The organism is Flavitalea antarctica, from assembly GCF_054461535.1.
Genome location: NZ_JBTLQG010000015.1, coordinates 1 through 57,671 on the forward strand (window position 1 = coordinate 1; position 57,671 = coordinate 57,671).

At 44.3% G+C, this 57,671-nt stretch carries 45 protein-coding genes (1 of these 45 running past the window's edge); 29 read left to right on the forward strand and 16 right to left on the reverse strand.

Annotated elements, in window-relative coordinates; genetic code table 11:
• Nucleotides 1-859 (forward strand): lipase family alpha/beta hydrolase (locus tag ACX0G7_RS14725; RefSeq protein WP_458924256.1); only part of this gene is annotated, 859 nt, incomplete at its 5' end.
• A gap of 84 nt (nucleotides 860-943) precedes the next feature.
• Here the strand turns inward: ACX0G7_RS14725 and ACX0G7_RS14730 are convergent.
• From ACX0G7_RS14730 to feoB, 4 genes are all read right to left on the reverse strand, one after another.
• Nucleotides 944-2,593 (reverse strand): S8/S53 family peptidase, encoded by a 1,650-nt coding sequence (locus ACX0G7_RS14730; RefSeq protein ID WP_458924257.1) that lies wholly within the window; start codon nucleotides 2,591-2,593, stop codon nucleotides 944-946.
• A 320-nt stretch (nucleotides 2,594-2,913) separates the two neighbouring features.
• Entirely contained in the window at nucleotides 2,914-3,465 is a 552-nt protein-coding gene (locus tag ACX0G7_RS14735; RefSeq protein ID WP_458924258.1) for a DUF1415 domain-containing protein, read from the reverse strand.
• A 191-nt stretch (nucleotides 3,466-3,656) separates the two neighbouring features.
• Nucleotides 3,657-4,259 carry a hypothetical protein gene (locus tag ACX0G7_RS14740; protein WP_458924259.1) on the reverse strand — a complete coding sequence of 201 codons (603 nt, stop codon included), beginning with the start codon at nucleotides 4,257-4,259 and terminating at the stop codon, nucleotides 3,657-3,659.
• Between the two features lie 327 nt (nucleotides 4,260-4,586).
• Complete coding sequence (feoB, locus tag ACX0G7_RS14745) at nucleotides 4,587-6,710, reverse strand: ferrous iron transport protein B (RefSeq protein ID WP_458924260.1); 2,124 nt, start codon at nucleotides 6,708-6,710, stop codon at nucleotides 4,587-4,589.
• Between the two features lie 135 nt (nucleotides 6,711-6,845).
• On the opposite strand from feoB, the gene asnS reads away from it, so the two are divergent.
• From asnS to ACX0G7_RS14785, 8 genes are all read left to right on the forward strand, one after another.
• Nucleotides 6,846-8,288: an asparagine--tRNA ligase gene (gene asnS, locus ACX0G7_RS14750; protein ID WP_458924261.1), complete on the forward strand. Its 1,443-nt coding sequence runs from the start codon at nucleotides 6,846-6,848 to the stop codon at nucleotides 8,286-8,288.
• A gap of 209 nt (nucleotides 8,289-8,497) precedes the next feature.
• Complete coding sequence (locus ACX0G7_RS14755; RefSeq protein WP_458924262.1) at nucleotides 8,498-9,442, forward strand: isopenicillin N synthase family dioxygenase; 945 nt, start codon at nucleotides 8,498-8,500, stop codon at nucleotides 9,440-9,442.
• Nucleotides 9,443-9,629: 187 nt separating this feature from the next.
• Complete coding sequence (locus ACX0G7_RS14760) at nucleotides 9,630-10,073, forward strand: hypothetical protein (RefSeq protein ID WP_458924263.1); 444 nt, start codon at nucleotides 9,630-9,632, stop codon at nucleotides 10,071-10,073.
• A 102-nt stretch (nucleotides 10,074-10,175) separates the two neighbouring features.
• Nucleotides 10,176-10,766 carry a penicillin-binding protein activator LpoB gene (locus ACX0G7_RS14765; RefSeq protein ID WP_458924264.1) on the forward strand — a complete coding sequence of 197 codons (591 nt, stop codon included), beginning with the start codon at nucleotides 10,176-10,178 and terminating at the stop codon, nucleotides 10,764-10,766.
• Nucleotides 10,767-10,864: 98 nt separating this feature from the next.
• Nucleotides 10,865-12,298 (forward strand): COG3014 family protein, encoded by a 1,434-nt coding sequence (locus ACX0G7_RS14770; protein WP_458924265.1) that lies wholly within the window; start codon nucleotides 10,865-10,867, stop codon nucleotides 12,296-12,298.
• Nucleotides 12,299-13,290: 992 nt separating this feature from the next.
• A complete protein-coding gene (locus ACX0G7_RS14775; RefSeq protein ID WP_458924266.1) occupies nucleotides 13,291-13,674 on the forward strand; it encodes a PadR family transcriptional regulator in 384 nt (127 codons plus the stop codon).
• 23 nt (nucleotides 13,675-13,697) lie between these two features.
• Complete coding sequence (locus ACX0G7_RS14780) at nucleotides 13,698-15,917, forward strand: PspC domain-containing protein (protein WP_458924267.1); 2,220 nt, start codon at nucleotides 13,698-13,700, stop codon at nucleotides 15,915-15,917.
• A 117-nt stretch (nucleotides 15,918-16,034) separates the two neighbouring features.
• A complete protein-coding gene (locus ACX0G7_RS14785; protein ID WP_458924268.1) occupies nucleotides 16,035-16,334 on the forward strand; it encodes a hypothetical protein in 300 nt (99 codons plus the stop codon).
• A 57-nt stretch (nucleotides 16,335-16,391) separates the two neighbouring features.
• Here ACX0G7_RS14785 and ACX0G7_RS14790 read toward each other — a convergent pair whose 3' ends face one another.
• Nucleotides 16,392-17,150 carry an HAD family hydrolase gene (locus ACX0G7_RS14790; protein WP_458924269.1) on the reverse strand — a complete coding sequence of 253 codons (759 nt, stop codon included), beginning with the start codon at nucleotides 17,148-17,150 and terminating at the stop codon, nucleotides 16,392-16,394.
• Nucleotides 17,151-17,719: 569 nt separating this feature from the next.
• On the opposite strand from ACX0G7_RS14790, the gene gcvT reads away from it, so the two are divergent.
• The 5 genes from gcvT to rho all read left to right on the forward strand — a co-directional run bounded on the left by gcvT (nucleotide 17,720) and on the right by rho (nucleotide 23,395).
• A complete protein-coding gene (gene gcvT / locus ACX0G7_RS14795) occupies nucleotides 17,720-18,805 on the forward strand; it encodes a glycine cleavage system aminomethyltransferase GcvT (protein ID WP_458924270.1) in 1,086 nt (361 codons plus the stop codon).
• A 90-nt stretch (nucleotides 18,806-18,895) separates the two neighbouring features.
• The gene (locus ACX0G7_RS14800) at nucleotides 18,896-19,372 is read left to right on the forward strand and encodes an SRPBCC family protein (RefSeq protein WP_458924271.1); all 477 of its coding nucleotides are present in this window, start codon (nucleotides 18,896-18,898) and stop codon (nucleotides 19,370-19,372) included.
• Nucleotides 19,373-19,503: 131 nt separating this feature from the next.
• Complete coding sequence (locus ACX0G7_RS14805) at nucleotides 19,504-20,247, forward strand: 2-phosphosulfolactate phosphatase (RefSeq protein ID WP_458924272.1); 744 nt, start codon at nucleotides 19,504-19,506, stop codon at nucleotides 20,245-20,247.
• A 32-nt stretch (nucleotides 20,248-20,279) separates the two neighbouring features.
• The gene (locus ACX0G7_RS14810) at nucleotides 20,280-21,389 is read left to right on the forward strand and encodes a mechanosensitive ion channel family protein (RefSeq protein ID WP_458924273.1); all 1,110 of its coding nucleotides are present in this window, start codon (nucleotides 20,280-20,282) and stop codon (nucleotides 21,387-21,389) included.
• Nucleotides 21,390-21,643: 254 nt separating this feature from the next.
• Entirely contained in the window at nucleotides 21,644-23,395 is a 1,752-nt protein-coding gene (gene rho / locus ACX0G7_RS14815; protein ID WP_458924274.1) for a transcription termination factor Rho, read from the forward strand.
• 173 nt (nucleotides 23,396-23,568) lie between these two features.
• Here the strand turns inward: rho and ACX0G7_RS14820 are convergent, their stop codons facing one another.
• From ACX0G7_RS14820 to ACX0G7_RS14835, 4 genes are all read right to left on the reverse strand, one after another.
• Nucleotides 23,569-24,267, reverse strand: a complete 699-nt coding sequence (locus tag ACX0G7_RS14820) for a hypothetical protein (RefSeq protein ID WP_458924275.1) — start codon at nucleotides 24,265-24,267, stop codon at nucleotides 23,569-23,571.
• A 106-nt stretch (nucleotides 24,268-24,373) separates the two neighbouring features.
• A complete protein-coding gene (locus ACX0G7_RS14825) occupies nucleotides 24,374-24,610 on the reverse strand; it encodes a 4a-hydroxytetrahydrobiopterin dehydratase (RefSeq protein ID WP_458924276.1) in 237 nt (78 codons plus the stop codon).
• Nucleotides 24,611-24,628: 18 nt separating this feature from the next.
• Complete coding sequence (locus tag ACX0G7_RS14830; RefSeq protein ID WP_458924277.1) at nucleotides 24,629-25,072, reverse strand: IPExxxVDY family protein; 444 nt, start codon at nucleotides 25,070-25,072, stop codon at nucleotides 24,629-24,631.
• A 27-nt stretch (nucleotides 25,073-25,099) separates the two neighbouring features.
• On the reverse strand, nucleotides 25,100-26,749 hold the full coding sequence (locus ACX0G7_RS14835; RefSeq protein ID WP_458924278.1) for a M28 family peptidase: 1,650 nt from the start codon (nucleotides 26,747-26,749) through the stop codon (nucleotides 25,100-25,102).
• A 262-nt stretch (nucleotides 26,750-27,011) separates the two neighbouring features.
• Between ACX0G7_RS14835 and ACX0G7_RS14840 the strand changes: the two genes are divergently transcribed.
• From ACX0G7_RS14840 to ACX0G7_RS14865, 6 genes are all read left to right on the forward strand, one after another.
• Entirely contained in the window at nucleotides 27,012-30,782 is a 3,771-nt protein-coding gene (locus ACX0G7_RS14840; protein ID WP_458924279.1) for a DEAD/DEAH box helicase, read from the forward strand.
• An 85-nt stretch (nucleotides 30,783-30,867) separates the two neighbouring features.
• On the forward strand, nucleotides 30,868-32,445 hold the full coding sequence (locus tag ACX0G7_RS14845) for a hybrid sensor histidine kinase/response regulator (RefSeq protein WP_458924280.1): 1,578 nt from the start codon (nucleotides 30,868-30,870) through the stop codon (nucleotides 32,443-32,445).
• A 39-nt stretch (nucleotides 32,446-32,484) separates the two neighbouring features.
• The gene (locus ACX0G7_RS14850; protein WP_458924281.1) at nucleotides 32,485-36,111 is read left to right on the forward strand and encodes a response regulator; all 3,627 of its coding nucleotides are present in this window, start codon (nucleotides 32,485-32,487) and stop codon (nucleotides 36,109-36,111) included.
• Nucleotides 36,112-36,135: 24 nt separating this feature from the next.
• The gene (locus ACX0G7_RS14855; RefSeq protein WP_458924282.1) at nucleotides 36,136-36,513 is read left to right on the forward strand and encodes a response regulator; all 378 of its coding nucleotides are present in this window, start codon (nucleotides 36,136-36,138) and stop codon (nucleotides 36,511-36,513) included.
• A 57-nt stretch (nucleotides 36,514-36,570) separates the two neighbouring features.
• Nucleotides 36,571-37,395: a CheR family methyltransferase gene (locus tag ACX0G7_RS14860; RefSeq protein WP_458924283.1), complete on the forward strand. Its 825-nt coding sequence runs from the start codon at nucleotides 36,571-36,573 to the stop codon at nucleotides 37,393-37,395.
• Nucleotides 37,377-37,970: a chemotaxis protein CheB gene (locus ACX0G7_RS14865; protein WP_458924284.1), complete on the forward strand. Its 594-nt coding sequence runs from the start codon at nucleotides 37,377-37,379 to the stop codon at nucleotides 37,968-37,970. The genes ACX0G7_RS14860 and ACX0G7_RS14865 overlap by 19 nt, the downstream gene beginning before the upstream one ends.
• A gap of 8 nt (nucleotides 37,971-37,978) precedes the next feature.
• Here ACX0G7_RS14865 and ACX0G7_RS14870 read toward each other — a convergent pair whose 3' ends face one another.
• From ACX0G7_RS14870 to ACX0G7_RS14885, 4 genes are read right to left on the reverse strand one after another with little or no spacing between them, the layout of a single operon-like run.
• Nucleotides 37,979-40,354, reverse strand: coding sequence for a hypothetical protein (locus ACX0G7_RS14870; protein ID WP_458924285.1), 2,376 nt, complete (start codon nucleotides 40,352-40,354; stop codon nucleotides 37,979-37,981).
• Nucleotides 40,351-41,484, reverse strand: coding sequence for a DUF4249 domain-containing protein (locus ACX0G7_RS14875; RefSeq protein WP_458924286.1), 1,134 nt, complete (start codon nucleotides 41,482-41,484; stop codon nucleotides 40,351-40,353). Before ACX0G7_RS14875 ends, ACX0G7_RS14870 begins: the two co-directional genes overlap by 4 nt.
• Before the next feature lie 9 nt (nucleotides 41,485-41,493).
• On the reverse strand, nucleotides 41,494-44,253 hold the full coding sequence (locus ACX0G7_RS14880; RefSeq protein WP_458924287.1) for a TonB-dependent receptor: 2,760 nt from the start codon (nucleotides 44,251-44,253) through the stop codon (nucleotides 41,494-41,496).
• A gap of 1 nt (nucleotide 44,254) precedes the next feature.
• Nucleotides 44,255-44,974 carry a hypothetical protein gene (locus ACX0G7_RS14885; protein ID WP_458924288.1) on the reverse strand — a complete coding sequence of 240 codons (720 nt, stop codon included), beginning with the start codon at nucleotides 44,972-44,974 and terminating at the stop codon, nucleotides 44,255-44,257.
• 118 nt (nucleotides 44,975-45,092) lie between these two features.
• Between ACX0G7_RS14885 and ACX0G7_RS14890 the strand changes: the two genes are divergently transcribed.
• On the forward strand, nucleotides 45,093-45,272 hold the full coding sequence (locus tag ACX0G7_RS14890; RefSeq protein ID WP_458924289.1) for a hypothetical protein: 180 nt from the start codon (nucleotides 45,093-45,095) through the stop codon (nucleotides 45,270-45,272).
• 5 nt (nucleotides 45,273-45,277) lie between these two features.
• Here the strand turns inward: ACX0G7_RS14890 and ACX0G7_RS14895 are convergent, their stop codons facing one another.
• The 3 genes from ACX0G7_RS14895 to ACX0G7_RS14905 all read right to left on the reverse strand — a co-directional run bounded on the left by ACX0G7_RS14895 (nucleotide 45,278) and on the right by ACX0G7_RS14905 (nucleotide 48,791).
• The gene (locus ACX0G7_RS14895; protein ID WP_458924290.1) at nucleotides 45,278-47,542 is read right to left on the reverse strand and encodes an FUSC family protein; all 2,265 of its coding nucleotides are present in this window, start codon (nucleotides 47,540-47,542) and stop codon (nucleotides 45,278-45,280) included.
• Between the two features lie 62 nt (nucleotides 47,543-47,604).
• Complete coding sequence (locus ACX0G7_RS14900) at nucleotides 47,605-47,895, reverse strand: chaperone modulator CbpM (protein ID WP_458924291.1); 291 nt, start codon at nucleotides 47,893-47,895, stop codon at nucleotides 47,605-47,607.
• 11 nt (nucleotides 47,896-47,906) lie between these two features.
• The gene (locus ACX0G7_RS14905; protein WP_458924292.1) at nucleotides 47,907-48,791 is read right to left on the reverse strand and encodes a DnaJ C-terminal domain-containing protein; all 885 of its coding nucleotides are present in this window, start codon (nucleotides 48,789-48,791) and stop codon (nucleotides 47,907-47,909) included.
• Between the two features lie 179 nt (nucleotides 48,792-48,970).
• On the opposite strand from ACX0G7_RS14905, the gene ACX0G7_RS14910 reads away from it, so the two are divergent.
• From ACX0G7_RS14910 to mqo, 8 genes are all read left to right on the forward strand, one after another.
• A complete protein-coding gene (locus ACX0G7_RS14910) occupies nucleotides 48,971-49,654 on the forward strand; it encodes a hypothetical protein (RefSeq protein WP_458924293.1) in 684 nt (227 codons plus the stop codon).
• A 527-nt stretch (nucleotides 49,655-50,181) separates the two neighbouring features.
• Nucleotides 50,182-51,732: a hypothetical protein gene (locus tag ACX0G7_RS14915; RefSeq protein WP_458924294.1), complete on the forward strand. Its 1,551-nt coding sequence runs from the start codon at nucleotides 50,182-50,184 to the stop codon at nucleotides 51,730-51,732.
• 324 nt (nucleotides 51,733-52,056) lie between these two features.
• Entirely contained in the window at nucleotides 52,057-52,854 is a 798-nt protein-coding gene (locus ACX0G7_RS14920; RefSeq protein ID WP_458924295.1) for an MlaE family ABC transporter permease, read from the forward strand.
• A gap of 34 nt (nucleotides 52,855-52,888) precedes the next feature.
• On the forward strand, nucleotides 52,889-53,665 hold the full coding sequence (locus ACX0G7_RS14925) for an ABC transporter ATP-binding protein (RefSeq protein ID WP_458924296.1): 777 nt from the start codon (nucleotides 52,889-52,891) through the stop codon (nucleotides 53,663-53,665).
• Nucleotides 53,665-54,684 carry an MlaD family protein gene (locus tag ACX0G7_RS14930; RefSeq protein ID WP_458924297.1) on the forward strand — a complete coding sequence of 340 codons (1,020 nt, stop codon included), beginning with the start codon at nucleotides 53,665-53,667 and terminating at the stop codon, nucleotides 54,682-54,684. The genes ACX0G7_RS14925 and ACX0G7_RS14930 overlap by 1 nt, the downstream gene beginning before the upstream one ends.
• A gap of 87 nt (nucleotides 54,685-54,771) precedes the next feature.
• Nucleotides 54,772-56,343, forward strand: coding sequence for a TolB family protein (locus ACX0G7_RS14935; protein WP_458924298.1), 1,572 nt, complete (start codon nucleotides 54,772-54,774; stop codon nucleotides 56,341-56,343).
• A 32-nt stretch (nucleotides 56,344-56,375) separates the two neighbouring features.
• Nucleotides 56,376-56,735, forward strand: coding sequence for a DUF3127 domain-containing protein (locus tag ACX0G7_RS14940; RefSeq protein ID WP_458924299.1), 360 nt, complete (start codon nucleotides 56,376-56,378; stop codon nucleotides 56,733-56,735).
• A gap of 166 nt (nucleotides 56,736-56,901) precedes the next feature.
• Nucleotides 56,902-57,671: the 5' portion of a malate dehydrogenase (quinone) gene (mqo, locus tag ACX0G7_RS14945; RefSeq protein ID WP_458924348.1), read on the forward strand. 766 nt of this gene lie beyond the right edge of the window; only the first 770 of its 1,536 coding nucleotides appear in the window; the start codon lies at nucleotides 56,902-56,904; its stop codon lies off the right edge, out of view.

Sequence of the window (57,671 nt, forward strand, 5' to 3'; positions counted from 1 at the left end):
TGAATCCGATGTCGAGATTGTAAAAAAGGCGGTCACATCATCCGGCAACATTGTCTTATTTGTGCATGGTATTATTGGTGACACAGAATCGATGGTTAAATGCGTACGAACACAGACGGCCACCAAAAGCCTGCTTGATAAAGCAGACCTCATTCTGAGTTTCGATTATGAAAATCTTCATACAACCATTGAGCAAAATGCAGCGCTTCTGAAAGACCGCCTGGAAGCGGTTGGTCTTGGTGCTAATCATTCAAAAAACCTGGTCATCGTGGCTCATTCAATGGGCGGGTTGGTCAGCAGGTGGTTTATCGAAAAGCTGAAAGGGAATATAGTGGTGAGTAAACTGGTGATGCTGGGTACACCAAATAACGGTACTCCATGGGCAGATGTTCGTGATATGGCGGAAACGTTGTTGACCTATGCATTGAACGGGGCTGCGTTTTTGAAGCCCTGGATGTTTGTGATAAATCTCGCCGGGAAAGTTGTTGGGGGCGCCCAGGTAACACTCAAGCAAATGGATAAAGATACAGGCATATATAAAGTGCTGAATGATGGAACCGATCCACAAATACCATATGTAATCATCGCCGGCAATACAAAGGAAATCATTCCCAATTATGACAAAACAGCTTCAGCTATACAACGACTTTTTACCCGGCTTCGGAAAAGGGGCCTTTATGATTCCCTGGACCTGTTGCTGTTTAAGCAAGACAACGATGTTGCTGTCACCGATCAAAGTATCGTGGAATGCGGCAATGTGACCGGCTGGAAACATAAGCCCGAACTGGTCTATGTGCCTTCTGACCACATGAATTACTTTAATAACAAAATAGCGCTGGAGAAAATAATAACTGGCTAAATGTAGTGGCTGCAGCCGGTACTGTTGACGGCATCGAGATTTACATTTTTTACAGGGTGTGAAACTTAGAATAGTGCCAGCTGGTTACCTGAAATTCGCCTGGTTCAGTATCTGTTGCATTTTGTCCTTTAATTTCAGCGAAGCGTGGGGATTGTCAATAACGGCATCGGCTATGCGAACAAGGTCCCTGTCATCAAGATCTTCAGGATCCTTTTCTTCCTGGTCAAGTATATTCTGTAGGATAGGATCGGTTATTACAAGTTGCATCAGTTCGGTTTCAAGCATTTCATCCTCATTGTAGTTTTCAACTTCTATGGCACGCAACCCAAACACTACTTTCAATAAAGGAAATGAAACCTTGTCCTCCTTTTCCTTATCCAGTGCCCCGGGAGCCGCTACGGGTATCTTCAAAGCATCTGCAGCCTGCAGAATTCCCTGGCCGAAATAACGATGATAGTCGCGGCTGATTCCCGACATTGTTTTCTTTGCTGATTTGAATAGGGCAGACCGGATCGCTTCTACTCTCATCCATCCTTCGGGCAAAGCCATGAGCGCCTCGAAATACTTAATATGATACAGGGCTGCGGCTGCAGCGATCTGTGGAGTTGCCGAAGAGGTGCCGTCACCCCTCACACTGACTACATCGTTATAATTATAATTGGCCCATGGCACATTTGGTGTGAACGCAGCAATAGCAGTATCCATGAGTGCTTTTGGCCCATAGTTTCCTTCCATGATCCTGAAGCTGCTGCCGGCATTGATCTTTGCATAAGGAGTAAAATCGAAAGTTACCCCACAGGCAGCGACAACGCGGTTAAACCTTGCGGGGAAGATCATGGTCCTGGCCGGCAGCTTATTGAAGTTATTGCCCGCAGCCGAAACGATAAAGATCCCTTTCTCATAAGCAAGGTTCACCAGGTCCGCCCAGGCTCCTGAAGCTACTCCGCCCATGCTCATCGTAACGATATGTACTCTTTTTCCCGGATCAGGATATAATTCGTTAACAATATAATCGAGGGCTTTCACAAAGGCGCCTGATTTAAGGAGCACAACCGAGGCGGCTATACGAATGGGAACAATTTCCACCTGATCGTATAAACCAAGATAGTCTTCAAAATCGCAGGCAGGCATGGAGACTTTTGGTCCCGCCAGGATACTTAATGTACCGGTACCATGTCCCGGCATTTTCAGCGTGCCTGAAGTTCGCGGGTCTTCGGCATCGTTCCACTTAGCTTTTTCATCATCTACAAAATTCCGTTGGAGGTCCTTGCGGATAAGTGAAAGGGGAGTTGACACATGTCCCGGGCTATAACCTGTATCAAGATGAGCAATTCTCACAATATGACGTACTGATAGCGCTGCAACTTCAGACCTTGCCTTACGTAACTGCGAAAACTCATCATCCAGGTGCCAGACCCCTGGCCTCTCAGGATGTGGCCAGTAATCAATGAATTCATTAGGATTAACCGGGGCAGGGGATCCACGATCGTCCGTTTCTTCTCCATACGCAAAAAAGGGAGCGCTTGAATTGACTTCTGGTTCAGCGAATTTGATATCAGGGCTTACAGATGTAAGATCGTGTGCATCGTCCCATAGATTAGCCCCGGAAGGCAACTTTTCTACAATTAGAATCGGTTCTTTCCCATCAACTTTTATTGGGGCTCCGGAAGAGGCCTCCACACTCCTGGCATCACTGTCTGCACGGATAAGAAGTTTATTTAGATGAGTTGGCATGACGGGCGGGTTTGAGAAATGTATAGAAAGTTTCAAGGGGCTGGCGGAGAATGCTAAGCTATGTTAAGTGCAAGGAATCTGCAATACTACTTAATGGTATCATCCTGTCAGCCCTTGCTAAGAGCCATAACCAATGATAATGCTTTATTGCAGAGACTAGTGCCTGCCTGACAAAACTATTCCTTACCATGCAAGTTCGATAAAGCTATTCCTTACCATGCCTGCCTGACAAAATTATTCCTTACCTGCAAGTTCGATAAAGCTATTCCTTACTATGCCGGCCTGACATAGCCATTCCTTACCATGCGAGTTCGATAAAGCTATTCCTTAACCAGGCAGGCATTTCTCAAAGCTTCCATTGCCGCAAAGCCTCTTTGTCGTGCATGTGCTATGTTATTGGACGGTATCGTATCAGGGTCGCTGAAGTTTTCTAAAACCCGTTCTATGCTTTCTTCCCGTAGCAGGTGCAGCATGGGGTATATGGACCGGTTGGTGAAATTTGCCGGGTCGTCAGGAGCCGCATCGGAGAATCGATATTCCGGGTGAAAGCTGGCCACCTGGTAAGTCCCTTCATAGTCTTCCGCTTCAATTAATTGTTCCGCAAGGTCGACCAGTTCGAGATAATCCTCAAAATTGTGGTAGCCACCGGTGAGTATAAGAACGGTGGTTTCTATTTTTTGATTTTCATCCAGCCGCTTGCATTCGTTAAGAAAAGACTGCAGCACCTGTTCCGGTTTGGTGGAAGGTTCCACCTGGTAATGGATCGTATCCAGCTTCAATTCGCGGCCGGCGAAAGGGCAAAAGTTGCAGCCAACCACAACATTTGCAATCCAATTCCTGGTTTCGACTATTGCTTTGCCCTCTGAATTCATGAAGCGAAGTTATTGATGCGTTTTCAATATCTGATCAATCGGCAGTCATCGCATCTGGTCATCGAATCTGGTCGATCTCCATTCATCGTATTTGGTCAATCGCCACTCATCGAATCTGGTCAATCGCCATTCAACGTATTTGATCATTCGCCACTAATCGTACCTGGTCATTCGCCACTGATCGTACCTTGTCATTCCCCGCTAATCAGGTTGCGGGGTTCCTTCTCGTCTGTATAAGTGATCATCAGGGAATGTTTGACGGTTTTAAATATTTTCTCAGAGAGGGAGGTCCTTGGATTACCGGACTTTTCCTGTGAGATAGAATAGCCCGCAAACAATGCCGGTGAACTATCTTCAAAAGATGAATTCACTATGCCAAGTTGCTTCCATGAGCCGGGATTGGTTTCAAGAAACAAACTTATGTCGTCAAAATAATAGGTTCCGGTTGCGGTAACTGCAGTAAAAAACCAAACCGCGGAAGTCTTCTCCGGAAGCTGGCCCACTATCGTGAAAATCGTCCATTCCTGCTCGGTTCTTTTCTCAATATTTACAAACTTGCTGCTGATAAGATTGTCGTTCCGGTCCGTAGCTGCGCCGAAAAACCGAACACCTGTGAGTGTGTCCATTCCATCTGAACGGATAGCCATTTCATACCGGAAATTTTTACCTGCAGATTCTTTGATTTCGACTTTCTTGGCAAACTGGAAATTCTCCCGGATTGCCGTCCATGACGGCTGTGCCTTGATTTGTGTAAATGCAACGAGGAATAAAAAGATAGATACTATCCTTTTCATAAGGGTGCGGATTTAGGGTAATATAAAACGTATTTGGTTTAAAAATGTTGTGGAGTAAGGGCAAGGTGGTGACAGCCAATACTTTACCCCTCAGGAATACTGCGGGAGATCAGGCAATAGAGTATTAAATGAAAATTATGAGCTAGTCCAGGTGTCCTGGATGACCAGGTGAGAGCTGAGGGCCAGCGCAACACTGAGCAATTGACTATGCATGAGTCAGCGCAACAGTTAGCCATTGACCATGGAAGAGTCAGCGCAACACTTAGCAAATAACTATCTTTAAATTTGCGCAAGGAATAACAAAGATGACCGTGTAATAGCCCGGGATCATTTCAGCAACTGGTAGGCAATAAAACTCATAACATAGGCCAATGCGGTCATGTAAGCCAGTTGGATCATCGGCCATTTCCAGCTTCTTGTTTCCCGTTTAACGATCGCAAGGGTGCTCATGCACTGCATGGCAAAAACATAGAAGATCATCAGCGAAACACCGGAAGCGAGCGTGTAAACTTTAGTACCGTCCGCTTTTTTAGCCTGCTGCATTTTGTCACGTAGCAACAAACTGTTTTCATCCGCGTCCTCACCCACGCTGTACAAAGTGGCCATGGTACCCACAAACACTTCCCTTGCCGCAAATGAAGTGATGAGTGCGATACCTATCTTCCAGTCATAACCCAGTGGACGGATAACCGGCTCAATCGCGCTGCCCATGATACCGGCGTATGAGTTTTGAAGCAGGGCAGTGCTTTTTTCCCGGTTTAATTGGTCTGCCTGGCCAGGATTGGTCCGGATCTGTGCGTCGTATTGGTCGGACACACGTTGCATTCTTTCTTTAGGTCCATAGGTGCTGAGGACCCACAAAATCAGGCTGATAACCATGATCACTTTTCCGGCTTCAAATACGAAGATCTTAGCTTTACTGAACATAGTGATCAGTACATTTTTCCATCTCGGTGCGCGGTAAACCGGCAACTCAAGAATGAAATAACTTTTTTCTTTGATCTTAATAAACCATTTCGCTACATAGGAGACTACCAATGACATCACCAGTCCAAGCAAATAAAGCCCCATCATCACAAGTCCCTGCAGCCCAAATATCCCCAACACCGTTTTCTTTGGAATTACAAGGGCTATCAGGATGGTATAAACCGGCAGGCGGGCGCTGCAACTCATCAACGGGGTGATAAGTATGGTTAACAGCCGTTCTTTTTTATTCTCAATGTTACGTGCGCCCATAATAGCAGGCACCGCACAGGCAAAGCTGCTGATCATCGGCATCACACTTTTACCGTTAAGGCCAACCTTTCGCATGAGCTTATCCGTTAGAAAGCTTATCCTGGCCATGTACCCGGTGTCCTCAAGTATTGTTATCAGGCCAAAGAGGATCATGATTTGCGGGATGAAGACAATTATCCCTCCAAGGCCCGCTAGCAGCCCGTTTACCAACAGGTCTGACCACCAGGCTTCGGGCAGCACACTTCCAACCCAGGATCCCATCTCACCAAATCCCCATTCAATAAAATTCATAGGGTATTCTGCCAGCCAGAACATACTCTGGAAAAGAAGAAATAAAACGGCCAGCAAAATCAGGTAACCCCAACGCCGGTGAAGCAGGATATTATCCAGCTTTTCCGTAAACATCGTCTTCTGCAAAGGATTCGGTTCAGATACGGACTGTTTGAGGATTGCACCGATACGTTGGTAGCGTTGCAGGATTTCCTCAGCCTGGATACGGGTGTGATTGAACCCATATTTCTTTTCTATCCCTTCAATTTTTTCCTGGACGTCACTATGAAGCACAAACGACTCATGGTTGATGAGATAATGAATCGCCTTATAATTACTCATCCCGGGAATGAGTGCCTTTACATCGCGGATCGCGTCTTTGGCCAGCGCCTCATTATTGACAAAGTCGAAAACCGGGGCTTTGTAGAGATTGTTGGCAGTCTGTTCAATAGCTTTTTTCAACTGGGCTATTCCGCGGTTTTTTCTCGGGTTGATGGAAATCACCGGTACGCCGAGTTCCCGTTCAAGCTCAGGGAGGTCAATCTGTATACCCTTGGTTTTGGCGATATCCAGCATCGTCAGGGCGATCACCACGGGAATTTTCAGATCGATAATCTGGGAAACAAATAAAAGATTTCTTTTAAGGTTGCTGGCATCGGCAACGAGCACAACCATTTCGGGCTTGACCTGCAGGTCCTGCTGCATCAGCACCCGGTAAGCAACCCATTCATCTTCCCGCCTTGGGTACAGGCTATAGGTGCCGGGCAGGTCCACCACCACGCCGGTGATACCTGGTGAAATTACAGTATCACCCATCTTTTTGTCTACCGTAACGCCGGGGAAGTTGCCTACTTTCTGATTCAGACCAGTCAGTGCATTAAAAAGAGAGCTTTTTCCACTATTTGGGTTTCCAACAAGGCCTATGTTTATTCTACGAGATGTCACAAGTTTGCAAAATTAGTGATTACACCGGGCCGCCGGTTACGATTTGAGTAAAAAGATATTAATACGGCGTTAAAGGGAGAGAGCAAAAACGGCTTGTCGTTACTATCTTTGCTGCCATTTTTAAAAGCTACTTCTATGTTCAGCAAAAGGCAAAGAGTTAAAGACCTCCTGGTTAGCGATGATACCGGCAGACAGGTGATTGTAATGGGATGGGTTCGGACATTTCGGAATAATCAGTTTATTGCCCTGAATGACGGCAGTACAAACAGCAACCTGCAGGTAGTGGCTGAGTTGGGTAAATTTGATGAAACCCTGCTCCGTCGCATAACCACCGGGGCTTCGCTCAAGGTAACGGGAGAGCTGGTTGCCTCATTGGGAAAGGGCCAGAAGGTAGAAGTGAAAGCGGAAACCATTGAAGTGCTTGGGGACTGCGATGGAGAAAAGTATCCCCTCCAGCTGAAGAACCGGCCCAGCCTGGAATACCTTCGTGAGATTGCGCATCTGCGGTTTCGCACCAATACGTTTGGTGCCGTCTTCCGCGTCAGGCACAAGCTCGCGTTTGCTGTTCACAAGTTTTTCAACGATAAAAATTTTGTTTATCTCCATACACCCATCATCACTGCCAGTGATGCCGAAGGTGCCGGTGAAATGTTTCGGGTAACCACGCTTCCGCTCGATAATCCCCCGAAATCACCAGATGGTTCTATTGATTTTAAGGAAGATTTTTTCGGTCGCGCCACCAATCTGACCGTGAGCGGACAACTTGAAGGTGAACTGGGTGCTATGGCCTTCAGTGATATCTATACATTCGGCCCGACTTTCCGCGCTGAGAATTCGAATACTGCCCGGCATCTTGCAGAATTCTGGATGATCGAGCCTGAAATGGCTTTTTATGACCTGGAAGACAACATGGACCTTGCCGAGGAATTTATTAAATACATCATTAACTATGCGATAGAGCATAGCAAAGAGGACCTGGAGTTCCTGGCTCAGCGACTTGCTGAGGAGGAAAAACAAAAACCCCAAGCGGAAAGGTCAGAGCTGGGACTGATGGAAAAACTTCAGTTTGTGGTGAATAATGATTTTGAAAGGCTCACCTACACGGATGCACTCACTATCCTGAAAGAAAGTAATCATAATAAAAAGAAGAAGTTTCAGTACCCGATAGAAGACTGGGGCATGGATCTTCAGAGTGAACACGAGCGTTATCTTGTTGAAAAACATTTCAAGAAACCGGTGATATTAATCAACTATCCAAAGCAGATCAAATCATTCTACATGCGCCAGAACGAGGACGGCAAAACCGTCGCTGCGATGGACATCCTGGCTCCGGGAATCGGTGAAATTGTTGGTGGTTCTCAAAGGGAAGAGCGTCTTGACAAACTCGTTCAGAGAATGGAAGAACTTAAAATACCTGTTGAAGAATTGTCATGGTACCTCGATACCCGTCGTTTTGGGGCAGTACCGCATGCCGGTTTTGGCCTGGGCTTTGAAAGGATAGTCCAGTTTGTGACCGGGATGACAAATATCAGGGATGTAATTCCTTTCCCGAGAACACCGAAGAATGCGGAATTTTAAAAAACGGCTGAAAGAAGTTATGAGTTATGAGTTATGAATTATGAGTGAGTTAATAAGTTACGAGTGATGAGTGGGAAAACTCAGCATTTATTTTATTAAGTTGAGGTATAACTCATAACTCCTGCCACTCATCAACTCACTCATAATTCATAACTCATCACTCATAACTATATTAAAGAATAGCTTTAATTTTATATAAACTTTTACCTATGTCTATTCCGGTTGTAAACCTTGCAGATTTTTTATCAGGAGATCCTGAACTGAAACAGGCTTTCGTTAATAAACTTGGAAAGGCATATGAAGATGTTGGTTTTGTGGCAGTAAAAAATCACGGCATACCTGATGCGCTGATAGCCGATCTGTATAAATATGTACAGGAGTTTTTTTCCATGCCGGGAGAAAAAAAGAAGCAGTATGAAGTTCCGGGTCTCGCCGGACAGCGGGGTTATACTTCATTCGGAAAAGAGCATGCAAAAGGTAGCGATGCGCCGGACCTGAAAGAGTTTTTTCAATTCGGCCAGGTAGTTGAAGATAATGATCCGATAAAATCCGAATACCCGGATAATGTACAGGTAAAAGAAGTAGAGTCATTTAACGATACTTTTATAAAAGCATACAAGGCATTTGAAAAATCGGGTAAGGCTTTGTTGCAGGCGATAGCATTATATCTTGGTCTCGACGAGCATTACTTTGATGAACACATACACAATGGTAACTCCATCCTGAGGGCCATACACTATCCCCCGATAACCAGCGAACCCAAGTCAGCTATAAGAGCAGAACAACATGAAGACATCAATCTGATTACCTTATTAGTTGGCGCTTCTGCCGACGGCCTTCAAATCCTGACCAAACAAAATGAGTGGATAGGAGTAACATCTCTACCCGAGCAGATTGTAGTAAATGTCGGGGATATGCTTCAGCGACTCACTAATAATAAGTTAAAATCTACGACCCACCGGGTTGTAAATCCACCGCGTGAAATGTGGCACACTTCCAGGTTTTCAATACCTTTTTTCCTTCATCCAAAAAGTGCTATGAGTCTCGCCTGCCTAACGGGCTGTGTTGATAGTAATCATCCGAAAGCCTATCCGGACGCCACTGCCGGCGAATATCTTGATGAAAGACTTCGTGAGATTGGATTAAAAAAATGATGGGTTATAAACCATGTTTTCATTTTCGTGTAGTGGTCCCCGGGAGTCCGGATTGAGTTAACCGGTTGGTGGACTCATCTCCTGAAACGGCCGTTTCATCCCCCTATATTCTCAATAGGCCGGCATCCTCTTGTATTTGACGGAATTGCTTTGTATTCTTGTATAAGCAACCCTAAAGCTACATACCATGAAAACAACTACCCGCCACCCCTTCCTGATTCTCTTATTCTCCGTACTGTTTACTAACATAACCGCACAGGCAATTTTGGTATATAATCAAAACCCTGCATTTGCGAACAGCCGTGACCGCTATCTATCTATGGCTGACTCCATGAATACCTGGCATTCCACGACTTTCCAGGAAACATACAAAGCTATAGACTACATGGCAGACCTGCGAGAAGCGCGTGAGCGTCGCCGTGAGTTTCACAGGCAAATGCATCTGGAAAGAGTGAGAAACAGGTTTGGGCGTTATCATTATTATTATCCAGCTAACAGCAATGGATACTATAACAACTATGACTACTACAATAAATATGGATACAATTCGTCTTATTACAGACTGCCTTATCCGGGAAATGGTGTCTGGTCCGTGCTACCGCTTATTCCGGGCACAGGCTGGCTGTGGTAATTAGCAGCTGACCCTGGTAATTATTCCGGGTATTGAAATGATACTCATAGAAAAAAGAATTGTAATAAGATTTATAACCCCCAGATCAAATAACCCTTTAAGATGAAAAAAGTTATCCTGGCTATGGCCATAATTACGACCGCATCGGTTGTTGCTACTTCCTGCTCCCATAAGGTTACCCGTATAGAACCAACCGAACAGATAGATCTCAGTGGCCGATGGAACAATACTGATTCCCGTTTTGTAGCTGAAGAAATGATTGGAACAATTCTGAATGACAAATGGGTCTCTAATCATAAGCAATCGCAGAATGGCGAGAAGCCTGTTATAATTGTTGGATTTGTAAGTAATAAAAGTCATGAACATATCGAGGCTGAAACATTTGTAAAAGATGTTGAACAGTCATTTATAAAATCCGGTAAACTGCGATTGGTACAGGGTGGTAAGAAAAGGGAAGAGCTGCGTGCCGAAAAAGCAGATCAGCAAAGCAATGCATCAGTTTCCAGCATGAAAAAATTCGGACTTGAACAAGGCGCCGACTATATTCTCCAGGGATCCATCAATTCGATTGTTGATTCAGAAAAAAGAAAGAAGGTCGTGTATTACCAGGTCAATCTTGAGCTGACAAACATTCAATCCAATGAGGTGGTATGGATAGGTGACAAAAAGATTGCGAAATACATCAAGAATTAATTAAGCTTATTCAATTTTTCCATTCTGATAAGTTCCTCATCCCGGCTACACGACGGGATACATGACGATCTGTGTCTTGATTGCTTTAGTAATTTACTATGAATATGCTGCACAAATATTTTTCCCGGTTGGCGTTAATGACTGCAGCAGCGACTGCTGTGGTCATTATGCTGGGATCCTGTGCTACCTACAATCACCGGATAGGAAATTATTATGCGGAAATGGTGAATGGCGACTACCAGGCAGCTTCTGTTAGCCTTGAAAAAAACAAGTTACTCAAAGCGAAACGTAACCGGTTGTTGTTTCTGCTTGAAAAAGGTAAGCTGGCGCATATGATGAAAATGTATGACAGCAGCAATTACTATTTCAACGAAGCTGACCTTTATATGGAGGATGCGCATACAACCGCTGGCGACATTGCCCTGGGCACCTTACTTAACCCGATGATGCAATCATACAAGGGGGAAGCCTTTGAAAAGTTCATGATCCATTATTACAAAACGCTTAACTATCTTTCTTTGAATCAGTCTTCAGAAGCACTGGTTGAAGCGCGGAGAATATCTTTAAAAAATTATGCACTGCAGGACAAGACGAATAACAATAACAACAGGTATTCTGACGACGCGTTTTCTCTTATCCTGCAAGGAATGATTTATGAGCGTAATGGTGATGTCAACAATGCTTTTATTTCGTACCGTAATGCGGCCGACATTTATTTGAAGAATAACAATGCCTGGTATGGTGTTGATATGCCGGCTCAGTTAAAAACCGACTTGCTTCGTACGGCATACCTTAATGGTTTTACGGCTGAGCTTGAACGTTATGAGGTGCTGCTTGGCCAGGAATATGTTCCGGCAGAACAGGGGTCAGGCGGTGAGGTCATTGTTTTCTGGGAGAACGGACTTGCGCCCGTAAAAAAAGAGATGAATTTCATTTTTACGCTGAAGAAAGATGAATTCGGAACATTTGTGTTTGTGGATGAGACGGGATCATTTATCATTCCTTTTGTATTCGGCAACGGGGTTAAAGAAGAGGATTTAAAACTTGAAGAACTGCGGTCTCTGCGGGTTGCGTTTCCACGTTACGAAGAACAACCGGTGTTCTATTCAGGTGCTTCCATCAACGTTAATAACCGCCAGTATGAACTTGAAAAAGCAGAAAACATTAATGCGCTTGCCTTTGCAACGCTGAAAGAGCGGTTTATAAAAGAAATGTCCCTTGCGCTTAGCCGCCTTGCCGTAAAAAAACTTGCTGAGGTAGCAGCGCGCCCCAAAGAAGACGCTAAAAACAAAAAAGAGAAAGAGGCACTCGCCTTTGCTATCCAGGCGTTTGCAATGGCCTCTGAAAAAGCAGACACCCGCAACTGGCAGTCTTTACCACACACAATTTATTATTCCCGGGTTCCATTGGCCCCCGGTGCAAATCTTCTTAAGTTTAATACATCGGTTCCCGGTAAGCCCGGCGAAGCTATGGATCTGGCCGTAGAGGGCAATGGTTCTCTCCAATTCCGGAATCTTACGAGTTTAAGATAGCAGGCTTTGATTCCTTATAACTAATAACTACTTTCCAAATCTCTTCAAGTTCGCTTTTCAACATTTCTTCAAGTACTTTTTTTGCCCCCGACCCTCCTTATTACTCCAGGCTCAGCTGGTTTTCCATCTTTTCCACCAGTCATAATAGATTTCACGAGTCTTCCATTGCTATACAATTTGTAACCGATAGTGAATCGATGGATAGTGTAAGCGAAAATTATCGCTTAATCGAACTTCAACGAGTAAATTCTGAGATTGGATTGTACGACTTCTGGTGCTCGAACTTTCGGCTCCAAGAATAAGTAATTCATTGATATACAGATGATTGAGACGGTTTTGAGCAGACAGAGTCTTAGCGCTGGCTGCCTGAAATTGCATATCGTTGCAGCGGCGCTACCACATGTAAAAAATGCTGCCCGCAATAAGTGAATGGTTAAGAATATAGTGCTAGTGTCATACACCCTCAAGAGAACGACAGTTGGAACGAAGGAGGATGGGCCTGAGGCGGGCGGATTGGACACCTCCGATTCCTCCCGAACAGTCGGGACTGGCAATATCAACCTGGTCAGCGGGAGGAATCACAGTGGCCAATCCGCCCGCCTCAGGCCCATCCGGCGCCGTGAGGTACCAAGTGAACGCTCCCGCACGTGCGGGACAAAATCAACCCTTCACCAATCAGAATTAAAGCTTTTCAGCCTTCTCAAACCCCATGCTAACAATGGCTGACGAAACTATTTAACCCCCCCCGTTCACCACAATATCCTACCGCTCATCACAAATTCAGAAAACTTTTAAACCCACCACCAAAGCTAAACCGAGCCACCAGCTTGCATTCACGGCTTTACACATTAGTATACGATAAGCATTACCTTTTAAAAATAGGTACTCTGTGTTGCATAGTACTAAACTTTCTCCTATCTTTGATTTGTAAATGAAACAAAACGTATCACTATCAAACGGGTGAACGAGAAAAAATCAATCAAAAAAATCGTATGAACATTGAGAACACACAAAGCCAGATGCGGAAGGGAATACTGGAATTCTGCATTTTGTCGGTGATTCGCCGGGGAGAAGCTTACCCGAGTGATATCGTTGACGAGATGCGGGGCGCCAACCTGCAGATCCTTGAGGGAACCCTTTACCCACTTCTAACCCGATTGAAAAATGCCGATATGCTCACCTACAGATGGGTGGAAAGCAACTCGGGACCCCCAAGGAAATATTTTTCCCTGACACCAAAAGGCGAAGAGTTTTACAACGAACTGGCCGCCACCTGGTACGAACTTGCAAATGCAGTTAACGCCCTGACAAATAAAAGTGAATCCCTGCCATCCTCTGTAACACAACCAACGGAACCCGGAGAACCCAACTTCTAACTTCAACTGTCAAACAATACAAAATGAAAAAGGTCATCAACATAAACTTTCAAGGAAGAGTGATTCCGATCGAAGAAACTTCGTACGAAATACTCAAAGGCTATATTGAGAGTCTTCGCCGATATTTCGCTAACGAAGAAGGCATGAATGAAATCGTTAATGATATCGAGAGCCGGATCGCTGAACTCTTCTCTGAACAACTCAAAAAAGGTGCTGTCTGCATAACTGATGAACACATCAATGCAATCATTGCCAGCATGGGGAGACCAGAAGATTTTGATGCGGAGACCGGTGATTCAAATGCATCCTCGGCCAGGGGTGATTATCAGTACACAACCGGTTCTACGGCTACCGGGACAGCTTCAACCGGCACAGCGGGTCCAGGTTATGGAACTTCCGGTTCCGGCGGAACAGGTTATGGCAGCACCGGGTCTGCTAACTACGGTCGTTCCCGCGGAAGATTTGTGAGGAATGAAGACGATAAGATTATCGGTGGTGTTTGTAGTGGTCTGGCAAATTATTTCGGTATCGACCCGGTGATCATGCGGATCCTGTTTGTGGTGTTGATTGCTCCCTTGTTCTGGGTTTACATTCTCCTCTGGATCATCGTTCCATCCGAATCCATGCAAACAAATATTACCCGCAGGCTTTACAGGAATCCGGACGATAAGGTGATTGCTGGTGTCGCTTCGGGCCTCGCCGCTTATTTCAACATCGAAATCTGGATACCCCGGTTAATTTTCGCTTTACCGCTTGTACTGGGTATCATTTCAGGCACTTTCAACGCGATATGGTGGGATTGGGATTTTGTGCCACGTTTTGTTACCGGTTCATTGGGATCTACCCTGTTTGTTACCTATATCATTCTTTGGATCGCCGTTCCGGTTGCAACAACCGCAGCTGAAAAATTACAGATGCGTGGTGAAAGAGTCGATCTCAATTCAATCCGCGACACTGTGAAAAACGATATGGGGTCTTTTAAGAACAGGGCAGAAAAATGGGGTGAAGAAGTCAAGCAGACCGCTGAAAACCTCGGTGAGCGCGCAAGACAATTTGGACAGGAGTCAGGTACCTATGCTAAACGCTTTACCAGTGAAGCTGCCCCACTGGCCAGGAGAGCTGGGAGTGGTCTCGGACATGTGATCGGAGTGCTGTTCAAAGCGTTCTTTCTGTTCATCGCCGCAATAATAGCCCTTAGCCTGTTTGGTGTACTAGTAGGTGTTCTGTTTGGTGGATTCGCCATGTTTCCTTTGAAGAATTTCATACTTGATGGAACCTGGCAGAATATGCTCGCCTGGTCCACGCTGATATTTTTCCTGGGAGTGCCTGTGCTTGCACTGATCACCTGGCTGGTAAGACGTATCGTTGGTGCAAGATCAAAAAATCACTACCTCGGTTATGTATTCGGTAGTCTCTGGTTCATTGGTCTTGTTTCTGCCATCACACTTGCCGGAATGTTTGCACGGAACTTCAAAACAAGATCTGCGGTGGAAGCAGAGGTTCCGCTGAATCAGCCCAGCTCGGGCAAACTGATGATAGACGTGGCGCAAAACAATGTACGCTATTACAACGACGACTGGTTTGGCGTTGAGTGGGATGAGGATATGCCCTTCTACGGCACAAATCCCGACTCGATCATGATGAATACAGTAAGGGTAAACGTCGCAAAAAGCAAAGATTCATTATATCACCTGTATACCGTCAGATTCAGCCGTGGTAACAATACCGAGATAGCTAAAAACCTCGCCAGCCGTATCAACTTTGAAATTTCACAACGTGACAGCATGCTGCTGTTGCCGAAGGGCTTCTCAATCACTAAAAATGAAAAATTCCGCAACCAGCAGGTGCTCGTGGTGGTTGAGGTTCCGGTTGGAAAACGTATCGAACTTGATCGTAGCGTTAGTGATTACAACTGGTTTTCAGTGAACTTTAACCGCCGCCGCGGATTCAATATAGACTGGGATGACAGCTGGGATGATTCCTACGGCTGGAACACGGATACTGAATATGTGATGACAGAGAACGGTCTTGAATCAACCTCTGGTTTTCGAAGCCAACGTTCAGGTGGCGTACGGGTAAGGACCGACAAAAATGATAGCGGAGTTGAAATCCGGGTTGAACCAAAAGATGATAACAGGTATCGGTATCGCCGGGAGCCAGAGCGTGCGACTGATACAACAGTAAGTCAAAAGGTGACCACCGAAATCATGATACCTTATGCAGCGCTCTCAAATTTATTCTAAGATCGGTTGAAGTTGGAGTAAAGGGGTCCGATCCCCGGAAAGGGCCCCTTGTTTTAAAAGAGATAGATCCGCCTCACAAAAAGGCCGCGCATTCAGACAAAAAGTAAAATTAAACGTATGAAATCTTCACATTCTAAAAACGGCAGGTTTGCATCAACCATAAAAGATGTCAGGTTATTTTTTAGCACATGCTTGTCTATGCATATGCTTCCCGTGGTGTTTGCCCTGGTGTTGATTGTAATAGCTGACCGCAAAAGCAATTCCGGCACGGCAATATCCGAAACTCAGCAGGCTGTTGTAAATCAGGATGCATCGGTTCCATCAATAAAAAACTATGTATTGCTGAATCCTACAGATATGACACAGGTGGTTGCCATCTACAAAGCGAGCCGTTTAGTGATGAATGTTATCAGGTGATAAACATGTTAAGAATTATATCACGTGAGAAATGACCCCTGATCAATCCGCCAACATTTACCAGTCAGCCAGTGCCCCATTTACCTTTGAGTTTCCCCGGATAAAAGACTGAATCCCCGCATCGTTCGCCATTGCTTCCAGTATACCCCCGGCTCCCGGTTTCTCAGCAATATAAACAGACTTAAGGCCACTTACTGCCTCCAGCAGCAGTTCTTCCGCTTCCCCAACCACAACACCTTTGTAGCCGGTTTCATACAGTGAGAGATCATTCATCGTATCCCCTGCAACCAATATATTGCCCGGCGGCAGGTTGAGAAATCCAATCATTTTTGTAAGCGTTGACCCTTTGTTCACCCCCCGGGGAAGCACATCGATAAATTTTCCACCGGAAACGAGAACATCGCAGCCCAGGCTGGTCGCCAGATCGTTGAGGTGATCAAGATCAGTATGTTTGTCCAGAAAGTATGAGCAACGCCTGTTCTGTGGTACTTCCTGGTAGCGAAGCCCCCTGACTATTTTCAGTTTTTGCCTGACCGCTGTGGATCCGGGCCATTTCTTTTCAATTTGTGATTGCAAAGGTTGAATAGGCTCAAGTGTGTGGCCATTTAATACTGTAGAACCAACGTCGCAGATGATATAATCGGGGGTTGGTATTTCCGCGTCATGAAGTAGTGGTGTCACCGACCCGAGGCCACGGCCGGTTACAAAAATAAGTTTAAGTGCAGGGGTCTCCAGGATGAGCCGGTAAAGTTGTTGCTTATGAGCGTTTGTGCCGCCTAAAAACGTTCCATCAAGATCAGTAGCTAATAATAACATAATTAAAATGCCGGAAACCGGCTGGTTACGCAGATGCTTTACTTACAATTTCCTTGCTTTTTTGCGACCCGACACTAAGTCTTTCGCTCCCGCCTAAGCGCTGCATTAACCTATGTTTGTCCTTTTGATTAATTCGCAAAGGTAAACCCTATTGTCCGGCGAGCCAACCCGGTTACGTAAATTTAACTCTGGAAGCTTGTTGTAATGGAATGATAAGTCCTGTTGGTCAAAAAATGATTCCTGATGATCGGACGATACTGCCCTGATATTGAATGATAATTCCTGATGATTAAATTATGGGCCCTGATAATTGCATGAGGAGTCCGATAATTGAATGGTGAGTGCTGGTGACCGAATGATGGGCCCGGATATTTCATTGAAGAGTCCTGATTGCGGGTAGGAACAGTATTTACGCTTAATCCAAAGAAACCCATTCGGGCAACCGATGCATTAAGCTTATAAAGAATTCGGGTAACAGCTGTGTCAGTGTTACAAAAAAGGCAACTTATTCGCTGATTCTGTTACATTTGCAGGCACTTATCAGGCACTTAAAACAAATATTCCCGAGGATGAAAAACACTCCTTTTACCGAGAAACATATTGCACTGGGAGCAAAGATGGCAGAATTCGCAGGTTATAATATGCCGATTTCATACTCTGGCATAAACGATGAACATGCAGCTGTGCGTAAAAATGCCGGCATCTTCGATGTAAGTCATATGGGCGAATTTATATTGAAGGGCGAAAATGCGCTGGATCTTATCCAACGTGTTACTACTAATGATGCTTCTAAGCTTACGGCCGGAAAGGCCCAGTACAGCTGTCTCCCAAATAATACAGGCGGAATAGTTGATGACCTCCTGGTATATTGCCTAGAGGAAAACAAGTCTTATATGCTTGTTGTAAACGCATCAAACATTGAAAAGGACTGGAACTGGATCTCGTCATTCAACACCAAAAATGTTGAGATGCACAATATATCTGATAAGACCTGTCTCCTGGCAGTACAGGGGCCTGCGGCTACCAGGATCCTGCAGACGCTCACTGAGACAGATCTGATGAATCTGAAATATTACACGTTCACCAAAGGCGTATTTGCAGGAGTAAAAAATGTGCTTATCAGTGCCACCGGTTATACCGGGGCCGGTGGAGTCGAAATTTATTTCGAGGACAGTGATGGAGCTGCAGACAAAATATGGAATGCGATTTTCGAAGCAGGTTCGGCACAGGGATTAAAGCCTATCGGACTAGGTGCCCGGGATACCCTGCGATTGGAAATGGGATATTGTTTATATGGAAATGATATCGATGATACCACTTCGCCCTTAGAAGCGGGCCTCGGATGGATCACCAAATTTACCAAGGATTTCAACGCGAGGCCTTTGCTTGAAAAACAAAAAAACGAAGGTATAACCCGCAAACTGGTAGGGTTTGAGATGATTGATAAGGGTATACCCCGACATCATTATACTATTTGTGATGCCGGTGGTACTGAAATCGGGTACGTAACTTCGGGAACACAGGCTCCCTCATTGCAAAAAGCAATCGGAATGGGTTATGTGGCTCTTGATCATTCAGCTTTAGATAATGAGATCTATATTAAAGTCAGGGATAAACTACTGAAGGCAAAAATTGTAAAATTTCCTTTTATCTGACACAATAAAATATAATTTTACGGAAACTGTTATGAGCTGATGCAGGCTTGATTTTTGATTAATTTCTGCCTGATAAATTGTCTTCACCCGATGCCCAATATCCATCTTACCACCTTTATAGCAGCCCCGCTTGAGCGGGTTTTCGACCTCTCCAGAAGTATTGATCTTCATAAAAAATCAATGGCAAAAACCGGGGAGCAGGCGGTGTCTGGCACAACAATGGGTTTGATAGGTGCAGGTGAAACTGTCACCTGGAAGGCAAAGCACCTTATGAAAACGAGGATCATGAAAATCAAAGTTTCTGAAATGAACCGACCGTTGTCGTTTGTAGATGAAATGGTAGAAGGTGATTTCAAGTCGTTCAGGCATCAACATCACTTCAAGCAAATAGATAATGGTATCTTTATGATTGATATCGTTGACTTCGAATCGCCATATGGAAAACTCGGAAGAGTTCTAAACTCAATATACCTTACGAAATATCTACGTACCCTGCTGGAAAGCCGTAATGAATTTATCAGGAACTTTGCGGAATCCAACAAATGGAAAGACCTCCTGAACAAGTAGGTTTTTTAACGAACCGGCTGCCTGCCATTGAAAGCCAGCCCGCGTATTTATGATACGACCGGATCTACGTTTATGCCATGACGTTAGTTAACCTGAGCTTGTAAACCCTGAGATACAGTTACATTAAATTTATGAATCAAAACAATTCAAAGCCTACATTATATACTTGTTTATCGCCAGCCCTGCTTCATTTGTATGATCTGAATAATTCCGTTGTCGTTATCATTGATGTGTTGAGGGCAACGTCAACCATTGCAACTGCACTGTTTAATGGCGCAAAGGCTGTGATCCCGGTCGACAGTGTTGCAAAATGCATGGAATTCGGTAGAAAGATTGCCTGTATTACCGCCGGTGAGCGTGATGGCATGATCGCAGAAGGGCTTCAATATGGTAATTCACCTTTTGAATATTCAAAGGATTTTATCAACGCCAAAACTTTGGTGTTAACCACCACTAATGGCACCAAGTTACTGCATATGGCCCTGGAACGCGGCGCGGGCCAGATTGTAACAGGATCCTTTCCAAATCTTTCAGCAGTCTGTGATTACTTATTGAGCCGTCATCAGAATGTTGTACTGGGCTGTGCGGCCTGGAAGGATCGTGTTAATATTGAGGACATGCTTTTCGCGGGAGCTGTGATCGAGCGTGTGAAACATCATTTCGCTATCAATTGTGATTCTTCAAAAATCGCCGAATCTGTTTATAAGGTGGCACAGCCAGACCTCTTCGAATTCATGAAAGAGAAGGAAGCTTCCCATTATCTGCGGCTGATGGGTTATGAACTGGAAAATGATATTCGTTACTGTCTTACGAATGATGTGGCTAACGTGTTACCATTTTACCAGGAAGGTAAACTGGTGATCCATAGAAAATAAACTGTCGTGATGGAGTAATTAACCTATTTATCATGGATTCATTTCTGGATAAAGTATACTGGGGGAATACGGTACAATCTTACCTCATCGCACTAGCCGGCATATTTATTACCTGGGCAATTATTCGTTTATTGCGCAGGGTGGTACTAACGCGGGTAGCGGCCTGGATATCAAAAACAAATACAAACTATGATGATATCCTGCTAAGCGTTCTGCAGAAACATGTATTGCCTTATTTATACCTTCTCATCAACTACCAGATAATTCAACAACTTTATCTTAAGCCGCGGGTAGAGAAGATCCTTTTGGTTGCCATGGCTGTAATTACGACTTATTTTATCGTAAGGCTCATCAACCATGCAATACAGCTTGCAGTGAACGACTTCATGCGCCGGCGGGACGAAAGCGCCGAGCGTATCCGCCAGTTAACAGGAGTATTGACAGTTGTTAAAGCTTTAATCTGGATTGTAGGTTTGATCGCGCTGCTCGGCAATCTTGGATATGATGTGCGCACTTTTATTGCTGGTCTTGGCGTTGGGGGAATAGCCATTGCCCTTGCTGCACAGACGGTACTCGTTGATCTTTTCAGCTACTTTGTAATTTTCTTTGATAAACCATTCGAGATTGGCGACTATGTTACAACTCCGACTGCATCAGGTGTTGTTGAACAGATCGGGATAAAAACCACAAGGCTGAGGAGTCTCGATGGCGAACAACTCGTGATGTCAAATACTGATCTTACCAAATCAACAATCCGCAACTATAAGCGTCTTGAAAAAAGAAGGTCCGTTTTTACAATACAGGTCGTTTATTCAACAAGCACAGATCTGCTGAAACAAATACCCACTATGATCAAAGATATTGTTAGCGCTCATGAGTTAACAACTTTCGACAGGGCACATCTTTCAAGCCTGGGCAATTCAAGTATAAACTTTGAAGTAGTGTTCATAGTAGATTCCGCAGAATATGGCAAGTTTATGGACACACAACAATCCGTGCTGTTGAAAATAATGGAAGCTTTTCAGGCTCGTGGAATCGAATTTGCATATCCAACACAAACACTCGTCATCAAAAACTTACCGGAAGAAAGCCGTGAGGGAACTGAATCGGGAGAAGATAAAGTCGAATTCGGTAAGCACTGACAGGAATCGTTGAAAATCAACGAGGATAATACAAAAGATACTTAAATTTCAGAGGGTTATAGCTTAAAAATTTTTGCTTTTTGCAAATTTGGCGTATTATTGTGCAGGAATAAGGCTGATAAGATACCCGATTCTCTCAAGCTCATCAGTTTTTTCTTACGGGTAAAATTTCAATTCATTAAGATTTTCATTAAGATTATTTCACCGACTAAGATTGGTTGTTTGGATCAAGTGTTAAACTCTCAAGTTTTTTTATGTACGACATTCTGCAATTGAACGACATGCTCGTTCCTGAGCTGCTGGATATAGCCGAGCAGTTAAAAGTCACCAATTCAAAGAAATTAGATAAACAGGAGTTAATCTATAAAATATTGGATAAACAGGCAGTTAATTCAAGTGCAGAAAAGCCTGCTGCCGGTGAAGAAAAAGGAAAACGCAAGCGAGTCGTGAAAACAAGCACTTCGAATGCTACAGAAGAAGCAATTGTCGAGAGTGATCACGAAGATAAAGCCGCAAAAGAGGTAAGAAAAGAAGCTCCCAAAAAGAGAAGTGCAGCCCCACCTGCTGCTGCTGCGAGCGCTGCACCACCTGAAAAAAACAATCGCGCACCACAACCCATAGTTAAAAAAGGGAAACGGAAATCGGACGATGAGCAGGAAGAGAACGAACAATTATCTGTTCAGACCGATAATAATGATTCAAACTTTTCCGGCAATATCCAGGAAGAAGTGATAAATCCGGCCAAAGCTGTTGCTCAGCCGCCTGTTTCAGAGCAAGGGCAAAATCCAAATAGCAATGGTAATACAAACGGTAACACAAACGGAAATGTAAACACAAGTGAAGCGCAGCGTCCTTACCCACCGCGCAGAGAGCCGAATTTCAACATCGAATTTGATGGCGTTATCAATGCCGAAGGTGTATTGGAAATGATGCCCGATGGTTATGGCTTCCTGAGGAGTAGTGATTACAATTACCTTAGCTCACCTGATGATATTTATGTATCACCATCGCAGATAAAACTTTTCGGTCTGAAAACCGGTGACACAGTTTACGGAGCAGTAAGACCTCCGAAAGAAGGTGAAAAATATTTTGCACTTCTCAAAGTTGAAACAATAAATGGTAAAAGTCCCGAAGATGTTCGTGACCGCGTGCCATTCGATTATCTGACACCGCTTTTCCCATACGAGAAGTTGAATCTATTCACAACCCCCAATAGCTACAGCACGCGCATCATGGATCTTTTTACCCCGATTGGTAAGGGTCAGCGTGGTCTTATCGTTGCCCAGCCCAAAACAGGTAAAACCGTGCTTCTTAAAGAAGTAGCCAATGCAATTGCTGCCAATCACCCTGAATGCTACCTTATCGTTGTTCTTGTAGATGAAAGACCTGAAGAAGTTACCGATATGGAACGGAGCGTAAAAGCCGAAGTTATTGCTTCAACCTTTGATGAACCCGCAGAAAAACATGTTAAAGTATCTACCATCGCGCTTTCAAAAGCAAAAAGACTTGTAGAATGCGGACACGATGTAATTATCCTTCTTGATTCTATCACACGTCTTGCACGTGCACATAATACAGTTGCCCCTTCTTCAGGTAAAGTATTGTCCGGTGGTGTTGAAGCCAACGCAATGCAGAAACCGAAGCAGTTTTTTGGTGCTGCAAGAAAAATAGAAAATGGGGGATCACTCACCATACTTGCTACCGCCCTGATTGATACAGGATCAAAAATGGATGAAGTCATTTTTGAAGAGTTCAAAGGAACAGGCAACATGGAACTTCAGCTGGACAGAAGACTTGCCAATCGCCGGGTATTCCCTGCTATTGACCTGGTCGCTTCCTCAACAAGACGTGATGACCTTCTTCTTGAGAAGGATGTGCTTCAACGCATGAATCTGCTCAGGGTCTATTTGAATGATATGAACACTGAAGAAGCAATGCATGAGTTACTGCGCCGTATGCGTGGAACTAAAAGTAATGAGGAGTTTTTAGCTTCCATGAATGGATGACAAGGAGTGGAGAATGATGAGTTATGCGTTATGAGTTAGTGTTGAATTAGTGTTGAGTTAGATGATTCAGTGCATAACTGGCAAAATATAAGTTATAAATAAGGAAAGCTGCCTGGGTAAGGCAGCTTTCCTTATTTATGAGAAACTACTTTTTTTATGATGCTTGAAGTTAATCATTTGATTGTTAAACCCTTCAAACGTTCTTTCCTCCACTGGCCCATCAGTTGTTTCGCAACTGCCGGGTCGGGCATCTCGTAGATATAAAATGTTGTAGTGGGTAAATGATATCTCCAGATCACAGGCACTTTAGTACCCCCATTCCCGGTTTCCTGGAAACCCAATAATATCAGGTTTTCATTATCTATCCAGGATCCGTCTTCTATTGAGCTGCCGGGGCCCAGGAAAACAAGCCGGGTCTTCGCATTTTTTTTGACGTTTACGAGGCTTACTTCTGTGTCAGGCCCGGATTCAATACCGATCCGCTGTCCGTTTTTATCTTTTTCTATCGCAAGATTGTAGCTGTCCAGGTCAATAAACATTGAGCTGTCAGGCGAGTACTTGAGGAATGGTTTGTAAGTCTCGTAATAGTTAGCGGGTGGTTCGAATGGAGTGATATACAAAGAGTCTTCTTTCCAACTGTTCATCATCCGGAATTTGCTCCAGTCAAAACCTGGAACCTTTGATTTGGCAAAAGTCGAAAAGCCAGATTGGTTAAAGAGGGCGATGGTCTCGTTTGATAACACTGTATCTATGTTTTCATTCGCAACCGAATCTACCACTGCTGTTTCCGGAGGTGCTTTTTGATCAGGCTTATCCTGGCAGCTGGCAAATATTAAAGCGGTGATAAGTATTAAACCAGGGTAGTTTTTCATGGTAGACTTTTACAATTATCCTTTGACTAAAGCAGGCACGCAAAATCCTTACGATCGATGTGGTCATTTATGAACCCGCACAATGAATGGTTCTTCCGGAGGAACTTTACTTTCCAAGAATAGCATCAATTTTCTTCGACAACTTATGGTCCTTTTCTGTCACCGTATTTCCTGCGTCATGCGTTGAAAGGCGAATCTCTACCTTGTTGTATGTATTCGTCCAGGTTGGATGATGATTCATTTTTTCTGCTTCCAGTGCAACTCTCGTCATAAAAGCAAAGGCTTCTGAGAAGTTACTGAAATCGAAAGTTTGATTCAGCGAGTTATTTTCTTCCTTCCACATAAGAACAAATTGATAAGGTTAAAAAATCAGATTCCCTTTATGTTTCATTGTGCCAGGAAATAACTCAACAACCAACCTCACACAGCTCAGATCAGTTATCATTTCCATGAGGTTGTTAAGGAATTCATCGGTTACAATATCACCCTTCATGAGCCAGATAAAGTCCAGCTTTTTCATATCAGGCAGCAGGTATTCACCTTTGAAGTGATTATTGTATAAATAGTGTGCCAGTGAACTATAGTGTTCACGGCATTCTGACACCGTGAAGTAGAAGATGGTATCCAGGTTCTTCTTTTTGAGCGGTATAGTGATATCAGGGTTGTTACGAAAATCAAACCGAAGTTCATTATTAAGGTGCCAGCAGAGTTGGTAATCACTCACCGGAGCCACCAATCCTAATAAACGGGTATCTTCAAAAAAATTTTCTGTAAGATCCCCCATATCGAGTTTGTGCTTCGACATAAGGCAGGACGAAATATTTATGTTGCGCTAAAATACAACATCTACTTCCAATACTTCTTCGCCTCTTTTAGCTTTAACTTTTGCTTTGTCGCCTTTCTTGAATTTGGAAAGTGCCTGCATATAAGATTCCATGGACGATGTATTGAATTCGCCAAGCTGGAGGATAATGTCCCCGCTCAGGATGCCGGCTTTTTTTGCGGGCCTGTCGTCACTTACGCCATCAACACGGATCCCTGTTCCGCTAAATGTATAATCCGGCATGATACCAAGTGAAACGGTCCACCTTGCCGAAGTGCCGGTTTGCTGCTCACGTGTTTTGGTAAATGCGAGCCTGCCTTTTCCGCCTGCTGTTTCAAGCACCTTCACTATATATTGCAGGATAAACAATTCCCCGTTATAATTGATTTTATCAGCATCGTCGGATGGCTTGTGATAATCAGCGTGAAGACCTGTGAACAGGAAAAGCACCGGCATGTCTTTTCTGTAAAATGAACTATGATCGCTGGGACCCGTCCCGCTGGAGTCATACCTGATCTTGAGGTATTTGGGATTATTGCTTTTTAGAATGCCATCCCAGGCAGGCGAAGTACCATATCCGCCAACCGTCAGGGTCTTTGAACTATCATTGAGGCGGCCCACCATATCCATATTGACCATGAAATTGATTGTTTTCAGGTCGACAGTAGGATGTTCCGTAAAGTACTTGGAACCGTTCAATCCTAGTTCCTCGGCCGAGAATGCAATGAACAGGTAGTTATTAGCCTTCCCCTTCGATTTCTTTAACAGCTTGCCCAATTCAATGAGTGCAGCGGTGCCGCTTGCATTGTCGTCAGCACCGTTATGGATAAGTTTTTCCGATGACTTCGCCAGCATGGAGTTATTGTCTTCCCCATAGCCGATATGATCGAAATGGGCACCTATCACTATTGTTGCGGGGGCCCCGTTATCGATGAATCCTATAACATTGGTGCCGGTGCGAACTTTGTTGCGGATCTCGCTTTTAAGTTGCAGATCATAAGTGGCATCTTCGTCCTTGAAATATTGAAGCTTAGCGGGCCTGGAGAGGTAAAAAACAGGAATTGCACTGGTATCTGACCGGTCTTTCGCGTCAAAGCTGAGTCCGTCTTTTAGATCAGAATTGTTATAAAGAATAAGTGCCGTTGCGCCTTTTTGTGAAGCATTTTCTGCCCGGGTTCGAATCTCATTTCCGAGGTCGTAATGCGGGTTGTCTTTGTTTTTCTCCAGTATGTCCGCAATATCAATGAACCAGGGTACCCCGCTTTCGAGTAAGGCCATTTCTACCGCAGCGTTGGCGGTTTTATTCGGGCTGAAAGCCAGGGGGAAATATTCGCTGTTGAGTTTAAGATCATTGCCGTTTACGATAAAATGCGTGGCCGGAGTAATTTCCTTGCCATCGTAAATGCTGAAGTTCTGGAACCAGCTGCTATCTCCTTTCGGGATCAACCCGGCTTTTCCAAACTGGCTGCTAATATATTCCATGGCCAGTTTTTCACCCTTAGTGCCCGCTCTTCTCCCTTCCAGTTTATCGTCGGCGAGGTAAGTAATGTGCGTTTTCAGGCTGGAAACAATGGCTTTATCAGCCCGGTTAAGCTTCTGAGCTAAAGCCGGGGAGGTTAGAAGGCAAGCAAGAACTATGGAACAACAGCTCCGGGTCATATAGTATTTTTTTATTTTTTGCTGCTTACAGTCAGCAAATCGTTGAGTGGGTGCAAAGGTACATTTGGCAAAGGCTATACCAATTGTTTAATACAGAAATCTGTTTTTCCGGCAGGTTTCCTCGGTTTTTTTCCTTTACTTTTGCCAATTGGCCTTGTCTGATCCGTTAGCCGGGACGGGCCGCACCGGGAGTGAAAACTGATTGACCAGGACGATGTTCAGTTGTCAATGACCGGAATTAAACCATTAAAATTAAAGTCGCTTGGCCTTACCCCATCTAATTAAGTATGTATATACGAATGGTACTGATGAAGTGATCCGAAGAGGCAAAAAGATACATGCTATCGGTTATGTTGAACTTGTGGATTATGATGAGCTGCTGGATTCTGTAACCTTCCGGGTAAAAGACGATAGTTATTCTACTTACTATAAGGTGAACATCCAAAAGTTCAAGGACCCGAAAACACTGTCTCTGCGCTGTGCTTGTCCCTATAACCTTGGCGATATCTGCCGTCACGAAGCCGCTGCCCTGATACAACTCCAGGAAATGCTGGACAGGAACCAGCTAAAAGCCGAAAAAATCGAATATGACCAGAGGCATACGGTCATTAAGATGAAGTTCATCGATCACAAATCAATACGGCTGCTTTGTTCTCCTGAATCTTATCTTGCCGCGGAGGAGTTTCTTACAAAAAGCAAAGCGGTTATTGAATCTGCCAAAGACGAAGTGGTAAAGGCGGCCGTTGAGCTGGACGGCGTTACCTATAAGGTCGTGATCCGGAAAAATGAAGAACGAAACTTCGACACAAGTTGTGAATACCCCGATACCCAGCACCCGCTGTGTTTGCCTAAAGTAATCGTGTTCCTGCAGCTGCTGAAGATGTATGGCAGTTATTATTTCGATACTATCAGAAACTGGGATAAGGAGAAAAACAAACTGTTGGAGATGTATGGGTTTTCACTGGATGATGACCTGACCGGGAAGTTTGAATTTACCTACAAGGAAGGAAAGCCTTTTTTGCGCCTGCTGGACACCAGCATCAAAAGAATATCCCCGCAGGATGCGGGTCGCGCCAAGCCCCGCGAAAATCCTATGCCTTATGGCATGATTCCCGAAGTGGAAGCGCCGGTAACAGAAAAGGCCGAAGATCCCGCACAAAGGCTGGGAATCGTTTTTAATTTCAATCACCCCTCATACCCCGGCTTTACAATCGATGCTGTAACCGGTGAATCAAACGACGCTATCAGTGCCTACGTCGGTAAAGTTGAAAAGCTTGATCTTGCCAAGTTCGTCAACATCGATCTGTACAATGAGAACGATAAGCAGCTGATCGCTCCCCTGCGCAAAATGCAGGAGTCCGAGATCACCAAATACCTCAACCGCAATTCACCCTTCAGCGGCATGTGGGAAAATATCATTCATCATGAGGAAGATGATTTGCCGGAGGAAACCAAAGCATTGATGGTGGAATATCTCCATCCAAAACTGAAGAAACTTTTTATAGACATAGCTGCCAGTCCGTTTGTTTTTCAACTCGGTGAAAAGAAAGCATTCCGGACCGACAATCTTAAATCAATCGGAATCGTAACCGACCTTATCTCACCCTACTTCAGGATTGAACAGCACGGCAAGGATTACCAGATTGAATGTTGGGTGAAGCTCAGCGGGCAACATGTCCAGATCACGCAGAATGAGCTCAACAGCAGTGTTCTCTTTTTCTACAATGAAAACCTTTACCTCTGGGAAAAACCGGAAGACGTTATGCTGGTCGACAGGTTCCTGGCTAAAGGAAAGATGACGATCACGAAAGCCGCCTGGCCCGAACAGATGCGCACATTTATTCTTCCGTTAACCAAACAATATAACGTTGAGTTTGCACCGGCTCTTATCAGTGAAGTGAAGGATGGTGATCCCGAGAAACGTATACTATTGCAGGAAAAAGGCGATTACCTGGTTTTCCAGCCGCTCTTTTCTTACAAAGGCTTTGAGACGAGGCCTGGAGGAAAGGATGAACTCATTATTCCAGACGGCGAGCGGGTACTTGCTGTTCATCGCGACCGCGATAAAGAAAACGTGTTCCTTCAGAAGCTGGAGGCTCTGCATTCAAACTTTATCCGCCCGGATGGAGCTGAGCAGCTTGCCCTGAAGGGCACAGATGTGCTGAAGAACAACTGGTTCTTTCTCTTCATAGATGCTATGAAAGACCTGAAAGTGCCGGTCTATGGCTTCGAGGCATTGAAAAATTTCAGGTTTAATACCGCTAAACCACAGACTAAAATTCATATCAGCAGTAATACCGATTGGTTTGATGCAAGAGTGGATATCGTGTTTGGCGATCAGAAGGTGACCATTGCTGATGTAAAAAAAGCACTTGCGAACCGCCAGCAATTTGTTCAATTGAACGATGGCACCCTGGGTATTCTGCCTGAAGAATGGATCAAGAAATATTCTTTGTTGTTCCGTGTCGGCGAGGGTAAGCAGAACCAGCTTCGCCTGTCGAAATATCACATGAGTGTGATCGATGAGTTATACGACAACCGCAGTGAAGAGGAACTTGTTATCAAGCTGGAAGAAAAATATGAGACGCTCCGGAATTTTAATAAGATTGCCGAGATCCCGGTGCCTGAACACCTTAAAAACATTCTCAGGCCATACCAGGAACATGGATTTTATTGGCTGAACTATCTGCAGGATATCGGCTGGGGCGGGATCCTGGCTGACGACATGGGTTTGGGTAAAACGGTACAAACCCTTTCTTACATGCATTATTACCTGAAGAAAAACGGTAAGCTCAATGCCATGGTGGTTTGTCCCACCACCCTGATGTTTAACTGGGAAAATGAAATAAAAAAGTTTGCGCCTGAAATAAAATACCTGATCCATCATGGCGGGGAAAGAACCAGGGACAAGAACCTGTTTTTAAATACAAACATCGTGATCACCACTTATGGCACACTGCGGAGTGACATAAAGATGATCGTGGAAGTGCCCTTCGATTATGTTATCCTGGATGAATCACAGGCTATAAAAAATCCGGCGAGCAAGGTGACCAAAGCAGCCTGCCTGCTTAATACCCGCAACAGGCTTTGTTTAAGCGGTACCCCATTGCAGAACAACACCTTTGATATTTTCGCACAGATGAATTTTTTGAACCCGGGTATGCTCGGTAGTATTGAATTTTTCCGCCAGGAATTTTCTATACCGATCGATAAGTTTGGCGAACCTGACCGTAAGGATCACCTGCGCAAACTGCTTTATCCCTTTATATTAAGACGCACAAAAGAGCAGGTAGCAAAGGACCTGCCCGAAAAAGTTGAAACGATTCTTTTCTGTGAAATGGATGATGAACAGCGGAATATATATGATGCCTACAGGAATGATTTCAGGGATAAGATTCTTGGAACGATAGAACAGCAGGGCATACAGCGTTCACAGCTGACCATTCTGCAGGGTCTGATGAAACTTCGCCAGATCTGTGATTCACCTGCAATACTGAACGAACAGGAGAAGTTCCCAAATCATTCTATCAAACTCGAGGAGATCGGACGTGAGCTTACGGAAAATATGGGCAACCATAAAGCGCTGATCTTTTCGCAGTTCCTGGGAATGCTTGCGCTTATCCGCACGAAGCTGACCGAGTTGGGAGTGGACTATGAATATTTCGACGGCAGTACCACGGCTGTTGACCGCGAAAAAGCCATCCAGCGATTCCAGAATGATGAAAATTGCCGGGTGTTTCTTATCTCGCTAAAAGCAGGAGGCGTCGGTCTGAACTTAACAGCAGCGGACTATGTTTACATTGTTGACCCATGGTGGAACCCTGCTGTTGAACAACAGGCAATCGACAGGACACACCGTATTGGCCAAACGAAGAATATTTTTGCATACCGCATGATTTGCAAAGACACCATCGAAGATAAAATCCTTCAGCTGCAGGAAAGGAAGCGCCTGCTCGCGCGGGATTTGATTACAGATGATGAAGGATTTGTAAAGAGTCTTACACGGGCAGATGTTGAATACCTGTTCAGTTAAAGCTCCTTACCTGTTTATGACAACCTGATTTACGTATATTCGCCTCACACTGACTCACTAATAAATCAAATATCCATTTTCAGCGATGATATTGATCGTAGATGACAAAAAAGAAAATATCTTCTCACTGAAAAGCCTTTTGGAGCTTCACAACTTTAGTGTTGATACCGCGATGTCAGGTGAAGAGGCGCTAAAAAAAATTCTCAAATCTGCGTATCACCTCATCATCCTTGATGTGCAGATGCCGGGTATGGATGGATTTGAAGTAGCTGAAGCAATATCCGGTCATAGTAAAACGAGGGATATACCGATCATTTTCCTTTCTGCTGTAAATACAGAAAAAAAGTTCATAACCAAAGGATATACCTCAGGGGGAATCGATTATATCACCAAACCATTTGATCCCGACCTGATGCTCTTGAAAGTGAAAAGCTTTTACCGGTTATCGGAACAGGCCCGGGAACTCAATGAGACACATCGTGCACTGAAGCTGGAAAATGATTTCCGGAAAGAAGCGGAGAGCAAGTTATCACAGAATGTCGAGGAGCTCAGATCGATACTTGAATCTATTCCCCAGATAGCATTTACCACAAATGCAAAGGGTGAGGTGGAATTTGTTAACGAACATTGGTTCAACTACACATCAACCAAAGACATATTCCCGCAGGCCGATCCAAATGGCCTGACTGTGGATTTTTGCCTGCAGAAAGCAATCAGGACCGGGGAGCAACTCCAGTTTGAGATCAGCATAAAACCCCTTGACAGCAATCATTACCGTCATCACGTGCTGACCATGACACCGGTTAAAAATGAAAAGACAGTTTCCAAATGGGTAGGAGTTTTCACTGATATTCATGAACAGCGAATGGCAAACCAGCTACTCGAACAGCGGGTGCTGCAAAGAACCTGGGAACTCCAAAAAATTAATTTTGAACTCGAAACGAGCAATCATGACCTCCAGCAATACGCCTCTATAGCCTCCCATGATCTTAAGGAGCCGCTGAGAAAGATCCAGGTGTTCAGCCGGATGATTAGAGATAAACATTTGCATGAAAACAAAGAAGCACTTTCTTATCTTAATCGCATCATCCTCTCCTCAGAAAGAATGACAAGTCTTATCAATGATCTGTTGAGTTACTCAGGTTTGTCTGATGGTGGTAGGTTTGCACTCACAGATCTGAATGTAATTGTCAATGAAATACTTTCAGATCTGGAACTGCTGGTAAAAGAAAAAAATGCAAAGATAATTGTAGGTGACCTCGGAGAAATTGAAGTGATACCAAGCCTGGTCAGGCAGGTCTTTCAGAATATAATCAGCAATGCGCTGAAATTCTCAAAGAAAGATGTGCCGCCTGTGATAAACGTGGCCGCTGAAAAAGTTGATTCAAAATCTTTTGATGCGCCTGCAAATGCCAGTGGTAAATATTGCCGCATCACTATTACAGATAACGGGATCGGCTTTGATGAAATTTATCTCGATAAGATTTTCACGATCTTCCAGAGACTAAATTCGAAGGAAGATTATGAAGGCACCGGGATAGGGCTTGCGATCGTAAAGAAGATAGTCGACAAACATAACGGGATTATCACTGCGAGAAGTAAAGAAGATAGCGGAGCCACGTTTATAATAGTGCTGCCAACCAGCCAGGGAAATGGTTTCTGAGAATCGAAAGCCACAAACATCATAGTTAAATTTATTTGAATGAGATCCACTTTCAAAGGTAATCTGATCATCAGCTTTAGCTTGTCATTACTCCTGCTTATCATCAGTTCGGTCGCATCCTACTTCAGTATTATTAACCTGTTGAAAAGTTCCGAGGAAGTGGATAAGACCAGTGAAACGATCATCAACCTTGAGAACGTGATATCTGCTTTGAAAGATGCGGAGACAGGCCAGCGGGGTTATCTCCTTACAGGGGATACAAGATTCCTGGAGCCGTACCAGGGAACGCATGAAAGAGCGCTTGCAGCACAAAAAAAAGTAAGGAACGCTGCAACAACAAATACACAACGTGCGGATGCTGATTCCCTGAAAAGCCTGATAGATACCAGGATAGCGGCGCTTCAGCAGTTGATTGATATGAAGAGACAGAATTTCACGATTGTCGCAGCTGATCTTGAAAAGGGAAAACGTTACATGGATCAGATAAGAATGGAAGTTGCCAACATGCAATTACAGGAGCGGGAGTTATTGAGGCAACGGACCTCTGAACTGAACAAATACTCAGGCTTTACCCCAGTACTTATAGTGGTAGCGGCCATCTTATCGCTGCTGATTACGATTTTTTCTTTTGTGCGCGTAAGTAACGATTTTAATAAAAAGGCCGTTTTGCGACAGGAACTGGAGGCGAGGGATGCGGCCATACGGCGGCGAATAAATCTTACCAGTGAGATTGCGGCCAAAATATCTGCGGGTGACTATTCTGCCCGGGCAGTTGAGGACGATGGAGATGACCTGGGAGAGCTATCCGCAGCACTTAACAAAATGGCCGTTTCCCTTGAATCTTCATTCAACGAATTGTCTGAAAAGGAATGGTTGCAGGCAGGAATCGCGGGTTTGAATGAGAAAATGCTGGGGGAAAAAGACATTCACGAGCTGGCAAAAGCTATCGTTGACGAGGTGGCAGTTTATTCATCAAGCCAGATAGCGGCGCTGTATGTTAAGCAAGCTGACAATCGATTAGATCTGGTAAATGGATATTCCTTACCGGGAAACAAGATCAGGCCAACCGTGAACCTCGGTGAAGGCCTGGTGGGGCAGTCAGCTTTGAATGGAAAGGTCCTCATCTTGTCTGAACTTGCTGAAGAGAATGTTATTATAAACATTGCACCTGGCGAAGTTAAACCCAAAGCCGTGGTGGCAATACCCCTGTTTTTCGAGGGTTCGGTGAAAGGCGTACTGGAGCTCGCTTCCGTTAATGGTTATAGTAACAGAGAATTAAAATACCTGGAAGCTGTTTCTGTAAGTGCAGGTACAGTGATCAATACTGCTCAGAGCCGTTCGAGACTGCAGGAGTTATTGGAAGAGACGCAGTCGCAGGCAGAAGAACTACAGGCACAGCACCGTGAGCTCGAGAACATGAATGGTGAGTTGGAGATGCAATCCGAAAAACTCCAGGCTTCCGAAGAAGAGCTGAAGGTTCAGCAGGAAGAGTTGTTACAGGCAAACCAGGAGCTTGAGGAAAGGACAAGATTACTCGAAGAGAGGAACGAACTTATTGTTGAGCGCAACCTGGAGATCCAGCAAAAGGCAGAGGAGCTTGCAGTGAGCACAAAATACAAGTCAGAGTTTCTTGCTAATATGTCGCACGAACTCCGTACGCCACTTAATTCAATATTGCTCCTTTCGAGATTATTATCGGAGAATAATGAAAAAAATCTTTCGAATGACCAGGTCGAATATGCCAGGGTCATTCAAAGCTCAGGCAACGGCCTGCTGTCATTGATAGATGAGATTCTTGATCTTTCGAAGATCGAGTCAGGTAAAATGGAACTGGAATATCGCGAAGTGCCGGTGCAGGAGATCATTCATGATCTTAACTCGATCTTTATGCCCGTGGCCGCAGAAAAACGCCTGGAGTTTACTATCGAAAAGGACCCATCAGTACCTGAAACGCTCGAAACAGATAAACTAAGACTTGAACAGGTCCTCAGGAACTTTATTTCTAACGCGCTAAAATTCACCACCGAGGGTTTTGTCAAACTCATCATTAAAAAGCCTTCGGAAAAACGGGGATTCCTTCAGTTTACGGTAAAAGACACGGGTATTGGTGTCCCGCTTGATAAACAACAGTTGATCTTTGAAGCTTTTCAGCAGGCAGATGGTTCAACCAGGCGGAAATACGGCGGCACGGGGCTCGGCCTTTCCATCAGCCGGGAACTTTCACGTTTACTGAACAGCGAGATCAAACTGGAAAGTGTGGTCGACAAGGGCAGTGAGTTCACCATTTATGTACCACTGGCGAAAATTACTCCACCGGAGAGCAAAGAAAACCCAGTATCGCCAGACCGGGGATCAGAGCAGTCATCGACGGAAGAAAATGTTTCTTCAAGACCGGCCCCCGAACAGAATATTTATCTCAGCCCTGTTATTCCCCAGGATGTGCCCGATGACAGGGAGAATATCAATGAGGGTGACCGGGTCATCCTCATAATAGAAGATGATACCAATTTTGCAAAATCATTGCTGGATTTCACAAGAAAGAAACAGTATAAAGGTATTGTGACAGTAAGAGGCGATCTGGGGCTACGGCTGGCCCTGCAATATCAACCGGTGGGTATTCTGCTGGATCTGCAACTGCCGGTTAAAAGTGGTTGGGAAGTTATGAACGAACTGAAATCAAATCCTGCGACCCGGCACATACCTGTGCATATGATGTCTAGTTACGAAGTCAAAAACAAAAGTATTTCATCGGGAGCCATTGATTTTATAAATAAACCGGTTGCCTTTGAACAGATCCAGGATATATTCAGAAGGATTGAGCATGTACTCAATAATGAATCGAAAAAAGTATTGATCGTTGAAGAGAATCCCATGCATGCAAAAGCGCTGGCATTTTACCTGGAAACATTCAATATAAATTCAGAGATACAAAATAGTGTCCATGACGGGATCAAATCACTGAGTAAGGAAAAGGTTGATTGCGTGATCCTTGATATGGGAATTCCGGATCAGAAATCTTACGAAACCCTGGAGGAGGTTAAGAAAACTCCCGGCCTTGAAAATATACCGATAATCATTTTTACAGGTAAAAGCCTTTCGAAAGCCGAAGAATTCAAAATAAAGCAATACGCAGATTCTATCGTGATCAAAACCGCCCATTCTTATCAACGCATACTTGACGAGGTTTCGTTATTCATGCACCTGGTGGAAGAAAATAACAAGTCGGAAGCAACGCCGGGAAAGTATAAAAAACTCGGGGCATTAAACGAGGTGTTGAAGGGAAAGTCTGTGCTGATAGCTGATGACGATGTCAGAAATATCTTTTCACTTACCAAAGCTCTTGAAGGATATGGTATGAATGTAATTTCTGCAATTGATGGCAAGGAAGCATTTAAGCAGCTTAATGATAACCCTTCAACCGACATCGTGTTAATGGATATGATGATGCCTGAGATGGACGGTTATGAAACCATACGTCGTATAAGAGAAAACCGCAAGTACAAAAACCTAGCGATAATCGCTGTTACAGCTAAAGCAATGACGGGTGATCGTGAGAAATGTATCAACGCCGGGGCTTCAGATTATATCACAAAACCGGTAGATATAGACCAGCTACTCTCCCTGTTGCGGGTGTGGTTATACGACAACTATTCAAAATCAAATTAAGTATTCAAACAGGGAGATAGATATATGCAAACCTCAGTAAGCAAAGTGCTGATAGTTGACGACGATAACAGGAATATCTTTGCCTTGTCTGCCGTGCTGCGTGCAAAAGGCTACCATTGCCTTTCTGCACTGAATGTAAGAGATGCTGTTGAACTCGTAAAGACCGATTCTGGCATAGGAATTATATTGATTGACATGATGATGCCGGATATGGATGGTTACGAAGCTATTCCGAGATTAAAAAACCTGGAAAGAGGAGAGACTATTCCCATCATCGCTGTAACGGCGCAGGCAATGGTTGGCGATCGCGAAAGATGCCTGGCAGCAGGTGCGGATGGATATGTTGCCAAACCTGTTGACGTAGATGCGTTGTTGAAATTGTTGAAGCAATATGTTGGATAAATTTTCCTTGCACAGCGGAAGGAAATGAATTGAGCTCAGCTACTTTAAATTTTGTGAATGGAGAGACATATAGTCACAGATAATGATGTAGATGTTTTGCTCGGCGATTTGCTGGACCTTTATGGCTATGATTTCACTGAATACTCACGCGCTTCACTCAAGCGAAGGATCAACAGGCTGTTCGTGCTGGACCGGTTTCCCAGTGTTGCCGAATTCAGATACCGGCTGATCTCTGACCATGATTACCTGCGCAGGATGGTCGAAGAAATTACGGTGAACGTTACGGAAATGTTCCGCGATCCGTTATTCTATCGTGCGATCCGCGAAAATGTGCTTCCCGTGCTGGCGACCCACCCCTTCATAAGAATCTGGCATGCCGGATGTTCAACCGGCGAAGAAGTTTATTCGATGGCCATTATGCTAAAAGAAGCAAACCTTTTACAAAAGTCATTGTTATACGCTACTGATATCAATCCCCAGGTGCTGGAAAAACTACGTAACGGAATTTTTCCATTAAGTCAGATGAAACAATATTCTGAAAATTATATAGCCTCCGGGGGAAAGGGAGATTTTTCCGATTATTATACTGCAAAATACGATCATGCCAAATTTGATGAAAGCCTTAGTCGTAAAATGATTTCGTCCACACATAATCTTGTGTCCGACAGATCTTTCAATGAATTCCAGCTTATCATGTGCAGGAACGTTATGATATATTTTGAGAAGGAACTCCAGGATAAGACACTAACCCTGTTTGATGAAAGCCTGGAAAAGTTTGGATTTCTTGCCCTGGGCTCCAAGGAAAACATCAAGTTTTCAGTAATCGCGCCGAAGTATCTTCAACTTGAAAATAAGGAAAAGATATGGCGCAAGATTATCTGAGCAATACTTATCAGCTGGTTGTGATAGGCGGTTCTGCCGGCAGCCTTGATGTAATTCTTAAAATTTTGCGCCAATTGACACCTGGCAGCACTTTAGCCATCATCATCGTTATGCACAGGAAGAACACTTATGACTTTTCTTTGTCAGATCTGCTTGCCACTAAAACAGATTGGTTGGTACATGAAGCCGAAGAGAAGCAGTCTTTGAAAAATGATCATATTTACCTGGCCCCGGCCGACTATCATCTGCTGATAGAGAAAGATCACAAACTTTCCCTGGACGTTTCAGAGAAAGTTCATTACAGCCGGCCGAGTATTGATGTAACTTTTGAGTCAGCCGCAGACGTTTACCAGGCAAAAATGGCAGCCATCCTTTTATCGGGGGCCAATGATGACGGCGTGGAAGGTTTAAAAAAAGTAAAATCATACGGAGGGCTTGTAATTGTCCAGGACCCCAAAACGGCCGCAGTTGCTTATATGCCAAAACAGGCTGTTGATAAAGTAGATGTCGATTTTATCCTCACACCTGAAGAGCTTGGACCACTGATCAATCAGCTTGGCTCTCCGAAGCGCTGACCGTTCGTTCATTTTGTCACCTCAAAATTGAAAACCTGGGTCGCGGCATGTCCCTTTGCGTCAATGCCATGAATTACTCCTACAAATTTTCCGGTTTTGTCTGAGGTGTAGAAACTGATGTTCGTTTTACCGGCGGTGCCGGTCTTCAGATCGGGTTGCCATGTAAGTACGTTCCTGAAATCCGGCAGGCGGCTTGATTGCCGGACGGGTGTGTCATATGCAGGGCTGTAAAATTCACGCTCAAGCTGTAACCCTTCATAGTCAAGTATGACAGCTTTAGGATCGAAGACAAACTCAGGCATATTCCCGGCATAACTGGTAAAATTCGCTACCCCGTCAAAAACAAACTTTCCCATGATATACCTGTTGGTCACTACCTCGAGAGACCGGACCTTAATGGGGTCATAGCTGAGGATCTGCCTGTGAGTGACGGGCACACCATCTAACAGCAGCAAAGGTTCGCCATCCAGGTATCGCATCTGGTCCCAGTCTGAGATCCTTAGCCGTGATTGGCCCGCTGTACGTTTAATTCCAACTTCGGGGACATATTCACGCAACACTTCTTCCATCGTCGTAAAACGTACATAATCATCAAGCAGGTAACGCTTCGTATACTTTCCGTAAAAAGGGTTTGAATCAAGTGCAGGTAAGTTGAACCGCGTAAGCGAATCATTCATATATGCATTGAGCGTCTGAACCGCAACGCTATGGTTTAATATGGTTTTTGACTGCGATTGGTTAAGGTTGAATGGCAGCAACGCCTTAACTGAATACCTGTCCGAAAATGGGTCTGCAATATCTATCCGGTAGTTGCTGTCCTTAAGCGGCTCCATCTGTACCACAATTTCGTTTTTGCCATAATAGTCGCGGATATCAAAATAGGCGCGGCCATCTTCATCCGTCATCGACGGATAGAACTGTGTTTTCGTCCCTGGAACAGACAAGTATGCCTTAGCACCGGCAACCGGCTGCTGACCCCTGGTATAGGCAACATTGGCCTCTACCTGGTGACCGTCAAACTCAGGCGGGTATTTAGGTGTAACCCCTGGTTTTCTTAGCGCCTGCCCCCAGTTGAAGCGACGCCACCCCTGGGTCATCATAAGGTTGTCTGCTGCAGTCAGCGCATCGGGATCCTTTGAAAAATAATAGGCAGGCGACTCTATAGTTCCTTTAATGTCCGAAGTCAGTAATAGGTAAGTCTGCATATCACTAACCGATGTTCCCGAAAGCGAGTCAAGCTGGTAAACGGACAGCGACAGGTCTGCCGCCACAGGCTTTCCTTCATAATCAGCAAGGAGCTCTACCTCAATTTTGTTTCGTGGTGCGATGCGGGTATTGGCCAAACTTGCTTTGAGTGTGAGCGGGCTTTGTGGCTGTTTAAACACCAGGCGTTCACATACCGGTTGTTGCTCTGAATTAAATATGGTGAGATGTGAAACTCCATCACCGAGGGCTTTCTTTTCGATAGTGAAAACCGCGGAACCATTTACAAAGATTTTTTTCTCAGCGTGCCTGATCGTCTGCCTGGTATGTGCGAGCAGATAAATTTCTCCACCGCTCGTTTTATCAGAAAGGTTCGTGTTTACAGTGATAGTGTAAGTGCCGGAATTTTCATCTGCACGGATATTATATCCATTGGTTTTAGCAGCGGGAAGATCCTGGGAAATCCTGTTGCCGTCAGCTGTTGTGAGCAACACCTTATAGTTATGGCCAGCGGTTGGTTTGAGTGTAAAGTGGCCCATTCCGTATTTAAAAGTTGAGAGTCGCGTAAGGGTATCGTTGTTTTCATCCACCAGTACACCTGTGCATTCAATGCCAGTTCCATACTGATCGTTTACTTTAAATGCAACCCTGTTCCCGAGATCGTTTATGAGGTTACCTCCCTCCGGAAAAAGTTGAACATCATATTTTTTTTCAGTCACCACCGCAGGCAGGTTCAAAGTTTTCAGTGAATTGACTATACAGATATTTTTTTCAAAGAAATATTCCGGATCTGTATTTTTCATCCATTTGGTATAAGCTCTAAGCTTGAAATTCCCTGAACTGACTGAAGAAGGCAGAAAAAAAGAGCCTTTGCCTGTGTTGTTTTTTATCGCATTTTTTGCCTGCATAACAGGCTTGTTGTTCTGATCTATGATTTCGACATAAGCCAGTTTGCTGAGATCAAGTGGCCGGTGAAACGTTCCATCCATATAGTAGATCTTATACCAGACAATCTCACCGGCCAGGTAGAAATCTTTGTCAGTATGCACAAAAATCTTTTCCTGGATATTTTTTCTTGTGAAAGATGTAAACTGCTCAACAACCGGAAAATTACCTGTTGACTGTGCCTGTACTAAAAGGCCGCTAAGCAGCAACGCGATCGATAATATATTTTTCATCATGGCCAGAAACTCGGTTTGGTGAGCGTGCCCCGGAGAGTGCAGTCGATACAGGTAATGTCGGTGGTCCACAGTTTCAGAATCGCATTTGATGCAGGTGACGTCTCTTCAGGTGTTACCGGAGTCGGATACCCGGCAAACCTGATGGAATCCGGATGGTTCTTAAGAGAACTCTGAACACAGCCCTGGGTATACCCCCATGGAGATACCTGCGAGTTTTTGATAAAGATCCTTTTTGTATAGATTTCAGAAATTTCCATGAAGCCTATTACGGGCTCAGCGGGATTTGTAACACAAGTGATGTTTCCCTTAAGTTCTGAAGGCTGCGCATCAAATATCGACCCTGTCTGCTCCGTATTTTTCTTCATACGGGAGAGATACTCAAAACCCTCCTTGCTTATCGATGACTGACGAACAAGAATGCTATACAATACACTGATCTTCCAGCTGGCCATTGGTATTGTTGTTACCCGGTAATGAGTCGTATCGCGACTTATCCTTGCCGTTGAGAGAATTTCGATGGTGGTTGATTTTGCAGCCTGGTAACAAACGTACCTGGAGAGATCTGCCGATTGGTCACGGAATATATATTCAGCCAGTGGTACAGTGTTGTATTTAAGGTTGGGAGCATAAGCGGAAGTAAATTCCCAATCCTCCTCGTAGTTCCAGCGATAATATCCGGATGTATTAGAGTTTCCTTTCGCATCAACATAAATATCCACTCCCTTATCGTTTCTCTCCCACTGTATACTATCAATAACCGGTGATTGTTTCACAGGCAGGTATGATGACAGATACTCTTTGTTGTCATGCCTGATCCGAAGACGGTATTTCACCGCTTTGTTGAGATTCAGCTGGTTAATGACATACTGTCCATTGTTGCTATGGGGTAATGAAAATTTCGAGTTGTCTTCGCCTTCAACCGTGACTATCGCATTAGTAACATTATTGATGGTGAATGAATCTACCAGTCTTACTGATCTTGAGAGATTGACCGAAGTGGGCCCCTGGCCGCCGTTTATCGTACCATCCACAACCAGGTAACCGGAAGCTGGTACGTTCACCGGGAGATCATATGCGTCTCTGCAACTCAGAGACAACACGGCAAGCAAAACATAAAACAATTTTCTCATCGTAAACAATTAAAACCTGACGGTATAATTTATGAATGGTATCAGGCTGCCGAAAATCGACAAACGATAACCGTTGATAAACCCATTTTCTGAAACGAAATAAACCGAATAAGGATTTCTCCTGCCGGTAAGATTATAAATTCCAAAGGTCCAGGAATTATGTGTCTTTTGTTTGACCTTATGATTTCCATCAAGATTCATAGACAGGTCCATTCTGAAATAATCCGGAATGCGGTATTGGTTCCTGTCAGCAAACAAAGCACGTTGCGATCCCCCATAATAATACCTGCCTATCGGAACAGTGATTGGCCGGCCGGTGCTATATGTTGTAGTTAAAGAAACACTGAAGCGGTGTGTAAAGCGATAGTTACTCACCACAGTAAGATCATGCGGTTTATCATAATTCGCGGGGTAGTACTTTCCGCCGTTAATAACCTCCCCTGCATTCGGATCATCCTGTTTTAATAATATTCTTGAGTAGGTATAACTAACCCAGCCATTCAGTTTTCCTGTGGGCTTTTTCACCATCAGCTCTATCCCGTACGCCTTGCCTTTAGTATTGATGACATCTGTTTCAATAGTGTGATTCATTACGAGCTCTGCACCGCTTTTGTAATCAAGGTAATCCCTGATACGTTTATAGTAAACCTCAAATGAAGTTTCAATAGTGTTGTTCTTGAAGTTTTTATAGAATCCCATGGAAAACTGATCACCGTACTGCGGCCTTATATTCGGATCGCTGAGTTTCCAGATGTCTGTCGGCGAGATCGACGTAGTATTTGACAACATGTGAATATACTGTCGCAGTGAATTGTAACCGGCTTTAACAGAGAAACTTTCGGTGAGACTGTACCTGATACCAAGGCGGTACTCCGGGCCGTGATAAGTGTTGATAATCTTGCCGCTTTCATAATTTTTAGTCTCAACCAGGTTGTCTTCTTCTTTTGGTAATCCTTGTGCATAGGTGTTAACATCGCGCGGCCCCAGTGTATTAAAGACCGAATATCGTATCCCGGCCTGTAAGGTGAGGTCGGGCGTAATGTTCCATTTATCTGACAGGTATATCGCTGACTCTTCGGCATTCTCTGTCTGCAGCACATCAGGTATAATAAGCGATTCGGGGGAATTTGGCTGATATGAACCGGGATGGAGTTGATAATTTATGGTACTTAATCCAAAATCAATAGTGTGATCAGAAAGATAATGAGTGAAATCTGCTTTGAAATTCAGTTGCTGAATATCGAATTTCAACTGATGTGCGTTTATCTTATCCTTTTCACTGGCAATCTGGTATTTATAACTGTCGTAGCCTGCAACCACAGTTGCGCTCCACTTGTTATTAAATACATGTTTATATTTCACAGATAAGTTCCTGTTGCTGTAGCTGAATGTTGTATCGTTGTTCAGGCTAAATTTATCACGGCTGTAATATCCGCTTACATAAAGGTTATTTTTTGGATTGAACTGGTGACTGATCTGCAGGTTGACGTCGTAAAATCCTGCTTTGCTGTTTTCATATTCCGGGGGCAATAACTTTAGTAGCCAGTCAGCATAGGTTACTCTGGCTCCGAGGATAAAAGAAGTCTTGTCTTTGATAAGCGGACCTTCGATGTTAAACCTGCTTGTTACAATGCCCAGGCCGGCAGAACCCGTGATTTTCTTTTTGTTTCCTTCCCTGCTGCTGATATCCAGGACAGATGAAAGGCGTCCGCCGAATTTCGCCGGTATACTGCTTTTATACAGTTCAACGTCTTTTACTACATCAGGGTTAAAAGCAGAAAAGAAACCGAAAAAATGCGATGGATTGTAGATGGTAGCATCATTAAATAATATCAGGTTCTGATCGGTGGATCCGCCCCGTACATTGAAGCCGGTGCTCGCCTCCCCGGCTGTCTTAACACCGGGTAACGTGAGCATTACCCGCATGATATCCGACTCTCCGAACAAGGCCGGTACCTGCCTGATAGTTTTGATATTCAGCCGATCCATGCCCATTTGGGGGCTGCGTATGTTATTTAACTTTTGTGCTGATACTATTACTTCTTTCAATGATACCACCCGCTCCTCCATCAAAATGTCAAACTTTCCATCAGAATTCATGATCAGCTGCCGGCGCGTATCTTTCATACCCAACGACTGCAGATTGATAATATTTCTTCCCTTCGGAAGCGAAAGCGAGTAGTAGCCATATTGATCAGTAACAGTACTGATAGAACCGGTACTGGTAAAAATCGAGACACCTGGTATCGGCTCACCGGTTTTTACATCACGGATATAACCCGCTAATATTGTTTTCCCACCGGATCCGCTATTTGTTTTTATGCCGATCTCAAACACCTTGTTCTCAACCGAAGGATCAATTTTTACAATCTTTTTGTCTCCAAAATCAGGAAGGGCAAGGTTAGCAGTATCTTTGGCTCCTCTTGAAAAAAAATCGCCTGGTAATTCCGCAGTGATGCGCACTCCCCGGGTAAGCAGAACATAATCCTCAGCAGAAACTATCGTGTAACGGAAATCTGTGTTACCAAAAGCCTGGTCCAGCACCCTGTCCAGCGGCGCGTCTTTTGCCGATAAGTTTATCCGTAAACTGTCGAACTGTACCTTATCATAATAGAAAAAAAGTTTTGTTTGTTTTTCAAGTTCATCTACAAATGTGCTGATGGTGGCATCCTGTACCGTCAGGGTAACCTTAGGCAATGCCTTTTGTTGGGCAGAAGAAGACTGGCTTAATACGAATGAAAAAGTGAACAAGATTATTAACCTCGTCATATTATTTTTTTGATGAGTCGTAAAATTTAACCGCCCTGATGATGGTTGCCTCGCGTTGCTTGCGAAACTTCAGCTTATTTCTGCGCAGGTCCTGTCTTATTTCCTTTGACCGGTCCCTGAAAACTGCCAGCAATGATCTGTAGGTTTTGACCGGATAATAAACACTGTCCCTGATCACATAATAGAAGTCCTTCTCAGAAATCTTCCGCACAACCTTATCTGTGACCTGCTCCTCTATACGCTTGGTTCGTTTGCTGATGAGCGTTATGTTGCCTTCATACAAAAAATCGTAATACCCGGTTGCCACGGGTAACTGGTTAAGAGAGTCCTTAACCATTCGCCTGTAATGATGGTTAAGAAACGTGAACTCTTTGACCTTCGAAGAGATAAGCACAATTTTGAAAAAGACATCAAAATGCTGAATGATCAGCTCGTCCTTCACCAGGTCGTACTGCATGTTCACACTATCGAAATATAAGCCGTCGTAAACGACTGATCCCCGATGAAGATCAGGGTCCAAAAAAAAGGGATGCCCTTCCATTGGCAGGTAGCCAATATATTCTTTACCATTATATAACCTGGACCTTTTGTCTGTGAATTGATAATAAAGGGAGATGGCGGTGTCCGCTGTTACAGACAGGGTATCTTTTATAACCAGACTATTCTGGCCGCACAAACTATAGCAGTAAAAAAAGAACAGGACAGGCATTAACTTTTTCACTCGTTAGAATTTGGTTCAACTATTATCCGGAAACGAATCGCTCAGATAACAAGGGCTTTAAATATACATTTTTCTCCCGAACTGTCACACCGTGCCGGGAGGTCATGAATGCATTGCAATGTTTTTTAATAAGGAGGTTATAGTATTCAGACCAGGAAGTTATAGTATGCAGAACAAAACGTTGGAGTGGAGAACAAAACGTTGGAGTGCAGAGCAAACCGATGGAGTGCAGAACAAACCGATGGAGTGCAGAACAAAAGGTGTAACAGGAAGAGTAGAAAGCCAGGGAATAAATTAATGAAATTATAATGCCGGCAACACCTTGTCTTGTGGGGGAATGCCTTCGGGAGATTTGATTTTCCTGGAAATTTTTTCAATGTCCATCGTTGTTTTATAGATAAAATAGAACTGGTCCGTGATGGACTTGAATTCAGAAAGCATCTTCCTGGTGGAAGTTTCAAGCTGACCCTGTTCAAGTTCTTTTTGCCTCTTTACCATCAGTGCGTTTACTTTCTTATCGAGTACGCTTACATTGGTTTGATCACTATCAATGGCCACCGGGTCTGATTTACCCTCCAGCGTTGAAGCGGCCCGCCTGATAGAACGTACACTCGCTTTAATAACCGGCTGGTAGTCGTCACTCAAATATTCCGGCTGCAGGTTATCGGCATAATAGGCAAGCGTGGCAATGTAAGAAGTGAGCATATGATTTGACACCACAAACTGATGTATCTCCTTAATATTTTTCTGCTTGCTTTTGGGTTCGGAAAGCATCCTGTTGAATGCATCAGTCAGGTTAGCCAGCGAAACCCAGCTGTCCTTTCTTTTCAGATCCGCCCATCCGGGTTCTGCCGGCTTACCTATAAAAGTCATAGCAACCGACTCATAATAAGCCTGGTTATCTTTCAATACCGGGATCATGAGTTTATCTATTTGCTCGTGCTCCCAGATTGGCGGAAGTAAATAGCTGAATATAAATGCAAGTGCCGAGCCGATCGCAGTATCTATTACCCGGTCCTGGAGGATTGTGTTGAAGTCGTTTGGATCGAGGAGGTGAAACATCAGCAGAAGATACACGGTCATCAGGATCATGCTTATGAAATAATGGGTACGCAGAAAACTGTAGGTGCCTGCCATTGTAATTGCCATCAGCACGAGGATGGCCGTCCGGTCTTTAACCAACAGGAGTAAGAGGGCGCCCAACCCCACCCCTATCAGTGTTCCCACAAGCCGTTCAATGTTTCTTTTTTTGGTAAGACCGTATGCCGGTTTAAGGATAACTATTACGGTAAGTAAGATCCAATAGCTGTGACCGAGCGGAAAAAATAAACCGACTATGTATGCGCTTAATGCCGCAAGCGCGATCCTGATAGAATGCCGGAAGATATTTGAACCGAAAGTCAGATTGTCGCGAAACAGCTTCGGGTCAAGGTGCTGGTGGGTAACGAAGTTTTCGGGGTCGGGGGCAGTATCTGCTTTTTTTGATAGCTTTTCATCGTAGGTGGTGTATTGATGAAGCACCCGGATTCTGCCGGCTATATCTTCTATGCTGTCGAGTATGTGCCTGAGGCTTATAAATCCCTCAATGTTTGAGGGATTAAGGATCGATGTTCTTAGTTCCTGCAGATGTTCCCTTGCCTTAAGAATTCCCGCATCTACCGGGCCCATTTTTCTTGATCTTTTTCCCTCTTTCAGAGAAATCCCGATCTCGTCCAGTTCATCGGCCAGCGCAAGTATCAGGTTCATGTATTCCCCCATGATCCCGGTTCCCCGGAAATACCCATGCAACTTCTGATAGTCCTGGTGAGCGGTCATTGCCCGCTCAAAAAGATCGCTTACGTCGAGGAAGATTGACATCAGGATGCGACTGGTGTTAGTCGATTCCCTGACTATTCCCCTTGTTTGAAAAAGCAATTCGGCGATAAGGTTCTGTTTTTCCTGGACACTTGTCTGGGCGTGAAAAAGTGCTTCGAAATTGTTTTCTGCGGCCTTGTCCTCTATATAAAACCTGGCTCTTGCCCTAAGGTAGCCGGCGGCAGACATGACATAATCACCCATCGCCTGTTGTATGAGCTTGTAGGGGCGGATAGTATAAAGTCCAAGGCTTAATGTTATATACCACGCAGATCCTGCCAACAGGTAAAGCGCATTGATAAAAATGTCTTTACCCACAAAATGATGCTGGGTCTGAAGCACCAGCACTAACAGGGCAGCAATGCCGATACCGGTTGCCCTTGTTCCATACACACCAATCATTGAGAATAAAAAGCAGAAGAGTGGTAACAACAAGAAAAATAACCAGGGGACTGAAGAGGTGTATCCACTTATAATTGCCATTACAAAAGCAATGGCTCCCGAGATAAGCATGCCGTTTCTACGGTGATGGATAGGCCCGGGATTATCGGCAATACTTACAGCAAGGGCACCCAGTGAAATGGATATGCCGGTTTGAATATGCCCAAAGTAACCCAAAGTCAACGAAGGAATCAGGATCCCTGAAGTAACCCGGATGCCCTCATGCAGATAATGACTGCTTATGAAATTCCTGTATTCCTTAACATAGTCCATGGCAGGTAAATGAACTTTTCCCGCGCTGCCAATGGCTTCTTAAGGGTGTGGGGTGATCAATCTTATTCATAAAACCGCAACTTGTTTTTTACTGCCGTTAACTCGTCCTGCAAACTCCGGATCCGGCCAAGGAGGTGCCCGATAGCCTCAACTCCTTCCAGGTTGATGTCCATTTTGAAATGAAGCTCTATTATATGTTCAAGTTTCTCAAGTTCGTCCCGCGAAAGATAAACCTGCTGCTGAATTTCTGTGGTTTGTATCAGGCCAAACTCAGCGAGTGACCTGATAAATGAAACCTCAATTTGGTGACATGAGCAGAAATCGGTGGCTATTACCAGGTTTTCAGTATCCATGACAATCGTTTTTAAGATTTGAATTCGGCCAGTTTTCTGAATAATTCCCTTTCTTTCTCAGAAAGATTTTTGGGGATGGTGATATTGAATGACACGTACAAGTCTCCCCTGACGCTTTCGTTTTTATATTCAGGAAGGCCTTTTCCTTTGATTCTCATTTTTGATCCGTTCTGCGTTTCCGGTGCAATCTTAAGTTTTATCTTTCCATCCAGCGTATCAATTGTTTTTTCCCCTCCCAACACCGCAGTGTAGAGATCAAGATCTACCGTGGTGTGGAGGTCATTACCTGATCGTTTGAACCTGGGGTGATCCAGTATCGAAAATGTAATTATCAGGTCGCCGGAGTTCGCCCCATTAACGCCTGGCGCACCGTATCCCTTCAACTTGATTTTTTGCCCGTTTTCCACACCGGCAGGAATCGTTATCCTGACATTCTTGCCATTAATATTGAGGGTCCTGGGATGGGTTTGTGCAACGTCTTCAAGGCTCAACTGAAGTTCTGCATGATAATCCTGGCCCTTATATCTTCTTTGTCGGGAATGCCCCTCCTGGTGCCCGAACATCGACTCAAAAAAAGAAGAGAAATCACTGTCTCCAAAATCCCCTTCAAATCCCTGGCTCCCGCCGCCGCTGTACTGTTGACGTGCACGCTGTTGTTCAAATTGCTCAGCATGCTGCCAGTCCTTACCATACTGGTCGTATTTTTTTCGTTTCTCCGGATCACTAAGTACTTCATGAGCCTCGTTGATCTGTTGGAACATCTTGTTTGCCTCCTTATTGTCGGGATTCAGATCCGGATGATATTTCCTCGCAAGTTTCCTGTAAGCCTTCTTCACCTGATCTGTGGTTGCAGACTTATCCAGCTCCAGGATCTTATAATAATCTACATAATCCATGTATCTTCTTTTAATATTTTAAGCTTAACAAACTGTCTTAGCTATCCGAAAAAGTTGAAATTTCAACTTAGATTTTGATGATGCAAAATTAAAACAAAGCGTAGAAATACCTATTCGCACACCGAAAAATGAAGGGATAACACGCTATAACAGTTTCATGTTTCTTTTTAATTTGCTGAATGATCTTTACAAACATCGTCAGGCGATATTTGAATCTCGCCCCGGCACTATCCGATACTCTTATACAGACTGCGTACCATAAAAGTGGTCATATCGTTTTGGCATATAGTTACGGCTACTCGTGCCACCGGGTGGATCTGAAAGAAATTGAGAACATCGATATTCATTACAAAGAAGATCTGATGCTGGTTGCAGGTATCGTAAGTTACTCTATAGATCCCGTGTTGTTCGATAATCTTCCTGAATACCATCAGAAAAGAGCAGGAATTGTCACCGAACGACTGATCAACATGCTCACATCTGGCTACCTGGCTCAACAAAGGTCAGAACTTGGGGAGCAGTGCCTGTACCGGGCGGGTGAAGAATTGTTAAAACATCCACCAGCTCCAATTGACCGGCTTACCAACTTCAATGAACGGATCAGTGCCGAACCTGCCGATCCATATACACGCGCTTTCAATGTTCAGTCGATGTCATATTTTCTCACCCGGCCGGAGAACTGGAAATTAATTGACTCACTTGCCCGTAATCTGCTTTATGCGCCGGCTAATACGCTGGACCAGCATGCGATCGAGAAAATTATAAACCGGAGCCATGCCTTTAAAACGCCGGCAAAGCTTGGTCGTGTCAGCACTATGACCCAGTTCCCTAATGCCGCATTTCGCGCTGCCGGCTCAAACTGAAGGTAAAGTCGGTAATACTCTTTAACAAACCCCTTCTTTCTATCTCCAGGTTAGTGCTCACCAAACAACGTCTCTTTTGCTATACGCAAATTGGAGTGCTCCATCCAGCTAATAGATTTCATCTAGCTAATAGATTAATTGTCAAAGTCTAAGATCTGACGTATTTTGCAGGAACAGATGATGAAGCGTGATTCGCTAAATGGTAAAAGAATTTTTCTGGTGTGGGTTTCTTCAGTAGATTGCAAAAAAAAAGCCCCATGTAGAAACAGAGGGCGCTAACGATTGCTTGCCATATGAAAATAGTTCGAAGTATTCTTTGAGCTGAGTATCACAGCTTTACTGTAAAATAAGTCTCACGATTGCCTGCTTTTCGATTGCTGCCGTATGATTAACTCATTTTGATATATCAAAGATAGGGTGCCTTACAATCCATTAGAAGCAATGATTTTGCGATTTAATTACGTCAAAATGGACTTTTTAGTTTCAAAAGTCTTAACTGTATTGCATCCCAGGATAATTTGTTCATTATGTCCAACAGATTTACGGATACATTATTTACCTTAATTCATTCCCTCGAAAAGTCCGAAAAACGACATTTTAAGCTTTATATCAAGCGGAGTTCTGCAAAAGAGGACCTGAAAATTGTAAAACTGTTCGATGCGCTTGACAAATTAGATGACTACGACGAGAAATTGTTGCTGAAAAAGCTACCGGGAATCGAAAAACCCCAGCTCTCCAATCTGAAAAGTCACCTTTACAAAGAAATTCTTGCCAGTCTCCGCCTCCTCAAAAGCACAGACAGTATAGATCTTCAGCTAAACGAACAATTCGATTACGCTCATATCCTTTATAAAAAAGGGCTCTTCAGCCAGAGCCTGAAAATACTCGACCGCGCGAAGGAAATTGCCAAGGCCAACCAAAAGTTCAATTTCCTGATCCAGGTGATCGCCCTGGAAAAAAGGATCGAGGCACTTCACATCACCAGGGGAATGCAAAGCCGGGCCGAAAGGCTTGCCGGCGAAACCAATGAGGTCATTAACCATATTGACATGGTGGCCCGCCTCTCTAACCTGGCATTACAGCTTTACAGCTGGTATATAAAAAACGGACATGCCAGGAACGAAAGGGATGAAGTGGGGGTGAAGCTGTTCTTCTATGAGAATCTTCCAGGGAAAGCCTTATTGCAAACTGGGTTTTATGAAAAGCTTTACCTGTATCAAAGCTATACCTGGTATGCATTTATCCGGCAGGACTTCCTGCTGTACTATCGCTACGGACAGAAATGGGTTGATATTTTTGATGAACAGCCGTTGATGATCCGGGTGGAGACCGGCCACTACATTAAAGGACTGCATAACCTGATGAATGCGCATTTTGTGCTACGTAACTACAGGAAGTTTGATGCGGACCTCAAAAAATTTGAGCTTTTCGGGCAAACCGACCGCGTCCAGGACCATGATAACTTTCGGATCCAGACCTTCATATACATCACCACTGCCAAGATAAATCAGCATTTCATGCTGGGCACATTTAAAGAGGGACTCTCGCTGGTGCCTTCGATCATTGAAAAACTCAATGAGTATGCTCTGTTCCTTGATAGTCACCGGATAATGGTGCTGAACTATAAGATAGCCATGCTCTATTTCGGATCAGGTGACTATGAGACCTGTATTGACTATCTGCAGAAGATCATTAATGATAATGTAGAATTGCGTAATGACCTGCAGTGTTATGCCAGGCTGCTGCACCTGATGGCACACTATGAGCTTAAGAACTATGAATTGATGGAGTACCTGACGAAATCCGTCTATCGGTTCATGTCCAAAATGGAAAACCTGACTGTAGTTGAAGAAGAAATGTTCAAGTTTCTCAGGAACTCATTCCATGTATCGCGCCACAAACTGAAAGAAGAACTTGAAAAGTTCCTGGACAAAACCAAAGCGCTTGAAAAAAATCGTTTTGAAACCCGCTCATTTGCTTACCTGGATGTTATATCGTGGGTAGAAAGCAAAGTATCTCAAAAGACAATGAGCGAAGTAATCAGGGAGAAGTTTTTAAAAAGCCATAAAAGACATTGAGAATCCGGAAGCTTCCGATAAATACCAGGCACGGCGAAACCTTTTGGAGCCAATTGACGATTAATCCACGTTAACATAGCTGATTATCCGATATAATAACCCCTTTCATGAGGGGTTTTTCGTGTGTACATCTCTGTAATCTTCGCGAAACAGGGATCCTGCCTCAAATGGCATAAGATTAGAAATACCTTATTCACGGTAGATGGTCACTGCTTCACAGGCGGGCACCATATCAGTTTCAAAACCCTGAACTGCCAGTTACAAATCAATCCGGAGGTGCTGTGGGGATTTATTTACCCATAATACAGATAAATATTTGATTAAATGATGAAGCTAAACCAAAAAAAGCCCCGGGAATATTTCCTCACTAAAAAACTTGATGATTTTTTTACAGGGGTTTATCAGGCTTGCAAATTCATTATCCGCTTTTTTAAGGAAGCCTTTATGCCTCCGTTTGAATTCAGGGAAATCGTCAGACAGTGTTATGAAGTAGGTTATAAATCATTGGCGCTTATCTCCATTACCGGGTTTGTAACAGGGATCGTATTTACAAAACAATCACGTCCCTCACTCGCAGAATTTGGTGCTACATCATGGCTTCCTTCACTGGTTTCTATCGCGATACTCCGCGCACTTGCCCCATTGATTACGGCCCTGATCACCGCGGGGAAGGTGGGATCCAATATTGGCGCTGAGCTAGGCTCCATGAGAGTAACTGAACAAATAGACGCTATGGAAGTTTCGGCCACAAATCCTTTCAAGTTTCTCGTGGTTACCCGGGTGATAGCTACCACCTTTATGGTGCCGGTCCTGATGCTCTATGTAGCATTAATAGGTTTGTTCGGAGGGTTCCTGAATGTGAATGCCAATGAACAAACCAGCCTGGTCACATTCTTCCAAAAAGCTTTTGAGAGTATACGGTTTATAGATATCTGGTCATCGCTTATCAAGTCGTTAATATTTGGATTCACCATAGGCATTGTTGGCGCTTACCAGGGATATAATGCATCACAGGGAACCCAGGGGGTCGGCAAGGCTGCCAACTCGGCCGTGGTACTTTCTATGTTCCTGATTTTTATCGAAGAGATCGTAGTTGTGCAGGTTGTCAATTGGTTCAGATAGATGCAATATCGTTAATGGACATACGAAAATGATAATGGAGAGTGTAAAAAATATTAATTCAGAAAGTGTTGATCCCGTCATCCGTATCCGGGGCCTTGTCAAATCTTTCGGGTCCAATCATGTACTCCGTGGAGTGGATCTGGAAGTGCGCCAGGGAGAGAATGTTGCAGTACTGGGAAGATCCGGCACCGGAAAATCTGTACTAATTAAAATTATTGCCGGTTTATTGAAACCAGATTCAGGCACTGTAAATGTACTTGGTGAGAATGTGGCAGAACTTGATTATAAGGACCTGGAAAAACTAAGATTGCATATCGGTTTTTCTTTCCAGAACAGTGCCTTGTACGATAGTATGACAGTGAGAGAGAACCTGGAGTTCCCGTTGCTCCGTAATGGCAGCAATCTGAAACATAAAGATATTGATGCCTCTGTCCAGGATGTGCTGGATTCAGTAGGACTTTCCCAGACGATCAATCAGTATCCGTCTGAATTATCGGGTGGGCAAAGAAAAAGGATCGGCATTGCGCGCACGCTGATCATGCAACCGCAGATCATGTTGTATGATGAACCTACTGCCGGCCTCGATCCTATTACCAGTATTGAAATTAACAGTCTTATTAAGGAAGTTCAGCAGAAATACAACACTGCTTCGATCATAATAACGCATGATCTTACGTGCGCCAAAACGACTTCTGACCGGATAGCCATCCTGCTGGATGGTAAATTTCTCAAGACCGGCAGTTTTGATGAGGTGTTTGAAGATCATGACGAACGAATCAAAAGTTTTTACGATTATAATTTTATTGACTAATGAAAACACAAAGAAATAAACGCGCGGTCACCGTAGGCCTTTTTGTTGCCATCGGAGTTATCATTCTGCTTGTCGGAATATTTACGCTCGGCGGACAACAAAAAAGTTTTGTCCGGGCAATAAATGTCAACGCCATTTTTGATGATGTGGCAGGATTGCAAATAGGTAACAACATCTTTTTCTCCGGGGTCAAAATTGGGACAGTTAAAAAAGTTGAGTTCTATGGTGACTCTAAAGTTCGTGTGCAGTTGCATATAGAAAAAAAGGCACAGGAGTTTGTAAGAAAAGATGCAAAGGCAAAGATCGGTACAGATGGACTGATCGGTAACAAGATCATTGTGATATATGGCGGATCAACACAAGAAGAACCTATTGAAGGAGGCGAGACGCTGATTGTTGAAAAAGCGATGAGTACCGATGAGATGCTGGCAACCCTGCAAAAAAACAACGAAAACCTTGTTTCCATCACCACGGATTTCAAACTGGTAAGCAAAAGACTTGCTGAAGGCCAGGGAACGGTCGGGGCCTTGTTACAGGACGAAAAGCTTTTCAGGAGTCTCGAGGCTACGATGGCAAACCTTCAGTTGGCGGCAAGAAACAGTCAGAAGCTTACTGGCGGTATCGCAGCATTCACCGCAAAACTGGAAACACCCGGTTCACTTGCAGACGGACTTGTGAACGATACAACCATTATGAGCAACCTTAAGCAGGCAGTTGCCCAGCTGAACCAGGCATCGGCGGGTGCTTCTGAGTTTGCAGATAATCTTAAAAAGTCAAGCAACCAGCTTAATGATACAGATAATACGCTCGGTATGCTCTTGAATGATGAGGATGTCGGCCATGAGTTTAAGGATCTTATTCAAAATCTAAACACCAGCAGCCAGAAACTTGATGAAAACCTGGAAGCATTAAAGCACAATTTTTTATTCAGAGGTTATTATAAGAAGAAAGCAAAGCGGGAAGCGAAGGAAGCAAAAGAAGCTAAAGCAGCTGTTGTTGAAAGCCCAAAAATCAATTGAGAATCGCGGTCTTACAGGTATGATTCACAAAATCGACCCGGATAGTCAAAATTCCAGTAACTTGATTTTATAACAAGCTGCTGCCATATGAATATCCCTCGTAGTCTTAAGATCATTCCCGTAGCGGGTTTGATAATTGCTTTCCTGATGTTCCACCAGGGTCTTGCGGGCCAGGCCTCAACTAAACCTGTTCCTGGTCGTGAACTGGAGCAACAGTTAGACGTAGGCAAGCCCAAACTTGCGGGCTCGCTACAATACGATGAAGCTTCGCAGGTATATACCCTTAAAGGCGCAGGCTATAACGTTTGGTTCAACCGTGATGAATTTAGTTTCGTTCCCATAAAAATCTACGGCGATTTTATCCTGACTACAAATCTCAGGTTTACAGATACCACCGGCAATGTCCACAAAAAGGCGGGTTGGATGGTCCGGGAATCCCTGGATGAATCTGCGGCCCATGTGAGTGCAGTTGTTCATAAAGACGGACTGATTTCAATGCAGTCAAGGCCTCTGCGTGGAGCGTTCATGCGCGATCCACAGGATGAGATCCGTGCACCCAAAAAACGGACAGATATCATTCAACTGGAGCGATCCGGTAAAGAATTCATCATGCGAATGGCAATTGCGGGGGAGCCGTTACAGGTGGTAGCCGTGAGGGAATTTAAAGACATGCCGGATACTGTTTATGCAGGTCTGTTTGTGGCATCCCATGATGCCGCCAAAGTGGAGGAAGCGCAGTTCTGGAACGTGAGGATTGACAAACCTGTTCCTGATAATTATTCTACCAACAGGTCGGGGTTTATTGGTTGTCGTCTCGAAATACTTGATGTCTTTTCCGGCACAAGGAAAGTTATTCATGAGTCGAAAGGAAGATTTGAAGCTCCTAACTGGATGCCTGATGGAAAACACCTGTTGTTCAACGCTAACGGGTCCCTTTATACCATCCCGGTTGAGGGCGGTGATACAATTAAGTTGAACACGGGTAAGGCAGACAGGAATAATAACGATCATGGCATATCCTTTAATGGGAAAATGCTCGCCATCAGCTCCCACCGCACGGGCCTGCCGGGCGGAGGTTCCAGCGTTTACGTGTTACCGTTATCAGGAGGAGAACCAACCCTGCTTACTGAACAGACCCCTTCTTATTGGCACGGCTGGGCTCCTGATGGAAGTCACGTTTTGTACGTAGGTATGCGCGATGGGAAAAATTATAATATCTACAAAAAATCTGTGAAAGGTGGGGAAGAAATCGCGCTAACCACAAATACGGATCATCACGTTGATGGTCCCGAATATTCACCTGATGGAAAATATATCTATTACAATGGCAGCTCAACCGGCACCATGCAGATCTGGCGGATGAAACCTGATGGCAGTGGTAAAGAGCAGGTTACCTTCGACGAAAATAACAACTGGTTTCCCCATATTTCACCTGACGGAAAATGGATCGCGTATATTACTTTTCCACCGGTGATTAATCCCAATGATCACCCGTCTTACAAAAGGGTCAGACTGATGTTAATGCCTGCTTCAGGCGGAGCCCCAAAGGTTATTGCTCATTTATATGGGGGACAGGGTACGATCAATGTGCCATCCTGGTCGCCGGACAGTAAAAGACTCGCTTTTGTGAGTAACTCAAGGCGCTATGAAGAGAAATAGTAAGTAATTTCGCCTCACTAAAAAAAGCAGATATGGAAATCAGTGGTAAGCTAATTCAGTTTCTTCCTTTGCAGACCGGCCAGGGGAAAAACGGCACCTGGAAAAAACAGGAATTTATCCTCGAATTGGGCGGTCAATACCCTAAAAAAGTTTGTATTGCAGCATGGGGCGATAAGCTCGACATGAACAGTTTCAAAATTGGTGATAACATCGAAGTTTCTTTCGATGTGGAAAGCCGTGAGTACAATGGTCGCTGGTACACAGATGTAAAAGCATGGAAAGTAGTGAGTAAGCAGGACGGACCTGGTTCAAATGATGGAGGTGGCCGTGGTTATGTTCCACCTGCCCCTGTTGATGCCATGTCAGGTGGGGACGATGATCTTCCCTTCTAAGGACAAAAAAAGCCAGGTGCCAATTCCGGCATCTTGCTCAAATGATAGTTTGTTTGCGCGACCGTCATCCCCGGAGGATGGCAGTCGCGCAATTTTTTTGTAATACCTGGGAATCCAGTCACTGAGGACGACTACAGACCAGGAAATCCTGTCACCGAGGACGGTTATTGATAGGCTAACTGAAACGTTCAACATGAATAATAAGTCCACAGATGTGGTGCTGATCGGCGCTGGCATTATGAGTGCAACGCTCGGAACTTTGCTTAAGCTCCTGGATCCTTCCATAAGGATTACCATTTTTGAGAGACTGGACTTAGCCGCTTCCGAAAGTTCCGATGCCTGGAATAATGCCGGGACGGGCCATTCCGCATTTTGTGAGATGAATTACACCCCGGAAAACCCAGATGGCACCATCGATACTGAAAAGGCCGTGAAGGTTGCCGAATCCTTTGAGATTTCCCGTCAATTCTGGGCTTATCTCGTAACCCGGCATTTGCTTCCTCAACCGGAAGACTTTATCCGGAGTATCCCCCACATGTGTTTTGTTTCAGGTAATGAAAATGTCAACTATCTCAAAAAACGGTTCGCCGCACTGCGCCCGATACCTTTGTTTGAGGGGATGGAGTTTTCGGAAGACCGGGACAGGATCGCTGATTGGATCCCATTGATGATGGAAGAACGAAACCCGTCAGAACCGATAGCGGCCACGAGGGTTAGCGCCGGCACGGATGTAAATTTCGGTGCTCTTACCCGTAGCCTTATAAAGAACCTCGGTGAGATGGACGGAGTTAAGATACATTTTCATCATGAGGTCAGAACGATGAAAAAAATGAGTTCGGGAAAATGGCGGATCGGGGTGAGAGATCTGTCAGCTTCGAAAACGAAGGTGGCGGACGCTGACTTTGTTTTCATTGGTGCAGGTGGCGGATCCCTGAC

Coding starts and splice junctions, on each gene's coding strand:
- ACX0G7_RS14790 (WP_458924269.1), bottom strand. CDS start 17,150: ATGTTATTATTAGCTACTGATCTTGATGGAACGTTTTTAGGCGGCACA.
- ACX0G7_RS14865 (WP_458924284.1), top strand. CDS start 37,377: ATGGCGCAAGATTATCTGAGCAATACTTATCAGCTGGTTGTGATAGGC.
- ACX0G7_RS14730 (WP_458924257.1), bottom strand. CDS start 2,593: ATGCCAACTCATCTAAATAAACTTCTTATCCGTGCAGACAGTGATGCC.
- ACX0G7_RS14805 (WP_458924272.1), top strand. CDS start 19,504: ATGAATCAAAACAATTCAAAGCCTACATTATATACTTGTTTATCGCCA.
- ACX0G7_RS14860 (WP_458924283.1), top strand. CDS start 36,571: ATGGAGAGACATATAGTCACAGATAATGATGTAGATGTTTTGCTCGGC.
- ACX0G7_RS14780 (WP_458924267.1), top strand. CDS start 13,698: ATGAAAAAGGTCATCAACATAAACTTTCAAGGAAGAGTGATTCCGATC.
- ACX0G7_RS14900 (WP_458924291.1), bottom strand. CDS start 47,895: ATGGATACTGAAAACCTGGTAATAGCCACCGATTTCTGCTCATGTCAC.
- ACX0G7_RS14845 (WP_458924280.1), top strand. CDS start 30,868: ATGATATTGATCGTAGATGACAAAAAAGAAAATATCTTCTCACTGAAA.
- ACX0G7_RS14765 (WP_458924264.1), top strand. CDS start 10,176: ATGAAAAAAGTTATCCTGGCTATGGCCATAATTACGACCGCATCGGTT.
- ACX0G7_RS14800 (WP_458924271.1), top strand. CDS start 18,896: ATGCCCAATATCCATCTTACCACCTTTATAGCAGCCCCGCTTGAGCGG.
- ACX0G7_RS14890 (WP_458924289.1), top strand. CDS start 45,093: ATGTTTTTTAATAAGGAGGTTATAGTATTCAGACCAGGAAGTTATAGT.
- asnS (WP_458924261.1), top strand. CDS start 6,846: ATGTTCAGCAAAAGGCAAAGAGTTAAAGACCTCCTGGTTAGCGATGAT.
- ACX0G7_RS14930 (WP_458924297.1), top strand. CDS start 53,665: ATGAAAACACAAAGAAATAAACGCGCGGTCACCGTAGGCCTTTTTGTT.
- gcvT (WP_458924270.1), top strand. CDS start 17,720: ATGAAAAACACTCCTTTTACCGAGAAACATATTGCACTGGGAGCAAAG.
- ACX0G7_RS14875 (WP_458924286.1), bottom strand. CDS start 41,484: ATGAGAAAATTGTTTTATGTTTTGCTTGCCGTGTTGTCTCTGAGTTGC.
- ACX0G7_RS14895 (WP_458924290.1), bottom strand. CDS start 47,542: ATGGACTATGTTAAGGAATACAGGAATTTCATAAGCAGTCATTATCTG.
- ACX0G7_RS14920 (WP_458924295.1), top strand. CDS start 52,057: ATGATGAAGCTAAACCAAAAAAAGCCCCGGGAATATTTCCTCACTAAA.
- ACX0G7_RS14760 (WP_458924263.1), top strand. CDS start 9,630: ATGAAAACAACTACCCGCCACCCCTTCCTGATTCTCTTATTCTCCGTA.
- ACX0G7_RS14830 (WP_458924277.1), bottom strand. CDS start 25,072: ATGTCGAAGCACAAACTCGATATGGGGGATCTTACAGAAAATTTTTTT.
- ACX0G7_RS14810 (WP_458924273.1), top strand. CDS start 20,280: ATGGATTCATTTCTGGATAAAGTATACTGGGGGAATACGGTACAATCT.
- ACX0G7_RS14835 (WP_458924278.1), bottom strand. CDS start 26,749: ATGACCCGGAGCTGTTGTTCCATAGTTCTTGCTTGCCTTCTAACCTCC.
- ACX0G7_RS14755 (WP_458924262.1), top strand. CDS start 8,498: ATGTCTATTCCGGTTGTAAACCTTGCAGATTTTTTATCAGGAGATCCT.
- ACX0G7_RS14735 (WP_458924258.1), bottom strand. CDS start 3,465: ATGAATTCAGAGGGCAAAGCAATAGTCGAAACCAGGAATTGGATTGCA.
- ACX0G7_RS14910 (WP_458924293.1), top strand. CDS start 48,971: ATGATCTTTACAAACATCGTCAGGCGATATTTGAATCTCGCCCCGGCA.
- ACX0G7_RS14820 (WP_458924275.1), bottom strand. CDS start 24,267: ATGAAAAACTACCCTGGTTTAATACTTATCACCGCTTTAATATTTGCC.
- ACX0G7_RS14915 (WP_458924294.1), top strand. CDS start 50,182: ATGTCCAACAGATTTACGGATACATTATTTACCTTAATTCATTCCCTC.
- rho (WP_458924274.1), top strand. CDS start 21,644: ATGTACGACATTCTGCAATTGAACGACATGCTCGTTCCTGAGCTGCTG.
- ACX0G7_RS14850 (WP_458924281.1), top strand. CDS start 32,485: ATGAGATCCACTTTCAAAGGTAATCTGATCATCAGCTTTAGCTTGTCA.
- ACX0G7_RS14870 (WP_458924285.1), bottom strand. CDS start 40,354: ATGATGAAAAATATATTATCGATCGCGTTGCTGCTTAGCGGCCTTTTA.
- ACX0G7_RS14935 (WP_458924298.1), top strand. CDS start 54,772: ATGAATATCCCTCGTAGTCTTAAGATCATTCCCGTAGCGGGTTTGATA.
- ACX0G7_RS14925 (WP_458924296.1), top strand. CDS start 52,889: ATGGAGAGTGTAAAAAATATTAATTCAGAAAGTGTTGATCCCGTCATC.
- ACX0G7_RS14940 (WP_458924299.1), top strand. CDS start 56,376: ATGGAAATCAGTGGTAAGCTAATTCAGTTTCTTCCTTTGCAGACCGGC.
- ACX0G7_RS14740 (WP_458924259.1), bottom strand. CDS start 4,259: ATGAAAAGGATAGTATCTATCTTTTTATTCCTCGTTGCATTTACACAA.
- ACX0G7_RS14775 (WP_458924266.1), top strand. CDS start 13,291: ATGAACATTGAGAACACACAAAGCCAGATGCGGAAGGGAATACTGGAA.
- ACX0G7_RS14905 (WP_458924292.1), bottom strand. CDS start 48,791: ATGGATTATGTAGATTATTATAAGATCCTGGAGCTGGATAAGTCTGCA.
- ACX0G7_RS14880 (WP_458924287.1), bottom strand. CDS start 44,253: ATGACGAGGTTAATAATCTTGTTCACTTTTTCATTCGTATTAAGCCAG.
- ACX0G7_RS14825 (WP_458924276.1), bottom strand. CDS start 24,610: ATGTGGAAGGAAGAAAATAACTCGCTGAATCAAACTTTCGATTTCAGT.
- ACX0G7_RS14785 (WP_458924268.1), top strand. CDS start 16,035: ATGAAATCTTCACATTCTAAAAACGGCAGGTTTGCATCAACCATAAAA.
- ACX0G7_RS14855 (WP_458924282.1), top strand. CDS start 36,136: ATGCAAACCTCAGTAAGCAAAGTGCTGATAGTTGACGACGATAACAGG.
- ACX0G7_RS14770 (WP_458924265.1), top strand. CDS start 10,865: ATGAATATGCTGCACAAATATTTTTCCCGGTTGGCGTTAATGACTGCA.